The sequence below is a fragment of the Qipengyuania sp. NPDC077410 genome (assembly GCF_044543405.1).
Taxonomy (GTDB): domain Bacteria; phylum Pseudomonadota; class Alphaproteobacteria; order Sphingomonadales; family Sphingomonadaceae; genus Qipengyuania; species Qipengyuania pacifica.
Window position 1 is genome coordinate 607030 of the sequence record NZ_JBITWB010000002.1, and the last position, 55795, is coordinate 662824.

Here is a 55795-nt window from a genome sequence, read left to right on the forward strand (position 1 = left end):
CAACCCGACCTCTTCACCCCCACCTCATACCTAGCTACCAGTCGTGATCGACGGTCCCGAGGGCCAGTTGCCCTCCCTTCTTTCCATTTCGCCTCTTAGCCCGCGCATAAGCGGTCGCTGATGAGCGCCTGCGCGACATGGAAGGATCTTCCCATGACGAATTTCGGCACCATCAAGGCCTATGACAGCGGCAATGGCAGTGGCACCATCGCGCCCGAACAGGGCGGCGAGCCGCTTCATTTCGGCAAGAACGATGTGCAGCAGCGTGCGGCGGAACCCCAGCAGGGTCAGCGTTACGGCTACGACACCAAGCAGGCCGGTGGCGGCAAGGTCCATGCGACCAATCTGCGCCAGCAGCATCGCAGCGATGCGCACGGGCAGGCCGAAGCGGGAGATCCGCAGGCGCAGCAGGCCATGCAGCAAATGGGCTGATCGTGCGATCGGTCGGGGCGCGCCGTCCGGCGCGTCCGGGCCGTTCCCCCTCGGCTGGGCTTTTCTCCAACCCCCCGCGAAAGGGGAACCGTCATGGATATCAACGATCTGCTTCACGAACATGAGCTCGCCGTCCGGCGCGCCAGCGAGGCTACGGACGATGGCGAGCGTGGCAATCACTTCGCCAAGGTGGCCGAATATGCCGACCGCGTGCGGCGCATGCGCGAGGATAATGCGGTGAAGGCCAATCTCGGCCCCGTCACGATCACCATCACGCAGCCCGAAACCATCATCTACGGCACCTATACCGGCGCGCTCGAACAGCCTTCGGCCGCGGTGGCGGTTAATTCCTGGGAAGGCGAGGGCGGGGCGCTCGATCCGCCGCAGGTCGTTCTGCCGGCGGGCGTGATCTGCAACGATGTGCGCCATTATCACGTCGGCCCCTATGTCTATCAGGATCTGAACCTTGCGGTGGCCGAACACATGCGGCAACTGTCGCAGCAGGCGGCAGACGGCGCGGGCGATCCGCCGGTTGATGATCCTGCGCGCGATTGACGGAACTTGACCCTGTGCGCCCGTTTCACTATGTGCGCGCCCATCCGGTGTAGGAACCGCCTTGCGATTCCCATCGGGCAGATAGAGCTGAACATTGCCGGTCATGTCCCGGGGCTCCCATTTGGCGGGCCCTTTTCTATTGCAGCGAAAGCTGGGGGCAGCCGTCAAAGTAACCCGGTGGCCGTGTGGGCCGATGGGTGGAGCGTTTCAGGCTCGTGCGATCATGCCGCCCCGGTGCTTACCCGCGCCGCGCGCGCTGCAGGCACGAACCCGGCGTACCGCCCCATCAACCCTCTAGTCGCCGCCAACCAACGGTGAAGTGAGTAATCATGCCGACAATCAACCAGCTGGTCCGCAAGGGCCGCGTCCCGCAGAAGGCCAAGAGCAAGGTCCCTGCGATGGAGCAGAACCCGCAGAAGCGCGGCGTCTGCACCCGCGTCTATACGACGACCCCGAAAAAGCCGAACTCGGCTCTGCGTAAGGTTGCCAAGGTCCGCCTGACCAACCAGCGCGAAGTCATCTCCTACATCCCGGGCGAAGGCCACAACCTGCAGGAACACAGCGTCGTGCTGATCCGCGGCGGCCGTGTTCGCGACCTTCCCGGCGTTCGCTACCACGTCCTTCGCGGCGTGCTCGATACGCAGGGTGTCAAGGACCGCAAGCAGAGCCGTTCGAAATACGGCGCCAAGCGTCCGAAGTAAGGCTTTCCCTTTTTCCGTCACCCCGGACTTGTTCCGGGGCGGTGCTTCCTTCTCACGCGCACGTCGCTTTGAAGAAGAAGCACTGGCCCGGAACAGGTCCGGGCTGACCGATCAGATTTTGGAGACATTGAAATGTCACGTCGTCGTCGTCCCGAGAAGCGGGAAATCCTGCCTGATCCCAAGTTCGGTGATCAGGTCCTGTCGAAGTTCATGAACAACCTCATGTATGACGGCAAGAAAGCCGTTGCCGAAGGTATCGTCTACACCGCGCTCGACGTGGTGGAAACGAAGGCCAAGGCCAATCCGGTCGAGCTGTTCCACGCAGCGCTCGACAACATCAAGCCGCAGGTCGAAGTGCGTTCGCGCCGCGTCGGCGGTGCGACGTATCAGGTCCCGGTCGAAGTTCGCCCCGAGCGTGCCCAGGCCCTGGCCATCCGCTGGCTGATCACCGCTGCGCGCGGTCGTCCGGAAACCACCATGTCGGCTCGCCTCTCGGGCGAACTCATGGATGCGGCCAACAATCGCGGCAATGCCGTCAAGAAGCGCGAAGACACGCACCGCATGGCGGACGCGAACCGCGCCTTCTCGCACTACCGCTGGTAGGGCGCCCTGCTTGAAGGACCGGGGGAGGGGGATTCCTACTCTCCCGGTCTTCAAGTGGTCACATTGATACCCATATGGGGCGCGCACCTGCGCTAACCCCGAATTCGAGGAAAACCACATGGCTCGCGAATATCCGCTGGAGCGGTACCGCAATATCGGCATCATGGCCCACATCGATGCCGGCAAGACCACCACGACCGAGCGTATCCTCTACTACACCGGCAAGTCCTACAAGATCGGCGAAGTCCACGACGGCGCCGCCACCATGGACTGGATGGAGCAGGAGCAGGAACGCGGCATCACGATTACCTCGGCTGCCACGACCACCTTCTGGTCGGCCGAAGACGGTCAGGGTCCCAAGCACCGCATCAACATCATCGACACTCCCGGACACGTCGACTTCACCATCGAAGTCGAACGCTCGCTGCGCGTCCTCGACGGCGCCGTGGCCGTGTTTGATGGAGTTGCCGGGGTGGAACCCCAATCCGAAACCGTGTGGCGCCAGGCCGACAAGTACGGCGTCCCCCGCATGTGCTTCATCAACAAGCTCGACCGCACCGGCGCCGACTTCTACTATTGCGTCCAGTCGATCATCGACCGCCTCGGCGCGACCCCGCTGGTCCTCTATCTCCCGATCGGCGCGGAAAGCGACCTCAAGGGCGTCGTCGACCTCGTGAACATGCGCGGGATCGTCTGGGAAGACGACGGCCTCGGCGCGACGTTCAACTATGTCGACATCCCCGCGGACCTCGCCGACAAGGCTGCCGAATACCGTGAAAAGCTGGTCGAAACTGCCGTCGAGCAGGACGACGATGTCATGGAACAGTACCTCGAAGGCAACGAGCCTGACGCGGCGACGCTCAAGAAGCTGATCCGCAAGGGCACCATGGCGCGCGACTTCGTGCCTGTCGTCTGCGGCTCGGCGTTCAAGAACAAGGGCGTGCAGCCCCTGCTCGACGCTGTCGTCGACTACATGCCGAGCCCGCTCGACGTACCGGCCATCAAGGGCGTGAAGCCCGACAGCGACGAAGAAGACACCCGTCCGTCGTCGGACGAGGCTCCTTTCTCGGCGCTGGCCTTCAAGATCATGAACGACCCGTTCGTCGGGACGCTCACCTTCACCCGCATCTATTCGGGTCAGCTCTCCAAGGGTTCGGTTCTGAACTCGGTCAAGGAGAAGAAGGAAAAGATCGGCCGCATGCTGCTGATGCACTCCAACAACCGCGAGGACATCGATGAAGCATTCGCCGGCGATATCGTCGCGATCGCAGGTCTCAAAGAAACCACCACCGGCGACACCCTGTGTGCGTCGAGCGCTCCGATCATTCTGGAACGCATGGAATTCCCCGAACCGGTCATCGAACTGTCGGTGGAACCGAAGACCAAGGCCGACCAGGAAAAGATGGGCGTTGCGCTCAACCGCCTGGCTGCCGAAGATCCGAGCTTCCGTGTGACGACCGACCACGAAAGCGGTCAGACGATCATCAAGGGCATGGGCGAGCTTCACCTCGACATCCTCGTCGATCGCATGAAGCGCGAGTTCAAGGTCGAAGCCAACGTCGGCGCGCCGCAGGTGGCTTACCGCGAATATCTCGGCAAGCCGGTGGATGTGGACTACACCCACAAGAAGCAGTCGGGTGGTTCGGGTCAGTTCGGCCGCGTCAAGGTCAAGGTCACCCCGGGTGAGCGCGGCCAGGGCTTCGTGTTCGAAGACGAGATCAAGGGCGGTAACATTCCGAAGGAATACATCCCTGCGATCGAAAAGGGTTTCCGCGAGCAGGCTGAGAGCGGCCACCTTGTCGGCTTCCCGATCATCGACTTCACCGTGACGCTCTATGACGGTGCGTACCACGACGTCGACTCGAGCGCGATCGCGTTCGAAATCGCCGGTCGCGGTGCCATGCGTGAAGTGGCGGACCGTTCTGGCATCAAGCTGCTCGAGCCGATCATGAAGGTCGAGGTCGTCACTCCCGAGGATTATCTCGGCGACGTGATCGGCGATCTCAACAGCCGTCGTGGCCAGATCCAGGGCACCGACACGCGCGGCAACGCGCAGGCCGTGGAAGCCAACGTGCCGCTGGCCAACATGTTCGGTTACGTCAACGAACTGCGCTCGTTTACTCAGGGCCGCGCCCAGTACTCGATGCAGTTCAGCCACTACGACGAAGTGCCGGCCAACGTCGCGCAGGAAGTCAAGGAGAAGCTTGCGTAAGCTAGCTTTGAGGTCTAGGGGCGGCGCCTGATTCCGCGGGCGCCGTTTCCTCCCCGCAGAAATTAAATTTTTAAGACAGAGGTTATTTAAAAATGGCGAAGGAAAAGTTCGAGCGTAACAAGCCGCACGTCAACGTCGGCACCATCGGTCACGTTGACCACGGCAAGACCACGCTGACCGCGGCAATCACCAAGGTTCAGGGTTCGGCTGTCGATTTCGCAAACATCGACAAGGCTCCCGAAGAGCGTGAGCGTGGTATCACCATTTCGACCGCTCACGTCGAATACGAAACCGACGCACGTCACTATGCCCACGTCGATTGCCCGGGCCACGCCGACTACGTCAAGAACATGATCACCGGTGCTGCCCAGATGGACGGCGCTATCCTGGTCGTGAACGCAGCCGACGGCCCGATGCCCCAGACCCGCGAGCACATCCTGCTCGCCCGTCAGGTCGGCGTTCCGGCTCTGGTCGTGTACATGAACAAGGTCGATCAGGTCGACGACGAGGAAATCCTCGAGCTCGTCGAGCTGGAAGTTCGCGAACTGCTCAGCTCGTACGACTTCGACGGCGACAATATTCCGATCGTCAAGGGTTCGGCTCTGGCCGCTCTCGAAGGTCGCGATCCTGAAATCGGCGAAAACTCGATCAAGGAACTGATGGCTGCCGTCGACGAGCACATCCCGACTCCGGACCGTCCGGTCGACAAGCCGTTCCTGATGCCGATCGAAGACGTGTTCTCGATCTCGGGTCGCGGTACCGTTGTGACCGGCCGCGTCGAAACCGGCGTTGTGAACGTTGGCGACGAAGTTGAAATCGTCGGTATCAAGGACACTGCGAAGACGACCGTGACCGGCGTTGAAATGTTCCGCAAGCTGCTTGATCGCGGTGAAGCTGGCGACAACATCGGTGCCCTGATCCGCGGCGTTGCCCGTGAAGACGTCGAGCGTGGCCAGGTTCTGGCCAAGCCCGGTTCGGTCAATCCGCACACCGAGTTCAGCGCAGAAGTGTACGTCCTTTCGAAGGACGAAGGCGGCCGTCATACGCCGTTCTTCGCGAACTACCGTCCGCAGTTCTACTTCCGCACCACCGACGTCACCGGCGAAGTGATCCTCCCCGAAGGCACGGAAATGGTGATGCCTGGCGACAACGTGACGATCAGCGTTAAGCTGATTGCACCGATCGCCATGGACGAAGGTCTGCGCTTCGCAATCCGCGAAGGCGGCCGCACCGTCGGCTCGGGCGTTGTGAGCTCGATCACGAAGTAATTTTCGTCGGATCAAGTTAAATCGCGGGCCCGCTCCTCTTCAAGAGGGGCGGGCCTTCGTTTTATGAGGGTGAAGGTTGAGATCGTACCTTCCTCTTCGGCCAATATTCCGTCTTCACAAATTCGACGGAATTGAGGGGTTGCCATGTGCGAGTCTCACCCGTATATGCGCGCCAAGAGACGGGGATTCGTCCCCTGAACACAACGGATTCATGAAAGGTCGCCCGTTCCGGGAAACCGGCACCAGCGGGGCTGGCCTTTCTTTTTTGTGGATCGGAAACGGTCCATTGGCTCTTTCGCATCGGTGTAGGTAATGGAAGCTCAGAATATCCGCATTCGCCTCAAGGCGTTCGACCATCGTGTTCTCGACCAGGCAACTGGCGAAATCGCAGATACCGCACGTCGCACTGGCGCGCTTATTCGCGGCCCCATTCCAATGCCGACGCGTATCGAGAAGTTCACCGTGAACCGCGGCCCGCACATCGACAAGAAGTCGCGCGAGCAGTTCGAGGTGCGCACCTACAAGCGGCTGCTCGACATTGTGCAGCCCAACGCCCAGACCGTCGACGCTCTTATGAAGCTCGACCTTGCTGCCGGCGTGAACGTCGAAATCAAGCTGGCCTGAGCCGACTGATTTCCGTCCCCCTCCCGGACGTTAAACGGGCAGGGAAGTTCAGGGGCGCTCGATAGCCCCGCCGGTCCGGAAGGTCCGGCAAGACATCGGGATACCGCCGGTCTGTTCCAGAAGGAATTAGATCGGGTCTGCGTCCTCCGTCTCGCTACCTAGGCAATATGCTGTGGTGGCACTCAGCCCGGACGGGGCGACGTATCATGAAACGGGCTGGCAAGCACCTCGGATGGGCCGCGGTGCCTCTGTTTAGGAGTTTTACGATGCGCACTGGCGTTATCGCAAAGAAAGTCGGGATGACCCGCCTCTTCCAGGAGGACGGTCGGCATGTGCCGGTTACCGTTCTTGCGCTGGAAAACTGCCAGGTCACTGCTCACCGCACTGCCGATCGCGATGGTTACTTCGCGGTCCAGGTCGGTTCGGGCGAGGCCAAGCAAAAGAATGTGAACAAGCCGCAGCGCGAAGCTTTCGCCAAGGCTCAGGTTCCGCTGAAGATGAAGGTCGCCGAATTTCGCGTCGACACCGAAGAAGCGCTGCTTCCCGTCGGTGCCCGCATTTCGGCCGAGCACTTCATTGCTGGCCAGAAGGTCGACATCACCGGTCATACCCAGGGTAAGGGTTTTGCAGGTGCCATGAAGCGTTGGGGCTTCGGTGGTCTGCGCGCTACCCACGGTGTGTCGCTCTCGCACCGTTCGCACGGTTCGACGGGTAACCGCCAGGATCCGGGCCGCGTGTTCAAGGGCAAGAAGATGGCCGGCCATATGGGCGACCGTCAACGCACCCAGCAGAACCTCGAAATCGTTCGTACCGACGCTGACCGCGGTCTTCTCTTCGTCAAGGGCTCGGTCCCGGGTGCGAAGAATGGATGGCTGCTGGTTAAGGACGCGGTCAAGATCGATCATGCAGAGCTGCCGTTCCCGGGTGTGATGTATCGCAACCGCGACGAATTCGAACATCAGGAAGCTGATGCCGGTCTCGTCGAGAACGCTGCAGAGCATGAAGTCAGCACGGAGGTTTCCGCCGAACAGCAGGAAAAGCTGCTGAAAGAGCAGGAAGCTGGTGTCGACACCGAAACCACCACCGATACGCCCGAAGCCGATGCCGGCTCGGACGAAAACAAGGAGGGCTGATCCGTGAAGGTGAAGGTCCAGAAAATCGACGGCAAGGCGTCGGGCGACATCGAACTGAACGATGACGTGTTCGGTGTCGAACCGCGCGCAGACATCCTGCATCGCGTTGTCACCTGGCAGCTCGAAAATCGCCGTGGTACGGCTCGCCCGACCCGCGAACGCTCGGACGTTGCTCGCACCGGCAAGAAGTGGGGTCGCCAGAAGGGCGGCGGCACGGCTCGTCATGGCGATCGCGGCGCTCCGATCTTCATCGGCGGCGGTAAGGCTCACGGTGCGCGCAAGCGTGACTTCGAGCAGTCGCTGAACAAGAAGGTTCGTGCACTCGGTCTCAAGATGGCTCTGTCGACGAAGGCCAAGGACGGGCTCGTGATCGTCGACAGCCTCGAGCTGAAAGATGCCAAGACCAAGGCGCTTGTTGCTACGTTCGGCCAGAATGGCTGGAGCGGCAAGGTCCTCGTGATCGACGGCGAAAGCGTCAATGACGGTTTCAGCAAGGCTGCTCGCAACATCCCGGGCGTCAATGTGATGCCGGCGATGGGTGCCAACGTCTACGACATCCTGAAGCACGACACGCTGGTCCTCACCAAGGACGCGGTCGAAAAGCTGGAGGCCCGTTTCAATGGCTAAGAAGCAGGAAGTTGAAGCACGTCACTACGACGTCGTGCTCGCACCGCACATCACCGAGAAGGCTACGCTTGCTTCCGAGCATAACGCAGTCGTCTTCAAGGTCGCCAACACCGCCACGAAGCCGCAGATCAAGGAAGCGGTCGAAGCGATCTTCGGTGTTAGCGTGATGGGCGTGAACACCATCAACATGAAGGGCAAGACCAAGCGCTGGAAGGGCAAGGCTTACAAGCGTGTCGACCAGAAGAAGGCTGTGGTCACCCTGAAGGACGGCGATTCAATCGACGTCACCAGCGGTATCTGAGGGCAGATAAGACATGGCACTCAAGAACTATAAACCTACGAGCCCGGGCCGTCGTGGCCTGATCCTCGTCGACAAGTCGGGCCTCTACAAGGGCAAGCCGGTCAAGTCGCTCGTCGAAGGCAAGCGCAAGACCGGTGGCCGCAACAACAAGGGCCACGTCACCTCGCGCGGCATGGCTGGCGGTCACAAGCAGAAGTACCGTTACGTTGACTTCAAGCGTCGCAAGTGGGACGTCGAAGGCACGGTCGAGCGGCTCGAGTATGACCCGAACCGCACCGCGTTCATCGCCCTGGTCAAGTACACGGACGGTGAACTGGCTTACATCCTTGCTCCGCAGCGTCTTGCTGTCGGCGACAAGGTCGTGGCTGGCGAAAAGTGCGACACGAAGCCTGGCAACGCCATGCTGCTCGGTCAGATGCCGGTCGGCACGATCTGCCACAATGTGGAAATGAAGCCTGGCAAGGGCGGTCAGATCGCTCGTGCTGCTGGTTCGTATGTCCAGCTGGTCGGTCGCGATCGCGGCATGGTCATCGTGCGTCTCAACAGCGGCGAGCAGCGTTATTTGCGCGCCGACTGCATGGGGACTGTCGGTGCCGTTTCGAACCCGGACAACCAGAACCAGAACCTGGGCAAGGCCGGACGTCGTCGCTGGATGGGCATCAAGCCGCTGACCCGCGGTGTCGCCAAGAACCCGGTCGATCACCCGCACGGTGGTGGTGAAGGCCGCACGAGCGGTGGCCGTCATCCGGTCACTCCGTGGGGCAAGCCGACCAAGGGCGCCCGTACCCGCAAGAACAAGCAGACGGACAAGATGATCATCCGTTCGCGCCACGCGAAGAAGAAGAGGTAATCCGACATGGCTCGTTCCGTCTGGAAAGGTCCGTTCGTCGAGCTCAGCCTTCTAAAGAAGGCAGAGACCGCCCAGGACGCCGGTGGCGCCAAGCCGATCAAGACTTGGTCGCGCCGTTCCACCATCCTGCCGCAGTTCGTTGGTTTGACGTTCAACGTCTACAACGGTCACAAGTTCATCCCGGTCTCCGTTTCGGAAGAGATGGTCGGCCACAAACTCGGCGAGTTCGCACCGACGCGTACTTTCCCGGGTCATGCTGCCGACAAGAAGGGTAAGCGCTGATGAGCAAGCAGAAGGCACCCCGTCGCGTTGCCGAAAACGAGGCGCTGGCCGTCGGAACCACCATCCGTGGTTCGGCGCAGAAGCTCAACCTCGTTGCCGGTCTGATCCGCGGCAAGAAGGCCGAAGAGGCCATGAACATCCTCGCTTTCTCCAAGAAGGCGATGGCGCGTGACGCCAGCAAGGTTCTCGCTTCGGCGATCGCCAATGCGGAAAACAACCACAACCTCGATGTCGACGCGCTGGTCGTTGCCGAGGCTTCGGTAGGCAAGTCGATCACGATGAAGCGTTTCCACACCCGTGGACGCGGCAAGTCGACGCGCATCCTGAAGCCGTTCAGCCGCCTTCGCATCGTCGTCCGCGAGCAGGAAGAGGCGTAAGATGGGCCATAAGAGCAACCCGATCGGTCTGCGCCTGCAGATCAACCGCACCTGGGACAGCCGCTGGTACGCCGAAGGGCGCGACTATGCCAAGCTGCTCAGCGAAGATGTCGAGATCCGCAAGTACATCGTGATGAGCCTGCCGCAGGCAGCCATCTCGAAGGTCGTGATCGAACGTCCGGCCAAGCTGTGCCGCATTTCGATCTATGCCGCTCGTCCCGGTGTCATCATCGGCAAGAAGGGCGCGGACATCGAGAAGCTGCGTGCGAAGCTGTCGAAGATGACCGCAAGCGAAGTGAAGCTGAACATCGTTGAAATCCGCAAGCCGGAAATCGACGCCAAGCTCGTCGCCCAAGGCATCGCCGACCAGCTTATCCGCCGCGTGGCTTTCCGCCGTGCAATGAAGCGTGCCGTTCAGTCGGCACTGCGTCTGGGCGCCGAAGGGATCAAGATCACCTGCGGCGGCCGTCTCGGCGGCGCTGAAATCGCGCGTATCGAATGGTATCGTGAAGGCCGTGTGCCGCTTCACACCCTGCGCGCCAACATCGACTATGCGGAAGCCGAAGCGCTGACCGCCTACGGGATCATCGGCATCAAGTGCTGGATCTTCAAGGGTGAGATCATGGCGCATGACCCGACCGCTCAGGATCGCCTCATGATGGAAGCCCAGACCTCTGGCGTCCGTCCGGCTCGCTGATTGCAGGATTAGGAAAGAACCATGCTGCAACCGAAGAAAACCAAATACCGCAAGGCGTTCAAGGGCAAGATCCATGGCAACGCCAAGGGCGGCACCACGCTGAACTTCGGGTCCTATGGCCTGAAGGCGATGGAACCGGAACGGATCACCGCGCGTCAGATCGAAGCTGCGCGTCGTGCGATCACCCGCCACATCAAGCGTCAGGGCCGTCTCTGGATCCGCGTCTTCCCCGATGTGCCGGTGTCCAAGAAGCCTGCCGAAGTCCGTCAGGGTAAGGGCAAGGGTTCGATCGAATACTGGGCCGCTCGCGTGAAGCCGGGCCGTATCCTGTTCGAGCTGGACGGCGTTGCCGGTCCGCTGGCCGCTGAAGCGTTCGAGCGCGCAGCTATGAAGCTGCCGATCAAGACCAAGGTAGTTGCCCGTCTGGGTGACGCATCGCACCTCGGAGGCGAATGATGGCCAAGACTGAAGACCTGCGCCAGAAGTCGGACGACCAGCTGGCTGAAGAGCTGACCACGCTGAAGCGCGAGCAGTTCAACCTCCGCTTCCAGGCGGCAACGAACCAGCTCGAGGCTCCGGCCCGCATCCGCGAGGTTCGCCGCACGATCGCCAAGATCAAGACGCTGCAGAGCGAGCGTTCGCGCTCGGCTGAAGCGAAGGCTTAAGGAGTAGACCATGCCCAAGCGTATCCTGATCGGGACCGTCACCTCCGACAAGACCGACAAGACCGTTACCGTGCTCGTTGAGCGCAAGGTGAAGCATCCCCTCTACGGGAAGATCATTCGCCGCTCGAAGAAGTACCATGCTCATGACGAGAAGAACGAGTTCACGCTCGGCGACGTCGTGCGCATCGAAGAAACCAAGCCGATCTCCAAGACCAAGACCTGGCAGGTGATCGATCGTGTTACCGCAGGCGGCACGCAGGCTGTCGAGGCTGACCTCGAAGTCGAAGCCGCAGGTAACTGAAGCAAGTTTGACGTAGGAACTGCCGGGCACTCGTCCCGGCAAGCCATTGAGAAGGAAACGGATCGATGATCCAGATGCAATCCAATCTCGACGTCGCGGACAACAGCGGCGCAAAGCGCGTCCAGTGCATCAAGGTGCTGGGTGGCTCTAAGCGCCGGACTGCCTCCGTTGGCGACGTGATCGTGGTTTCCGTGAAGGAAGCTCAACCGCGCACCAAGGTGAAGAAGGGCGATGTCCATCGCGCTGTCATCGTGCGCACGAAGAAGGACGTACGCCGCCCCGATGGCAGCGTGATCCGCTTCGACAGCAATGCCGCGGTGCTCGTGAACAAGAGCGAAGAGCCGATCGGTACCCGTATCTTTGGCCCGGTGGTTCGCGAACTTCGCGGTCGCGGGTTCATGAAGATCATCTCGCTTGCTCCGGAGGTGCTGTAATGGCTGCCGCTAAGATCAAGAAGGGTGACAGCGTCGTCGTTCTGTCCGGCAAGGACAAGGGCAAGACCGGAACCGTCGCGAAGGTCATGCCCAAGGACGGCAAGGTCGTCGTAGAAGGCGTCAACGTCGCAGCGCGTCACCGCAAGCCGACCCAGCAGAACCCGCAGGGTGGCATCGATCGCTTTGAAGCGCCGATGGCTCTCAGCAAGGTTGCGCTGGCCGATCCGAAGGATGGCAAGCCCACCCGCGTCCGTTTCGAAGAGAAGGACGGCAAGAAGGTGCGCGTTGCCGTGAAATCCGGGGAGACCATCGATGGCTGATTACACGCCTCGCATGAAGCAGCGCTACGACGACGAAATCGTCAAGGCGATGACCGAGAAGTTTGGCTACAAGAACCGCCTTGAAGTTCCCAAGCTGGAAAAGATCACACTCAACATGGGTGTGGGCGAAGCCAGCCAAGACAAGAAGAAGGTTCAGACTGCAGCCGAAGAAATGGCTCTGATTGCCGGGCAGAAGCCGGTAATCACGAAGGCCAAGAAATCCATCGCGCAGTTCAAACTGCGTGAAGGCATGCCGATCGGGTGCAAGGTTACCTTGCGTCGCGAACGCATGTACGAGTTCATGGATCGTCTCGTGACCGTGGCCATGCCACGTATCCGCGACTTCCGTGGCCTCAACACCAAGTCGTTCGACGGCCGTGGCAACTACGCCATGGGCCTGAAAGAACAGATCATCTTTCCCGAGATCAGCTACGACCAGATCGACAAGGTCCGGGGGATGGACATCATTGTAACCACAACGGCGAAAACCGACGACGAAGCTCGCGAGCTTCTGAAGCTGTTCGGCTTCCCGTTCCCGACTGAAAAGTCGGAAGAGAAGGAGGCGGCGTGAGCCGCTAGTAGAGGAACTTAAGTCCAATGGCGAAACTGAGTTCGATCAACAAGAACGAGCGTCGTAAGAAGCTCGTCAAGCAGTATGCGGACAAGTACGCGAAGCTGAAAGCTATCGCGAACGATGAAAGCCTCGATGAAGGCGAGCGTCTTATCGCACGCCTCAAGATGGCTGAACTGCCGCGCAACGCTAACCCGACCCGGGTGCGTAACCGCTGCTCCACCACCGGCCGCCCGCGCGGCTATTACCGCAAGTTCGGCCTCAACCGCATCGAACTGCGTGACCTCGGCAACAAGGGCCTGATACCGGGCCTGACCAAGTCGAGCTGGTGAGGTAAAGACAGATGGCTATGACCGATCCCCTGGGTGATATGCTCACCCGCATCCGCAACGGCCAGCGTGCGAAGAAGGACAGCGTCCTTTCGCCCGCCAGCAAGCTGCGTGCAAACGTTCTCGAAGTGCTTCAGCGCGAAGGCTACATCCGTGGCTACAGCGAAGACTCTTCGGGCAAGCACCCAGCGCTGCGGATCGAACTGAAGTATTTCGAAGGCGAACCTGCAATCAAGCATGTCGCTCGTGTTTCCAAGCCTGGCCGTCGCGTCTATTCGGGTTCGAAAGAACTCCCGATTGTACGTAACGGTCTCGGCATCACCATCGTCTCGACGCCGAAGGGCGTGCTTTCGGACGCCGAAGCGCGCACCGAAAACGTCGGTGGCGAAGTGCTGGCGGAGGTCTTCTGATGAGCCGCATCGGTAAAAGGCCGGTAGCGATCCCAAGCGGGGTCACTGCCAATATCGACGGTGACACGCTTAATGTGAAGGGGCCAAAGGGCACCTTGGCATTGGGACTGTCCGACCTGATCGAGTACAAGCTGGAAGATGGCGAGATTTCGGTCAAGCCTGCCAACGATACTCGCGCCGCCCGTAACCACTGGGGAATGCAGCGTACGCTGGTTTCTAACCTGGTCGAAGGCGTCACCGAAGGTTTCACCAAGGTGTTGGAAATCACCGGTGTCGGTTATCGTGCACAGGCGCAGGGCAAGAAGCTCAAGCTTCAGCTCGGCTATTCGCACGATGTCGATCTCGATGTGCCCGAAGGTCTTGAAGTGAAAACGCCGGACCAGACCACCGTGGAGATTTCCGGTATCGACAAACAGGCCGTTGGCCAGTTTGCCGCCGAGGTGCGCCGCTGGCGCAAGCCCGAACCTTACAAGGGCAAGGGCATCAAGTACCGCGGCGAGTATATCTTCCGCAAGGAAGGGAAGAAGAAGTAAGATGGCAAAGCTCTCTCTCTTTGAACGCCGCCGCCGTCGCGTCCGCACCGCGCTTCGCAACGTGTCGGGTGGCAAGCCCCGCCTGTCGGTGCACCGCACCGGCCAGCACATTTACGCGCAGATCATCGACGATGCTGCCGGCAAGACCGTTGCCGCTGCTTCGACGCTCGGCGTGAAGGGCTCGGGTGCAAATGTCGATGCCGCCAAGAAGGTTGGCAGCGACATTGCCGCTGCGGCCAAAAAGGCCGGCGTGACCACTGTCGTGTTCGATCGCGGCGGCTTCCTGTTCCATGGCCGCGTCAAGGCGCTGGCCGACGCCGCCCGTGAAGGCGGGCTGGAGTTCTGATGATGGCTGACGAAAACAAGAACGAAGAAACCGTGACGGCGGAAACGCAGAACGCGGTAACCAACGAGCAGCCGGCTGTTGCCGATACGCCGTCCGAAGCCGCTGACAATCAGTCTGCCGCTCAGGGCGACGAAGGTCAGCCTCGCCAGGGCCGCGGCCGTGGTGGCAATCGCGAAGGCGGCCGGGGCCGTGGTCGTGGTCGTCGCGACGATCGCCGCCAGCGCGAGGAAGAAGACGACGGCATCATCGAGAAGCTCGTCCACATCAACCGCGTCAGCAAGACGGTGAAGGGCGGTAAGCGCTTCGGTTTCGCTGCACTCGTCGTTGTGGGTGATGGCCAGGGCCGCGTCGGCTTCGGCAAGGGCAAGGCTCGCGAAGTACCCGAAGCAATCAGCAAGGCGACTGCCGCTGCCCGCAAGAAGATGATCCGTGTCGCTCTGAAGGAGGGTCGGACCCTTCATCACGACGGCAAGGGTCACTTCGGCGCCGGCAAGGTCACCGTGCGTACGGCACCTGCAGGTACCGGTATCATCGCCGGTGGTCCGATGCGCGCCGTGTTCGAAAGCCTCGGCGTTGCCGACGTGGTGACCAAGTCGGTCGGCACCTCGAACCCCTATAACATGATCCGCGCCACTTTCGACGCCTTGCAGGACCAGACTTCGCCGAAGTCGGTCGCGCAGCGTCGCGGCAAGAAGGTTGCAGACCTTCTTGGCCGTGGTGGCGCTTCGGAGGCAGAGGCTGAAGCCGATGCTGCCGCTATCGCGGAGTAAGTTCGATGGCTGACAAGAAGAACACCATCAAGATCAAGCAGGTCGGTTCGCCGATCCGCCGTCCTGAAAGCCAGCGCAAGATCCTCATCGGTCTCGGGCTGAACAAGATGCACAAGATCGTGGAACGCCAGGACACCCCCGAGGTGCGTGGCGCAATTGCAAAGATCCCGCATCTGGTGACCGTGGTCGACTGATCGACCAGGTTTAACAATTTGACGGGAGCGGCCTGCTGCGATAGCGGGCCGTTTCCATTTTTACAGCGCGAACAAAAGCGAAAGCGAGTGCACTATGAAACTTAATGAGATCCGTGACAATTCCGGCGCACGCAAGGTCCGCATCCGTGTGGGCCGTGGTATCGGTTCGGGTAAGGGCAAGACCGGTGGCCGTGGCCAGAAGGGCCAGAAAGCCCGTTCGGGTGTTGCCATCAAGGGCTTCGAAGGCGGCCAGATGCCGCTTCACATGCGCCTGCCGAAGCGCGGGTTCAACAACCCGTTCGGCAAGGACTACGCAGAAGTGAACATCGGCATGGTCCAGAAGTTCATCGACGCGAAGAAGCTCGATGAGAAGGCCGTGCTCGACCATGAGACGCTTCGCGCGGCCGGCCTGGCTCGCGGCGGCAAGGATGGCGTTCGCCTCCTTGGTAAGGGTGAGCTCAAGGCCAAGGTCAGCTTCAAGGTTGCCGGTGCATCCAAGGGTGCAATCGAGGCAGTCGAAAAGGCTGGCGGCAAGGTCGAAGTGATTGCGGCAGACAAGCCCGAACATGAAAAGAAGGCTGCTCGCGCCGAAGCCAACAAGGCGAAGAAGGCAAAGTAAGCGGGAAAAATTCGGGGGGCGGGGTTCGACATTCCGCCCCCCGTTCCCTATCTAGCCTTCCTGTGCCGGGAGGGACCGGCGCCAATTCAGGATTGAACAGATTCCCATGGCATCACGCGCCGACAACATCGCGAGCAATATGAGCCTCGCCAATTTTTCCAAGGCCACCGAACTCAAGAACCGCATCTGGTTCACGATCGGTGCTTTGATCGTCTTCCGCTTCCTCAGCTTCGTTCCGCTGCCTGGCGTGAACCCGCTGATCCTGAGCGATCTCTACGATCAGACGCGCGGCGGGATTCTCGACCTCTTCAATACATTTTCGGGTGGTAGCCTGGAGCGCATGAGCCTCATCGCGCTTGGCGTCATGCCCTATATTACGGCGTCGATCGTCGTGCAGCTCGCTGCTGCATTGCATCCATCGCTTGCGGCCCTCAAGAAGGAGGGCACCGTCGGACGGCAGAAGCTCAACCAGTACACTCGGTACGGAACGGTGTTTCTTTGTGCCATCCAGGGCTGGTTTCTAGCCTCCGGTCTGGAAAGCTTCGGTGCGCAGAGCGGCATGCAGGCAGTGGTCGATCCGGGCGTTATGTTCCGTATCGGGGCAGTCATCAGCCTGGTCGGCGGAACGATGTTCCTGCTGTGGCTGGGCGAACAGATTACCAGTCGCGGGATTGGTAACGGCGTATCGCTGATAATCATGGCAGGGATCGTGGCGCAGTTCCCGACTTTTGTCTCAAACCTTGGTTCGGGATATTCCGAAGGCTCGATCGCTACGGGCATCATCGTCGGTCTGATCGCCATGGTTGTAATCCTGATCCTCGGGATTTGCTTTATGGAGCGTGCGCAGCGCCGTCTGCTCATCCAGTATCCGAAGCGGGCAACGCAGCGCGGCATGATGCAGGCTGATCGTTCGCATCTGCCGCTCAAACTCAACACCGCGGGCGTCATTCCTCCGATTTTTGCCAGTTCGCTTTTGCTGCTGCCGCTGACGATCACCCAGTTTGCCGGTAATTCGGTCGATACCGACAGTGCAGCTGGCGGCTTTCTGCAGTCGGTGTTGCAGTATCTGCAGCACGGCCAGCCACTTTATATGACGCTATATGCGCTCGGTATCATCTTCTTCTGCTTCTTCTACACCGCGATTGTGTTCAATCCGGAAGAGACGGCTGACAATCTGAAGAAGAACGGCGGGTTCATCCCTGGCATTCGTCCCGGCAAGCGGACTGAAGAATATCTCGATTACGTTCTGACGCGTATCACGGTCATTGGGGCGATCTACCTGACGATCGTCTGTGTCCTGCCGGAATACATGATCGCACAGACCGGCGTTCCGCTGTTCCTCGGCGGTACCAGTCTGCTGATTGTCGTGAACGTGACGGTCGATACGATCAGCCAGATCCAGTCGCATCTACTGGCTCACCAGTATGGCGATCTGATCAAGAAAGCGAAGTTGAAGGGACGCCTGCGCTAAGGCACGTCAGGCGCGAAGGGGACTTTACGCAATGGATATCATCCTCCTTGGGCCCCCGGGCGCGGGTAAGGGAACACAGGCACAGCGATTGGTGGAGCATCATGGAATGCGCCAGCTGTCGACTGGGGACATGCTCCGCGAAACCCGCAAGGCCGATAGCGAACTTGGTCGCAAGGTGTCCGACATCATGGATTCCGGCGGATTGGTATCGGATGAGATCGTATCCGCAATGATCGACGCCAAACTTGGCGAGATGGGCCCGGAGATGGGTGCCATTTTCGATGGTTACCCGCGCACGGCAGCGCAGGCCGAACAACTGGATGACATTCTCGCGAAGCATAATCGTCAGCTGGATCATGTGATCGAGTTGGAGGTCAATGAAGACGCTCTCGTGGAGCGGATCACCGGGCGTTACACCTGTGCCAATTGCGGCGCGGGCTATCACGACGTCTTCCATCTTCCCGTGAAGGAAGGTGTTTGCGACAAATGTGGCTCGACGGAATTCAAGCGTCGCCCGGATGACAATGAAGAGACCGTACGCACGCGCATGCAGGAATACCGTGGCAAGACAGCACCGATACTGCCCGGATATGAAGCTCGTGGAATTGTAAGCCGTGTCGATGGGATGGCGTCGATTGAAGACGTCACGCACGCCATAGACTCGATTTTGTCCCGCTAATCCGCGGGGGCGGACCTCACTTCACATTATTACGCAGCTTCTCGCCTGAAATGGCGAACGAGCCATGATGGGCGCCGTGTTTAGCTCGCTGCTTGCGCGGGGCGCAAAATTAACCCGTACGCCATAACCTCCGAACAGCGCGATCCCCTCCTCCGGGTTAGCCTTTCAGCTCTGCATGGCCCGGAGAGCGGGGAAACCTAACTGAGTGTACCCGTTGAGTGTGTTCGGGATCACGAGTTCACGTGATCCTGTTTGCACAAGATGGGAGATGCAATTGGCGTCCGTTTACGACCGGCATGTTGATCTGGATACGTTCATGGAAGGCGTGAAGAAGCGCAATCCAGGGCAGGAAGAGTTCGTTCAGGCAGTCCAGGAGGTCGCGCAGGACGTCTACAGTTTCATCGAGGACAAGGAAGAGTATCATGAGGCGCAGATCCTGCGCAGGATCGCGGAACCCGATCGCATCGTAAGCTTCAGGGTCTGCTGGGAGGATGACGATCAGAATGTCCGCGTCGAGCGTGGCTGGCGAGTGCAGAACAACAACGCCATCGGACCATACAAGGGTGGGATCCGCTTTCATTCGAGCGTAAACGAAAGTGTGCTCAAGTTTCTGGCTTTCGAGCAGACCTTCAAGAATTCTCTCACCGGCCTGCCTCTGGGCGGGGGTAAGGGCGGATCGAATTTCAATCCGAAAGGGAAAAGCGATCATGAGGTCATGCGCTTTTGCCAGAGTTTCATGACCGAGTTGCATCGCCACATCGGCCCTGATGTCGATGTGCCGGCGGGTGATATCGGCGTCGGTTCGCGCGAGATCGGTTACATGTTCGGCCAATATAAGCGGATCACCAATCGGTGGGAGGGTGTGCTGACTGGTAAAGCCACCGAGTATGGCGGCTCGCAAATGCGACCGGAGGCGACCGGGTATGGCGCGGTATATTTCCTGCGCAATATGCTTTCCCATGCTGATCAGGAGATCGAGGGGAAGACGGCGGTCATATCCGGCGCGGGGAATGTCGCAATCCACGCCGCGGAAAAGCTCGTTCAACTGGGCGGGAAGGTCCTGACGTTATCGGACAGCGGCGGCTTTATCTACGACCCCGACGGCCTTGATCAGGAAAAAATCGATTGGGTTAAGCGCCTTAAGAACGAGAGGCGCGGACGTATCAGCGAATATGCGGACGAATATCCCGAAGCGACCTATCATGAGGATGAGCAGCCATGGAGCGTCGAGTGCGACGTGGCCCTGCCGTGCGCCACCCAGAACGAGCTGGATGAAAGCGCTGCAAAGTTGCTGTTGAAGAACGGATGTATCGCCGTTTCCGAGGGAGCCAATATGCCGACCACGCTAGAAGGAGTGAAGGCATTTCACGACGCGAAGATCATGTACGGTCCTGGCAAGGCTGCAAACGCTGGTGGTGTCGCGGTCTCCGGCCTCGAGATGAGCCAGAACTCCGAACGGGTCAGCTGGAACCACGAGCGTCTGGGCGAAGAACTGGCCGAACTGATGGACGGCATCCACGAAAAATGCGTCGAATTCGGTGAAGCGGACGGATATGTCGATTATGTCCGCGGGGCGAATATCGCCGGCTTCAAGAAGGTCGCAGACGCCATGCTCGCGTTCGGAGTGGTGTAAGAAACTTTGACCGTGCCGATGGGATTGGCTAAAAGGGTTGAACTATCAGGCGGGCCGCCCATATCGGCGGCCTTGTCGTCACGTGCGCGCAGGATGCTTGACGCTGTTGGCGAATCCTCCTAAGCGCGCGTTTCATTCGACATTGCGGTGTGTCCGGCAGGCGGTAGCTATTCGTGCGCCATCCGGACTTTTGTTTCAGGCAAGACCCGTCGATGTCGGTGTGTTTAGCGATGAGATGGGGCTGCGGCATGAGCCGTCCCTGTGGAGCATGGAGAAGTAAGTGGCTCGTATTGCCGGGGTAAATATCCCCACCAACAAGCGCGTTATTATCGCGCTCACCTATATTCACGGTATCGGCCGTTCAAAGGCCGTCGAAATCGCCGACAAGCTTGGCATTGATCACTCGCGCCGGGTTCAGGATCTTTCCGACGAGGAAGTTCTTCGCGTTCGTGAAACGATCGATGCGGACTTCACTGTCGAAGGCGATCTGCGTCGTGAAACCGCGATGAACATCAAGCGGCTCATGGACCTCAAGTCCTTCCGTGGCTTGCGTCACCGTGCCGGTCTGCCCGTTCGTGGCCAGCGCACTCACACCAACGCCCGTACCCGTAAGGGCAAGGCCAAGCCGATCGCCGGCAAGAAGAAGTAAGCCTGGGGTAACCCAGCGCTTTTCCCTTCTTGAGAGAATGTAAGGAAGAATAACCATGGCACGCGAACCCGGCCGCGTTAGGCGCCGCGACAAAAAGAACATTTCGAGCGGCGTTGCGCATATCAACGCCAGCTTCAACAACACCATGATCACCATCACAGATGCGCAGGGCAACGCGATTAGCTGGTCCAGCGCAGGCATGATGGGCTTCAAGGGTAGCCGCAAGTCGACTCCCTATGCTGCCCAGGTCGCCGCCGACGACGCGGGCCGCAAGGCTGCCGAGCATGGTGTGCGCACGCTGGAAGTCGAAGTGAAGGGCCCGGGCTCGGGTCGTGAAAGTGCGCTGCGCGGTCTCGCTGCAGTCGGTTTCACCATCACGTCGATCCGCGACGTGACGCCGATCCCGCATAACGGGGTTCGCCCGTCCAAGCGTCGTCGCGTCTGATCCGTACCTGCCTGGCGGCTCGCTAGCGGGCCGCCGACACACCCTCACGGACCGGACGCTCTATCGAAGAGCGCCGGTCCTGCCCGCATCCGAACCAGGGGATTTTCATGTCCGTCAATATTAAGAACTGGCAGGAACTCAAGAAACCCAGCGTCCTTGACATCAAGGATACCGGCGACAAGGCCCGCAAGGTTACCTTCGTGGCCGAACCGCTCGAACGTGGCTTCGGCCTAACGCTCGGCAATGCGCTGCGCCGCGTGCTTCTCAGCTCGCTTCAGGGCGCTGCGATCACCTCGATCAAGATCGAGAACGTCCTTCACGAATTCAGCTCGCTCGCTGGCGTGCGCGAAGACGTTACCGACATCGTCCTCAACGTGAAGCAGATCGCGCTGAAGATGGAAGGCGAGGGCATGAAGCGCCTTCAGCTTTCCGCAACCGGCCCCGGCGAAGTCAAAGCCGGCGACATCGCTGTTTCCGGCGATATCGAGGTGATGAACAAGGATCTCGTGATCTGTCACCTCGACGAAGGTGCGACCCTCAACATGGAACTGACGGCAGACACCGGTAAGGGTTACCGCCCTGCCGTGATGAACCGTCCCGTGGACGCGCCGATCGGTCTAATACCTGTCGACAGCCTGTATTCGCCGGTTCGCCAGGTGAGCTACAAGGTCGAGAACGCCCGCGTCGGGCAGGAACTCGATTACGACAAGCTTTCGCTGACGATCGAAACCGACGGCACAGTCACTCCGGAAGATGCAGTGGCATATGCTGCGCGCATTCTTCAGGACCAGTTGACGCTGTTCGTCCACTTCGAAGACGGCATCCCGCAGCCGACTTCGGCGATGATCGGTCAGGCAGCCGAACCTCAGGAAAGCGACACCAACCAGCTTAATCGTTACCTTCTCAAGAAGGTCGACGAGCTGGAACTGTCGGTCCGTTCGGCAAACTGCCTCAAGAACGACAATATCATCTATATCGGCGACCTGGTTCAGAAAACCGAAGCCGAGATGCTCCGTACGCCGAACTTCGGCCGCAAGTCGCTCAACGAGATCAAGGAAGTGCTCTCGTCGATGGGTCTGCGCCTCGGCATGGACATCCCTGGCTGGCCGCCAGAAAACATCGAGGAAATGGCCAAGAAGCTCGAACAAGAGCTGCTGGGCTGACACCTCGCGTGGGGCATGGGCCGGACCCCTCAATCCGGCCCGTATCGGGCTACCTAGAACGGGCCCCCTACGAACGAAGGAAGAACTGAAATGCGTCACAAGATTTCCGGCCGCAAGCTCCAGCGCAAGACTGGCCACCGTAATGCGATGTTCCGCAACATGGCGGCCGCTCTGATCAAGCACGAGCAGATCATGACCACGCTGCCCAAGGCGAAGGAAATGCGTCCCTACATCGAGAAGTTGATCACGCTGGCAAAGCGTGGCGGCCTTTCGAACCGCCGTCTTGCAATGAGCCGCCTGCAGGACGAAACGCAGCTCAAGAAGCTGTTCGACGTTCTGGCGGAACGCTATTCGGATCGTGAAGGCGGTTACACCCGCATCATCAAGGCTGGCTATCGCGGCAGCGACGCCGCCCAGATGGCTGTGATCGAATTCGTCGAGCGCGACGAAGACGCAAAGGGCCAGGATTCGGGTCCGGTTGAAAGCGAAGAAGAGTTCGAAGACGCGTAAGGCGCACTTCGAAATAAGAGACAAGCGGGGCCGGGAGGGAAACTTCCCGGCCCTTTTGTTTTGCACGCGCCTTCAGCCGTGCCAAAAGGCGGGGATGATCAGACATGCCCTTGCAGCAACCGCACTTCTCGCCGCCACCCCACTTGCCGCCCAGTCGACGACGCAGGACGAACTCGACGCCCGCTACGATCGTGCTCTGGCCGCCGGGTACAAGGCGCTATTCCTGTGCAGCGCGCTGAGTGGTGATGCGGCGCATCTGCGGCGCAGCGAATCTTCGGTGAACGATTACGAACTGTCCGGCATTCAGGAGCCGCTCAATGCGATCATGCCGGAACTTACGCATAGTATCGCGCGCGGGAGCGATGGCGGGCTCGATTATGTAGTGGTGCCATGGGCCGACGACATGTCGCCGCGCGTCGCTGCTTATCGCCAGGGAAAAGGCTGTGCGCTGCTTCCGATCGGTGCCGCTCTACCCGATAGCGAGGCTGTCCGCTCGACGCTAATCGACAGGGTCGGCGATCCCAATGTCTATCCGCTTCGCGACGCTATCGCGCCCGCCACCATGCGCGCGGCCGAGGCGGCTCTGAGAGAAACCTACGGCGAGGGGACCCGGACAACGGCGGTGATGGTCCGGCAGGACGATCGCACCCGTGGGGAAGCCTATGCCCAGGGATACGACGCGGATTTGCCGCAGCGCACCTGGTCGGTCGCCAAGAGCCTCGCGGCCACGCTGATCGGTGCGGCGGTCCAGCGCGGCGAAGCGGATGTCGCAGCTTCTGCCGGGCTCGGGCTCGACGATAGCGACCCGCGGCGGGCGATAACTATCGACCATCTGCTCCGAATGGCCTCGGGCCGCTATTCGGACACGCCGGGCAACCGCACCGATCCGCTTTACTTTGGCGGCGCGACCGTGGGCGAGGTGGCGCTCGATTGGCCGCTGCTCAATCCGCCGGGCACGATCTATCGTTACGCCAACAACGACACGCTGGCTGCAGTCAAAGCGATCGAGGAAACGTTCGAAAAGCATCCGCCGGCCGGACTGTTCGAAACCCTCGGCATGCATTCCACCGTGGCTGAGACCGATTGGCAGGGTGACTATATCCTTTCCAGCCAGGTCTGGACCAGTTCCGCCGACCTTGCCCGCTTTGGCCAGCTTTATCTCGACGATGGAATGCGGAACGGCACCCGCATCCTGCCCGAAGGCTGGATTGATTACGTATCTACTCCCTCCGGTCCGCAGCCCGATGGCCCCTTCGGCTATGGTGCAGGGTTCTGGTTGCTCAACAATTCCGAGGGCGTTCCGGCCGATACGTTTGCGGCCTTGGGCAATCGCGGGCAGTTCGTCGTCATCGTGCCGAGCATGAACACGGTGATCGTGAGAAGGGGAGAGGATCCGCCCGGTGCGCGGTTCGATATCGCAGCCTTCACCCGCGATGTTCTTGTTTCTCTTCAAAATTAGGTATTCAGAAAAGTGCGGCAATTCCTGAACGGTGACTGTCGCTAGAGTTCAGCCGGACCTCACTGCGAATCGTCTAGAACCTCTTTTACAGCCGAGGCAGTCCCGCCGCGGCCCAATGAGGAGGACCTCGAGATGAAAACATTTGCAAAGACGTTCGCGAAGGGTGGGATCGCAACGGCAGCCGTGGGTGCCATGGCACTCGCAGGGGCGACCCCCGCGCAGGCTCGCGGCCACGACGATGGCATTTCCGTCGGCGAAGTGATTGCCGGTGCCGTCATCATCGGCGGTATTGCAGCGGTCGCCAGCGCCGCCAGCAGGGACCGCGACTATTATCGGGGCGACCGCTATTATCGCGACGGCCGATATTACAACAATGGCAACGACTACCGTCGCAACGCTTATGCAAGCAGAGGTAACCCGCGTGCTGCTGTAGAGCGCTGTGTCAACGCTGCGAGAAACGATGCCCGGCGCTACGGTTATCGTCATGCCCAGGTTACGGAAATCCGCGATGTCGATGACACTCGATATGGCTGGAAGGTGAAGGGCCGGATGGTCGTCGATGGCAGTTATGCCGGTGGGCGTTATGACCGTTATGGCTATCGTGACCGGAACAATCGCTATCAGCGCTGGAATGACCGTGACAGTGGCAATTTCACCTGCCGGATAGAACGCGGACGCGTTGCCGATCTCGACTTCAGCGGCATCCGCGGGCTGCGGTAATTCACGAAACATACCACTATGGGCGGTTCAGGCATCGTTTAGCCTGAACCGCCTAACTACGCATCATCAGCAATTGCGCGTTTAGGTGGGGCGCGCCGAAGGGGTATCGGACATGCCGTCCATTAAATCCATTTCTGTCGTACCAGCGTTTCTGGCCGTCGTATCAATGACGGCCATGCCCGCCCAAGCGGCCGAACTGCCGCAGGTCGGACCGGTGCACGTTGCACAGGCCATCAGCCCGGCTTGGGCACCAGGCGACGACACGGCCGATCAATACCGGCGCTACAGGCACCGCCGCCATCGCGGCGTGGACGCCGGCGATGTGATTGCAGGCGTTTTGATCCTCGGCGGAATTGCCGCAGTGGCGAGTGCTGCAAGTAGTTCGCGTGATCGAAATCCACGCTATCCTGATCCTCAGCGCGGCGATTATCGTTATGACGACACCCGCGGGCTGGACCGTGCGGTGAGTATCTGTGTGGACGAGATCGAGCGTAATGCGCGTATTCAAACCGTCGATGCGGTCAATCGCAACGCGCGTGGGTGGAGCGTGACCGGTTCAATGTATGATGGGCAGAGCTTCAGCTGTGCGATCGGCGAAAACGGGCGGATCGATGCGATCGACTACGGTCGCGGCGGTGCCACCTACGGAAATGGCTATCCCGATGGCGGATATGGCTACGACGCCAACAATGGTATCGACGACCGGCAGTATAGCGATGATTACTACGCTGCCGCACGAGCACGCACTGAAAACGCCGTGCCAGCCTATCCCGGTGGGCCGTTGCCGGGTGAAGAGGACCAGTCGTACGGCGCAGCCGATATCGAATACGGTGACGGCTATCAGGGCGCGGGAAATTAATCCCTTCCGTAGGCAGGCAGGGCCAGGTTCCATCTGATTGCAGCGAGCCGCAGGCCATATCCGGCGGCCGTCGCACCCACCCAGACCCACTCGCGCACCAGGCCCACCAGATCGCCAAGCACATTGGTGGTGGCTGAAAGGGCGGCGGCCGTTACGTACAGTTCCGGCCGCATGAGGATCGATGGTCGGCCAGCTATGACGTCGCGAATGATGCCGCCCACACAGCCGGTTATAACTCCCATCAGTATGGCAGGGGTGGGCGGTAAACCATATTCCAGTGCTTTGGCGGACCCGAGAACTGCATAGGCAGACAGGCCAAGTCCGTCCGCAACCGAGAGGAACCGCCCCTCCCACCAGCGGGTAGGCGTAAACCAGGCGAACAGCGCCATCGCCAGACAGATCGCCGCCACCCAAGCATCATGAATCCAGAATACCGGTGCCCCGATCAGAAGATCACGGACCGTGCCGCCGCCAACGCCGGTGATCAGGGCAAAGAAGGCGAGCGTAACGAAGGTTTGCCTCTCCTTCGCCGCTACCAAAGCGCCGGTAAGAGCAAAGATGGCCACACCGGCAAGATCCAGCCAGTCGAGCAGGGGGGTAAGAACTTCGGAATTCACGATGCAACCATACGCGATTTTCGGCGTCGAAACAGCAGCACGCAGCCGAACAGCGATCCGATTACCGACAGGATGGCGAAGAGTATCAGGATCAGATGATGCGTGTCCTCGCGCGTTTGCAAGTCCATGATGTGCAACCCCCACATGAAGTCGAAGGTACGCCACCATTTCGTCCGGACCGCTTCTATCTGCCCAGTTTCCGTTCCGACGTAAACGTGCGTCCCGTCATTCAGGACGACTTGCCAAACCGGCATGGCACGACGGAAATCGAGCGGCACCGCTTCCGCTTCGAAACGGGCCGTGCTGGCAACTTGGTCACCACCGTCGATGCCGTCGGCCACAATCAGGCGAGCCTCGACTTCAGACAACGGACCCATAGGACTGCCGTCGGGCCGGAAGCGGGCGGTCTTGCCGTCCATGTAGGTGATGCGGGTGGTGGGTTCGCCACGTTCCACCTGCGTGGTTACCGATCGTACCGGACGTGTACTTTCAGCCGGCAGCGACACGGCAATTTGCGTATCGGCGGGCAGGGCGCGTTCTGGAACATGTTTGCGCAGATGGTTGCCGCGGACTTCCTCTATGGGTTTCGCCACCATGACGAGGCCGGTAATCGTCCACATCAGAATGGGCGCCCCCACCAGCCATCCGAGCCAGATGTGCAATTTGGCCAAGCGCTTCATCGCGCGCTGCTGTCCCATCTTGCGAAGGCTCCCTAACCGTGGATGATTGTGCCGATGGCTTCTGCTGCGGCGATGCAATCGAGGTCGGCCCACCTGCGCGATATGACCTGCAGTCCGCAAGGTAGGCCCCCGCTTTCGCCCACAGGAAGAACGGTGGCGGGAAGGTTCGGATAAGTCGCCAGCCCGGCCCAGCACAGCGCCGCTCCCCCAGGCTGTTCCGCTCCGTTTATGGTCATAGTCCCATCGAAGACGCGGCCATCGCGGTGCGGGACAGCGAGAACAGGTGCAGGCGGGGCAAGGACGAAATCGTAATTATCGAATAGGGTATGCCAGGCGTTCTCGTTGCGGGTTTGCGCATCAAGCATGTCGAACCAATCTGTCGCGCTGGCCCGCTCACCGTTGGGTCCTGGCATGCCGCGAGCCATGGCTACATTGAGCATCCGCATATATTCCGTCTGTTGTCGCGCCAGATCGGGGAGCAGTTCGCTTTTGCGGTCGATGGTTACCCCGGCCCTTCCCAGTGTTGCTGCCGCCGCTTCGATCGGAGCCTGCACCGAAATGTCGGTTGGGCAGGACGGGTGTTCGGTGAGGAGGAGAATCCGGCAGTCCCGCAGCGTCTTCTCCATCCTCCGCAGCGGAACGGTTTGTGTCAGTTGCAACAGCAGGCGAAGATCGGCAGCGTTGCGGGCAAGCGGCCCAGCGATGGACAGCGCACCATCATGGGCATCACCGCCGCTCATGGAAGGGTGATCGTGTCCCTGTTTTGAGATGAGACCCCAGCTCGTCTTGTGACCCCAAACTCCGCAGAAATGGGCAGGAACGCGCACCGATCCGCCGATGTCGGTGCCATATTCACAAGGGACCATGCCGCTTGCGACGGCCGCAGCCGAACCACCCGAGGACCCGCCTGGCGAGCGCTCATGGTCATGGGGGTTGTTGGTACGGCCATAGACCGGGTTATTCGATTGCCAGTCGGCCAGATCGGGCGGCACATTTGTCTTGCCCAGGAAGATGGCGCCCGCAGCCTTCAACTGGCTGACCACTCTGGAATCGCGAGATGCCATGCTGTCGGCATAGGCCTCATGACCCCAGCTGGTGGGAAGCCCTTCGATATCGAAGCTTTCCTTGATCGTCATGGGAACGCCGAACAAGGGGCGTGCACGCGCCGAACGATCATCCGTCATCGCCTTGGCCCGATCCCGCGCCCGGTCGAAATCTGTCACCACCACGGCGTTGATGTGCGCATCCAGACGCTCGATCCTCGCGATGGCCGCCTCCACCGCGTCGAGCGGGGACATCTCGCCCCGGCGCATCGCTTCTGCAAGTTCGATAGCACCGGGATTGTCGGTCAGCGTCGGATAAGCCATGATGTCTCCTCTTGGGTCGGCAATGTCGGATAAGCCGACCCCGCGGTCAATCGCGCACTTGCGCGGGACACATGGCCGCCGCATGACGTTGCGCTGATGTCATAAAGATAATTCTGGAGGACCGATCATGCGTCGCGCCATTCTTCCCCTACTGCTCGCCAGCGCAGCCTGCACCCCTGTTGCCAATGATGCTCCGGTCATGTCTACCGATGCACCCCCCGCTGCCGCGTCCGATGGTTACGATCTCCAGGCCCAGTACGCGAAGCTGGCCGTCATCGAGATGGCACCGGACACGTCTTACCTGACTGCGGAAGAACGCGACGTCGTCAATCTGCTGATCCAGGCCAGCGGCTATATGGACGAGATTTATCTGCGCCAGCGCTTCGCCGCCAACCCGCAGGTTCGCCAAGCCATCTCGCGCAGCCGCCGTGCCGATCGAGATCTGCTGTTGACCATGTTCGACCGGTATTACGGCGCTTGGGACGATCTCGACGAGTTTCATCCCTTCTGGGGCACAGAGCCGCTGCCCGAAGGGGCCGGCTTCTATCCCACCGATCTGACCCGTGAAGAATTCGATGCCTATCTGACGGCTCATCCTGCACAGAAAGACGAATTGCTGGCCCCGTACACCGTGGTGAAGCGCGAGGGCGATGGGCTGGTCGCTGTCCCTTATTCGGTGGAATATCGCGAGTGGCTAGAACCTGCTGCCAAACTCTTGGAACAGGCCGCCCAGCGTACGAGCAACCCGAGCCTCAAGAAATTCCTGACATTGCGTGCCGCCAGCTTCCTGTCCGACGACTATTACGAAAGCGAAATGGCGTGGATGGACTTGGCCGACACGCCGATCGAAGTCGCGATCGGACCTTACGAAGTCTATACCGACCGGCTGTACGGTACGAAAACCGCCTTCGAAAGCTTCGTCACGCTGCGCAATCCCGAAGAGAGCGCCGCTTTGGCGAAGTACAAGAATTACCTGCGCGATATGGAAGGCAACCTTCCGATCGAGGATCGCTACAAGAATTTCCAGCGCGGCTTCGAAAGCCCCATCGCAGTGGCCGATCAGATCCACGGTGGGGGCGACAATGTACCAGGCGTGCAAACCATCGCTTTCAACCTTCCCAATGACGAGCGGGTGCGCGAAGCCAAAGGTGCCAAGAAGGTCATTCTCGCCAACGTACTCGGCGCGAAATACGAACGCATTCTGGATCCTATCGGCGATGTCGTGCTGAAGCAGGATCAGGCCGCACTGGTCGCGAAGAAGTACATGGAACTGGAGACGCTGTTCCATGAACTGTCCCACAGCCTCGGGCCCGGTACGATTACCAAGGATGGCCGCCAGACGACGGTGAACGAGGAATTGAAGGAACAGTATTCGGCGCTGGAAGAGAGCAAGGCGGACGTCATGGGCGTCTGGAACATTCTCTTCATGATGGAGAAGGGCGAAATCCCCGCTGCCGAGAAGCAGCAACTTTATGCCAGCTATTTCGCCGGTATTTTCCGCGCGATGCGCTTCGGGATCGATGAGGCGCACGGCAAGGGTGCAGCGTTGCAATATGGGTATCTCAAGCAAAAGGGTGCGTTCACCTGGGATGTCGCTGCCAACCGCTACATCGTCGACTATGCGAAAATGGAAGCCGGTCTGCGCGACCTTTTGCATGACCAGCTGATGCTGCAGGCGAATGGCGATTACGAAGGGACCAAGGCGTTCTTCGCTCGTTATGCCAAGCTAGACGATTGGGCGCGCGGACGCTTCGCAGCAATGAGAGATATTCCAGTCGATATTCAACCGATCTACCCGAGCGAAGTTTAGATAGCCGTCAACGGGGGGCGAGGATCACCGATGCGGTGCCCGTCCCCCAGACTGGTAGATACAGGCCCTGTCCCGCCGCCTTCAGGCGTCCGGTCTTCACCTCGTCGATTTGGGCACGAATAACGACATCGCCTTCGCGCTTGGTATCGATGGCATTGGCGATCTTGGCCATCAATTCATCGTAATCTTCTTCGAAATTCTGCGTCAGAGCAGTCGCAATGGTTTGTGAGAACCCGGGCGAATTGGCGATCTGCAACAGGAAATCGGTGGTGTCGCGATCGGTATCGCCGGTAATTTCGAGGTTGGAAAAACTGACCTTGCGAGAGCCCGGCTCGTTGACGGGGAGGGCGGTCAGCCAAACCTGGCCCGTCGCATCGCCGAACTTTTCGTCGGCTCGGGCTGCCTTGAAAGTCAGGCCCAGCGCAATGCGGTTTCCGGTAGTGCCATAGGCAACGACCTGTCCGAACCTTGCGTTGACCGGCCCGATCCCGGGCACTTCGAATGGCCGCGCGGACCTTTTGATCAAAGCTTTGGCTACCACCGGTTCGAGTTGTTTGTAATCGGCGATGACGGGAATGAAGAACTGCATCTTGCCAGGCTGATCTTCGAGCTTTGCAAGTGGCGGCAAGGGTTTGCGCTTTGGGTCTGGCTGACGCTTGCCGACGAAGGTCTCGGTCACCGCCTTCATGCCCAGTCGCAACTCCATGCGTTTGCCGCGCAGCGTGTAGCCGCCGTAATAGAGTTGTTCGGGCACGATCCGCATCCAGACCGGCGGGTTCGTCTCGTTAAGCTGAAGGGATGTGAAGGCTTCGCCCCATAGGCGTTCGATATCTTCCCGCAGACCCAGCTTCGCCAGTTCCTGCGGCAAATTGCGTTCCAGGCGCGCGATCAGGGGGTTCAGTTTGGCGTCCGCGTCACTGGTGAACTCGATACGCTGTCCAAGGAAGTCGACGTGGGGTTCGTCGGTCCAGTCGTACTGGATGTCGACTTTGCCCTGCGGGTTCCATTGGCTGTCGATCGAAAGCCGGGCGACGACGCGCACCCTGGCATCTCCCGTTGCGGTTTCCTGTTTGAGGATACCGGCAATATCCTGCGCCTTGATTTCGGCATGGATCGGCATCGTGAGGATGATGTCGCGTCCGCGACCGTCGATCGTAACGCGTCCGCGTGTCACAGTGCCCACGATGTCGCATTTGATGGTGGGCGTCTTGAGCTTGACGAAGGCCACCTTGACCTTTTTCGATGCGGCGCAGGTCTGGTCCTTGCGGTCTATGGTCCACAAGGTTCGCGGTATCTCTTTCGACATCTGCGTTTCGAGCGCGGTCAGATCGGCAGTTACGGGTACTGCGACGAGCGAACTTCGAGGTTCGATGTCGATCGTGTCCGTAGCGCGCGGAGGCGGCTCGAAATCCGGCTCCCGGCTGCAGCCGACCAGCGCCATTGCGCTACAGCTTGCGGCGATCGCCAAGTGCCTGATTTTCATGCTCGATCGCCCCGATGCCCTGTTGCGCAAATCTGCGGCATGGATGGGGTATCGGCAAGCGGAAAGTTTATCGGGACGATCCCATGAGGAACAATGCCAATCCATATCCGAGGATAGCCGAGGCACCGTAGCCGACGAGCGGGAAGGGATAGTTCGATACAAGAGCAGCGATGGAGAAACCGGCAAACGATCCGGCAAGGGCGAAGCGCTGGCTGACCGTTCCGCTGCGCAGCCCGGCGAGCAGCGCGACCGTGCCCAGCAGGGCGACCAGAATGCCGACTGCCAACCACAGCGAAACCTGAGCAGCGTCGACCAGAATACGTTCAACGTACGGCTGGGCGGGGAGTTCGCCGCGGACCAGCATGGACAGGCTGGCGAGGAAGGCTGCAAATGCGATGCAGCCTGTCGCCCAGTGGGGCCGCGCCACATAGAGCCCGATTGCGGCACCTGTTACGGCCAGCCCAGTGCCGGCATCGGGCTGGAGGAAGACCGCCACCAACGCCGCGACCAATGCTATCCTGCCGGGCCCCTTACTTTCTGCGGCCAGAACACTGATGGCGGGCAGAACAAGCAGCCCGGCATGGAGCAGCACCGGGCCGATCGGCAGCCAGCGCGCGATGCCATTGATCGCCACGCCGGTGAACAGGGGGACGAATAACAGTACGACCAGTGCGACAAGGATCGGCAGCCGATGCTGGCGTTGCACGCGCGGCTTGCCGAAAGCCATCAGCGCGATCGACAGCAACAGAGCTGTCGCGTTGACGAGAAGGTAGCTCCTTGGAGCACCAGCAAGCAGCAGATATGTCAGCCCGACGAGCGCGGGTATGGCGAGTGCCGGAATTGTCGACACTCGCGCAGACATTCAGATTCTCGCCCCGACTGTCACAACGGTGATCAGATGTGGATCGGCTTGCCCTGAACCGCCATCGCCGCTTCCTTGATCGCTTCGGAATGCGTCGGGTGGGCATGGCAGGTGTAAGCGATGTCTTCGCTAGTCGCGCCGAATTCCATGGCCTGTGCGGCCTGTGCAATCATGGTGCCGGCGACACTTGCGATGCACCACACGCCCAGAACGCGATCGGTTTCCGCGTCCGCGACGATCTTCACGAAACCATCGGGTTCGTGATTGGTCTTGGCGCGGCTGTTGGCCATCATCGGGAACTTGCCGACCTTGACCTTGGCCTTGTCGCCCAGCTTCTCGACCGCTTCTTCCTGCGTCAGACCGACACCGGCGAATTCGGGCCATGTGTAAACAACACCCGGGATGATATCGTGGTTCACGATACCGGTCTGGCCGGCGATGTTTTCGGCACAGGCTATGCCTTCGTCTTCCGCCTTATGGGCGAGCATCGGACCGGGGACGACATCGCCGATGGCCCATACGCCATCGACCTTGGTGCGGAAATCGTGATCGGTTTCGATCTGGCCGCGCTTGTTCACTTCGAGCCCGATCGCGTCGAGGCCGAGGCCATCGGTGTTCGGACGGCGACCGATCGAAACCAGCACACAATCCGCTTCCAGCGTTTCTTCGTCGCCGCCGGCAGCCGGTTCGAGCGTCAGCGTGGCTTTCGAACCATCGACGGTGCACCCGGTGACCTTGGTCGACAGCCGCAGTTCCATGCCCTGCTTCTTGAAGATCTTGGCCGCTTCCTTGCGAACATCGTCATCCATCCCCGGCAGCAGCTTGTCGAGATATTCGACAACGATGACCTCGGCACCAAGACGACGCCAGACCGATCCGAGTTCCAGGCCGATCACGCCCCCACCGATGACGACCATCTTCTTGGGTACGGCCTTGAGCTCGAGAGCGCCGGTGGAATCGACCACCACCTGCTTTTCGTTGTCGACTTCGACGTTGGGTAAGGGGGTAACGGAAGAACCGGTGGCGATGATCACATTCTTGGCGGTAACCGTTTCATCGCCGACCTTGACCGTGTGCGCATCCTGGAAAGTGGCATGGCCTTTCTTCCAGTCGACCTTGTTCTTCTTGAACAGGAATTCGATCCCGCCGGTCAGACCTTTCACCGCGTCGCGGCGCTGTGCGTGCATGGCGTCGAGATTGAGCTTGGGCGTAACTTCGATACCCATCTCCTTCATCGTGCCGTTACTGGCCGCGTCGAAGTATTCAGAGGCGTGCAGCATGGCCTTGGAGGGAATGCAGCCGACGTTGAGGCAGGTGCCACCGAGCGTCTCGCGGCTTTCGGCGCACGCCGTCTTCAGGCCGAGCTGGGCCGCACGAATTGCGGCGACATAGCCACCCGGGCCAGCACCGATGACGAGGACGTCGTAGTCGTATTCTGCCATGATTCGTCTCTGTTAACTTTCGTTGCGTCGCAGACATGGACCGGGTGTTACACGGTCCAAGGGGTAAAAACGGTCCGGGGTGAGCGGACGCAAATCGCAGGTGCCGACCAGATCAAGCGAGTGGGTCATGGCTGGCATCATGGCACTTTTGCCAGTCTGTAGGACAGCCTTTCGCACACACGCACTCCAATCGGCGTTGCTCTTACAGGTCGATCAGCATCCGGGTCGGATCTTCGATCGCTTCCTTGATGATCTTCAGGGCGGTCACCGCTTCCCGACCGTCGATCAGACGGTGATCGTAGGACAGCGCGATATACATCATCGGACGGATGACGATTTCGCCATTCACGACGACCGGGCGATCCTCGATGCGGTGCAGGCCGAGGACGGCGCTCTGCGGCGGATTGATGATCGGGGTCGACATCAGCGAACCGAAGACGCCGCCGTTCGAGATGGTGAAGGTGCCGCCCTTCATGTCGTCCATCGTCAGCGTGCCGTCCTTGGCGCGCTTGCCGAAATCGGCGATGTCCTTTTCGATCTGCGCGAAGCCCTTGTCCTGCGCATCGCGGATGACCGGAACGACCAGACCATTGGGAGCGGACACGGCAACCGAGATATCGACATAGTCGTGATAGACGATCTCATCGCCTTCGATATAGGCGTTGACCGCGGGCACGTCCTTCAGCGCAAGACAGGCCGCCTTGGCGAAAAAGCCCATGAAGCCGAGACGGATGTCGTGCTTCTTGGCGAACATGTCCTTGTACTTGCCGCGTGCTTCCATGACGGCCGACATGTCGACGTCGTTGAACGTCGTCAGCAGCGCAGCATTGTCCTGCGCACCCTTGAGACGCTTGGCGATGGTCTGGCGCATACGCGTCATCTTGACGCGCTCTTCACGGCGCTCGCCCGCGGCCGCTGCCGGTGCGGATGTGCTTTCAGCCGGCTTGCTGCCACCCGACTTCTTGGCTTCCGCCGCAGCGATCACATCTTCCTTGGTCAGGCGGCCGTCCTTGCCGGTGCCCTTGATCGTGGAAGGATCGACGCCGTGTTCGAGCACTGCGCGGCGCACGGCAGGCGATAGCGTTTGCGAACTGTCACCGTCGGTCGCTTCCTTGGCCTGAGCGGGCGCAGCCTTTTCGACGTCCGCATCCGGTTTGTCCGCCTTGGGTGCGTCGTCGCTATCGCCGGAAGATTTTGCCGGAGCGTCGCCTTCTTCGATCACAGCGATCACTGCATTGACTTCGACCGTGTCACCGACGTCGACCTTGAACTCCTTGATCGTGCCGGCAACGGGGGAGGGTGCCTCCACCGCGACCTTGTCGGTTTCCAGGCTGATGATGGGTTCATCGACGGCGACCGCATCGCCGACTTTCTTCAGCAATTCGCCGACGGTCGCTTCGGTGACAGATTCACCCAGCGTAGGAACTTTGACTTCGGTGGCCATATTCTTGCTTTCCCGAATTACTTGCAGTCGCTGCGGACATTGGGCGCCTGACCGTTGAGGCCGAGCGCGATATTGACGAGGGCTTCCTGCTGCACCTGATGGCGGCTGGCGTAACCCGTTGCTGGCGAAGCCGCCACTTCACGGCCGGCGTAGCAGGGGCGCATGCCGGACTTACCCGCAGCCTCTGCAGCCTCTTCGATCAGACGGTCGACGAAGAACCAGGCACCGTTGTTCTTGGGTTCTTCCTGGCACCAGACGATCTGTTCGAGGTTCTTCATGCGTTCGAGGCGAACGGCAAGCGGTTCCCCCGGGAAGGGGTAGAGCTGTTCGATACGCACGATCGAAACATCGTCCAGTTCCGCTTCGTCGCGGCGCTGCATCAGGTCGTAAGCGACCTTGCCGCTGCACAGCACGAGGCGCTTCACCTTCTCGTCGGCAATCTCCTTCATGTCGGACTTTATCCGCATGAAGTGATTGTCGCCCTGGAACTCGCTCGCTTCGGATTTCGCAAGCGGGTGACGCAGAAGGCTCTTCGGCGTCATGATGACCAGCGGTTTACGGAAGTTGCGGAGCATCTGCCGGCGAAGGACGTGGAAGTAGTTCGCCGGGCTGGTGATGTTGCAGACCTGGATGTTGTCGTTCGCGCACAACTGCAGGAAACGTTCGAGGCGGGCCGAACTGTGTTCGGGACCCTGACCTTCATAACCATGCGGAAGCAGAAGCACCAAGCCATTGGCGCGGAGCCATTTTGCTTCGCCGCTGGCGATGAACTGGTCGATGACGATCTGCGCGCCGTTGGCGAAATCGCCGAACTGCGCTTCCCACATCACGAGGCTTTTGGGATCCGCCATGGCGAAACCGTATTCGAAGCCGAGCACGCCATATTCGGACAGCGGGCTGTCATAGACCTCGAACTTGCCGTGCGGCAGCGTGGTCAGCGGGATGTATTTGTGTTCGTCCTTCTGGTCGATCCACACGGCATGGCGCTGGCTGAAGGTACCGCGGCCCGAATCCTGCCCGGACAGGCGCACACCGAACCCTTCGGTCACGAGGCTGCCGAACGCCAATGCCTCGGCGGTGGCCCAATCGAACCCTTCACCGCTGGAGAACATCTCCTCCTTGGCCTTGAGCACGCGGCCCAGGGTTTTGTGGATCGTCAGGTCGCCGGGGATGCCGGTCAGCGTACGGCCGAGGCTGTCGAACAGCTTCTTGTCGATCGCCGTTTCGACATTGCGACGCGCACTTTCCGGATCGGCAGGCTTGTTCATGCCGGACCAGCGACCGCCGAACCAGTCTGCCTGATCGGGCTTGTAGTCCTTGGCCGCCGCAAATTCCTTTTCGAGATGCGCGGTGAACTCGGCGCACAGCCCGTCGGCATAGCCCTTTTCGATCACGCCTTCTTCTTCGAGGCGCTTCGAGTAGAGTTCGCTGACCTTGGGATGCTGACGGATTTCGTCATACATCAGCGGCTGGGTGAACTTGGGCTCGTCGCCCTCGTTATGCCCGAACCGGCGATAGCACCACATGTCGATCACGATATCGCGGCCGAAGGTCTGGCGGTATTCGATCGCCAGCTTGCAGGCGAAGGTTACCGCTTCGGGATCGTCGCCGTTGACGTGGAGGATCGGCGCCTGAACGCCCTTGGCGACATCGCTGGGGTAAGGCGAAGACCGCGCGAATTGCGGGCTGGTCGTGAAACCGATCTGGTTATTGATCACGAAGTGCAGGCAGCCGCCGGTATTGTAACCGCGCACACCCGAGAAGCCGAGACATTCCCACACGATACCCTGGCCAGCGAAGGCAGCATCGCCATGAAGCAGAACGGGCAGAACCTGTTCGTGCTGCTTCAGATCGTCGCGGATGGCCTGCTGTGCGCGGGCCTTGCCGAGCACGACCGGATCGACCGCTTCGAGGTGGCTGGGGTTGGGAACGAGGCTCATGTGAACATCGATCCCGTCGAATTCGCGGTCTGTGCTTGTACCAAGATGGTACTTCACATCGCCCGAACCGCCGACGTCTTCCGGGTTGGCGCTGCCGCCTGAAAATTCGTGGAAGATGACCTTGTAAGGTTTGCCCATGACGTTGGCGAGCACGTTCAGCCGGCCGCGGTGGGCCATGCCGTAGATGATCTCGCGAACACCCTGCTGGCCGCCGTATTTGATGACAGCTTCCAGCGCCGGGATCATGGATTCGCCGCCATCGAGGCCGAAGCGCTTGGTCCCGACGTATTTCTTGCCGAGGAACGATTCATACTGTTCGCCGCGGATAACCGCCGCGAGGATGGCGCGCTTGCCCTCGTCGGTGAACTGGATGGTTTCTTCCGGCGTTTCGAACCGTTCCTGCAGGAAGCGGCGCTCGACGGTGTCCGAAATATGCATGTATTCCAGGCCGACATTGCCGCAATAGGTATGCCGCAACGCATCGTAGAGTTCGCCGATGGTTACCCAGCCGAAGCCGAAGACGCCGCCGACATAGACTTCCAGATCCTCTTCACCCTCGAAGCCGTGGCCCTTGAGCGTGAGGTCTTCGGGAATTTCCCGCTTTGACAGACCGAGGGGGTCGAGGTTGGCGGCAAGATGTCCTCTGACGCGGAACGTGCGGACCAGCATCATTGCACGATTGGAATCGTCCGATGCTTTCTCGAGCGCCTTGTCGTCGAGCTGTTTTCCGGCCTTTTCGGCAGCCTTGGCGACCACCACGCGCATCTGCGTGGGATCGAGCGCGGCGGTAAGATCCGCGCTGCTGTCGACCACTTCGGTCAACCAGGCAGGATTGCTCCAGCTGGGCCCCTGCTGGGGGCCTTCCTGGTCGCCCAGCTCGGGCAGGAAATCATGGCTTTCGTTACCCATCCGGGTCACCTTCTTGCGCCGACCAAATGTCGGCTCCTAATGGCAATGCCTCAGCGGCGCGGACGGTCCCGGGGAGGAGGGTGGCCCGCGCCGGGTATCAGGCAAGTTCCTTGAGCAGCGCGTCGAGCGTGGTGCCAAGTTCGCTGGGCGAAGGTGAAACGCGGATGCCCGCCTTTTCCATCGCTGCGATCTTGTCTTCCGCGCCGCCCTGGCCGCCCGAGACGATGGCACCGGCATGGCCCATGCGGCGGCCCGGAGGCGCCGTACGACCGGCGATGAAGCCGACCATGGGCTTTTCAACGCCTTTCTTCGCCATGTGCGCGACGAATTCTGCGGCTTCTTCTTCGGCGCTGCCGCCGATTTCGCCGATCATGATGATCGACTTGGTTTCGTCGTCCTTGAGGAAGAGTTCGAGCACGTCGATGAAGTTGGTGCCGTTGACCGGGTCGCCGCCGATACCGACTGCAGTGGTCTGGCCGAGGCCGACCATGGTGGTCTGGTGGACGGCTTCATAGGTCAGCGTGCCGGAGCGGCTGACCACGCCGACGCTGCCCTTCTTGAAGATGGAGCCGGGCATGATGCCGATCTTGCATTCGCCGGGCGTCAGGACGCCGGGGCAGTTCGGGCCGATCAGGCGCGACTTCGAACCCTGCAGCGCGCGCTTGACGCGCACCATGTCGAGCACGGGAATGCCTTCGGTGATGGCGACGATCAGTTCCATCTCGGCATCGATTGCCTCGAGGATCGAGTCCGCTGCGAACGGCGGCGGCACGTAGATGCAGGATGCCGTCGCGCCGGTAGCGGCCTTGGCTTCGCCGACGCTGTTGAAGACCGGCAGGTCGATGTGCGTGGTGCCGCCTTTACCGGGCGTTACGCCCGCAACCATCTGCGTGCCATAGGCGAGCGCCTGCTGCGTGTGGAAAGTGCCGGTATCGCCGGTCATCCCCTGGGTGATGACCTTGGTGTTCTTGTCTACGAGAATGCTCATGTGTGTCTTTCCTGTTCGGTGTTTTTCGCCGTTCAGGCGAGCGAGCTGTCCAGGCCCTTGCAGGCTTCCAGCAGTTCTTCGACCGCGTCGGTCGATACCTTGAGGTTGCTCTTTTCCTCATCGCCGAGTTCGATTTCGATCACGTCTTCCGTGCCGCCCGCACCGATCACGGTGGGAACGCCGACGTAAAGACCGTCGAGGCCGTATTTGCCTTCGACGTAGCTGGCGCAGGGCAGGATGCGCTTGCTGTCGCCGAGATAGGCTTCGGCCATGGCGATCGCGCTGGTTGCGGGTGCGTAATAGGCCGAGCCGTTGCCGAGCAGGCCGACGATTTCACCGCCGCCGCCGCGGGTGCGCTTGACGATCTCGTCGAGGCGGTCTTCCGACACGCCCTTGATCTTGGCCATGTCCTTCACCGGAATGCCGTTGATCGTCGAATAGGACAGGACCGGGACCATGGTGTCGCCGTGGCCGCCGAGAACGAAGGCGTTCACGTCCTTCACCGAAACGTCGAATTCCCAGGCGAGGAAAGTGGCGAAACGCGCGCTGTCGAGTACGCCGGCCATGCCGACGACCTTGTTGTGCGGCAGGCCGGAAAATTCGCGCAGCGCCCAGACCATCGCGTCGAGCGGGTTGGTGATGCAGATCACGAATGCGTCGGGGCAGTTGTTCTTGATGCCTTCGCCGACCGCCTTCATCACCTTGAGGTTGATGCCGAGCAGGTCGTCGCGGCTCATGCCGGGCTTGCGCGGAACGCCGGCGGTGACGATCACGACATCCGCGCCGGCGATGTCGGCATAGTCATTGGTGCCGGTGATCTTCGCGTCGAAACCCTCGATCGGGCCGCACTGCGACAGGTCGAGCGCCTTGCCCTGCGGCATGCCTTCGGCAATGTCGAACAGGACGATGTCGCCCATTTCCTTCTTCGCGGCGAGGTGGGCGAGCGTGCCGCCGATCATGCCGGAGCCGATAAGGGCGATCTTCTTGCGTGCCATTGGGGGTAGCGTCCTTGTTCCTGCCATGCGGGACAGCGATGTTACCCGGACCATGAATGGGCCATGCATCAAGTGTCCCGCAAAGGAAGCATGGCACCGGTCGATTGCGAGAGCGACCTAGGCGCGCCAACACGGGAATGCAACCGGCAAACGGCACACGCAGAAAACTATCTTTGCAAATGGTTCGCAATTGCAATAGGCTGGTAGGCTCGGCTCGTTGCGCAAGCTAATTTCAGAACGATAATCCCCTTCTTTCGCGAAGTTGGTCAAGCCGTTCCGTGACTGCGCGTATCGTTGTTTTGTGACGATCTGTCTTCGGCCAGCAGCAGCGACGCCTGATACGCCGGAATGGCGCGGCTGAAGTGATACCCTTGTCCAAGTGTACAGCCCGCAAACCGAACAGCCTTGACCTGTTCGGTGGTTTCCAGGCCCTCGGCCACGATTTCGATGCCGAGCGTGCGGCCCATCTGCGAAACTGCGCGGATGATTGCATCGCTCTTGCGACCGGCCTGTGCGCCCGACACGAAACTGCGATCGACCTTGATCTTCGAAAACGGCCATTGGTTTATATAGCTCAGCGAAGAGTAACCCGTTCCGAAATCGTCGAGCGCAAACCGAACTCCGGCACGCGCAAGATCTTCGATGAACATCGCGATGCTCGGGCTGTCTTCCAGAAACACGTTTTCGGTAATTTCAAGCTCGAGACGGTCCGGCGACAGGCCCGCATCTCTGATCGCGCTGAGAATACCCAGAGCCGCGCCCGGAGCCTTAATCTGCATCGGCGAAAGATTGACCGCGACGGATATATCGTCGGGCCAGGCTGCGGCCGCCCGCGCGGCTTCGCCAGTGAGCCAGTTGCCGAGAGTTACGATTGCGCCGCATTCTTCGGCAACCGGGATGAACTGATCGGGAGGAATTTCTCCCCTCGTCGGGTGGAACCAGCGCGCCAGCGCTTCGAAACAGCGAATGCGCCCCGTATCCAGATCGACGATCGGCTGAAAGTAGACGGACAGTTCATGCCGCGAGAGCGCAAGGCGAAGTTCCGTCTCGATCTTTCGGCGATGGGTCAGGTCCCGCGTCATCGATGCGGTGAAGAATCGAATTTGGGATCGTCCGGCGACTTTGGCCTCATACAGCGCCATATCCGCATGGCGCATCAGTTGATCTGCCGTCACGCCATCGTCCGGCATCAAGGCGATGCCGATTGATGCGCCCATTTCAAGCCGCTCCCCATCGACTTGCAGCGGGCGCATGACCTCGAGCAGGAGCGTGCTGGCCATGACAGACGCGGCGTTGCGGTCGGCTATCTGGCAGGCAATGACGAACTCGTCACCGGCGAAGCGAGCGACGATACCGTCTTCGCCGACCAGCGCGGCGACCCGCGCGCCGATAGTGTGCAGAACCTCATCACCTGCTTGATGACCTTTGAGATCGTTGACTTCCTTGAATCTGTCCAGGTCGATCCAGAAAATACCAGCCCGACCGTCAACATCTGCCGCCGAGATGACGCCAGGCAAGAGGCGGTCCAGCCCAAGACGATTGGAAAGCCCGGTTACCGTGTCGGTCAGCGCGAAGGTTTCCATTTCCGCTGCCAGCGCTGCGCTGCGGTCAGCCGCGTCGAGGGATTCGTGCAAGGTGCGAAAGATGGAGGTGACGATCGAGTACATTGCGGGAAAGAGAAGAGCGATGGTTATCGCAAGACATGCCCCGGCGATCGAACCATGGGCGATGGACGCGATGACTATGGGTGTCGACACCAGCGTCAACTGGCCCAGAGCTATAGCCGGACGCGCGGCGTTGTGCGCGCAGATGCCTATGCCGTAGCCCAGCGCATTCGAAATGATCAGGACCTGCGCCATCGCATCGATGTCGAGCGCGATGGCCGATGCAGCCACAGTGCCGAGGATGAGGCTGAAGCCGAACGCGCCGAACTTGTAAGCGAATTCAAGCTGGGCCGCACTTATCTCTTCCGGGCGCTTCGCCAGGTGACGAGAGTTGACAATGCGCAGGACGGCGATGCTGCTGAGCAGAAAGACAAGTGAATAGAGGAGGGCGCTACCGGACAGATACGCCACGACCGTGCTCGAGATGGTGCAGTTCAGGGCGCCTACTGCAAGGGCCGTGCGCCGGTCATAGAGAGAACGAATGAGAGAGTTGCGAGCTTTCTCGCTCAACGGATCTGTCGACGACGCGTGGGCGACGTACCGCTTCAAATCGAATGACCCGCTTCGCTCACCCATGGCAAGCCGTTTAAGGGGCATCCATCATATTTCAGTTAACGGTAACACGTGGATTTTCCGGAGTTATACGGGGGATATGCTCGCCAGCAACGACTTGATGGCAAGCTGCTCATCAAGACGTCTGGCCAGCCCGCGATCGAGCGTTCGGCAGATGCCGAGCCACCAGTCGTAACTTTCGGTGTCGTCGGCCGCATGGGCGTGTTCAGCCTGCTGCGCTGCAACTTTCGCCGCGCTCAGCCCATGGTTCGCAAAGTGCTTCAGCGCTGCATGCATCACGCCATCGACAGGGGAAGCGGTGGCGACCATCTGCGCTGCCCCGGCATTGTCGTTCGCCGCGCGCGAGTGCGCTTTGCGAGCCAGTGCCCGGGCAATCGGCGAATGAGCGGTGGAACGTGCGGCAGCGAAATGGACCGGCATGCCATGGTCTCCTCAGGGGGGCTGGGCTGTTGAACCCCCTCATGGCCGAAGCACGCTAAACTTCGGTTCCGCAGCATGGTTGTGGAGACGTAAAGGATTGCCTTCGTGTTGGCCCGCAAGCCTATTTTTTCCCGGGCTCGTTGATCCATTTGCCTGAATTGGCATACTCCTCGCGAACCCTGCCGGATTGCGGAAGCTTGTCGGCTGGAGCTGCGGCGGCGGGCGCCCCAACCGGCGCATCCGGTTCGGTACTGATACCGATAGCGGCATTGGACGGAGGGGTAGGCTGTACAGGGCCGGGGACGTCCGCTTCCGCGCGCCGAACGTTGGGGGCGGCAAGCGGCTCCGCGCCGGCATAGTCGTCGGTAAAGGCACCGGCGGTTCCGGCCCCGCCTTTCCAGCGATAGAAACGGTGCGCGCCGATGGCACCGATATAGTCGAGGCTGGCGGCCCAATAGGGGTTCACGTAATTGGTGTGGTAATGTGTGGCCAGGCCGACGGGCTTGTAAACCTCGCCCGCCAAGGCACCCAGCGCTACGGATTGGGCCACCGCCCACCCCCGGCGGGAAGGGGTGCGCGCCAGTGATCCGTCGCAGGTGAAGCTGAACTGGCAGCCCGTCTTGCGTTCCGACCCCTGAAACACCACACCGCAGATGCTGGCGGGATAGGCGGGATGTGCAACCCGGTTCAGGACCACTTGCGCCACCGCTTGTTGGCCCGACAGGCTTTCGCTGGCGGCTTCGTAGTACACGGCCATGGAAAGGCACTGCAATGCGCGCGCCTTGTCGATCCCGTTGCCCGTCTGGCGAAATGCCTGTGCCGCTGCACCCGCGCCATGACTTTGTGCAAATTCGACGGTTTCAAGCGTCCCTTCGCTCTTGCGAAGGTCGGCGATATCTGTGGCAAGGCGCGGGGCATCTTCGAGGTAATAGAAGGCCGATCCAGGAAAGCTTTCGCCAGCCGTTTCGAACGGCATGGGCGTCAAGGGTACGCGTTCGTCGCCCAGGCCAATCGCGCTTCTGAAATCGGACCATTCGCCTTGCGCAGCCACGGTCGGAAGAGCGATGGCAGCGCCAAGAATACCGAGGCGGGTCACCAGTTTACGGCGATCCTGCAATCTTGCGGCCCGGCGTTGAGCGCGCGGCGAGGCGACGTGCAGCGCACGGTCCTTGTTCCCGGCCAACACTTCCAATCCGCTCAAACTGCGTCCTTCTTTAAGGAACTGCCCATAGCCTATACCCGGTAAGGCCGACAGATGTGTGCGATCGCCATCCCGCAACGGGACGGGATTCGATGGCGCCCTATAACAGCAAAACTTAATGAAGTTGCGTCTTGTGCAACGACACATTGCGCAGTAGTCGGCGCCGCGAGTCACGGGTTGGCCTGTTTGCGCAGGCCCGAAGAGGGAAGAGGGTGCAAGCCCCTCGCTGCTCCCGCAACTGTGACCGGGGAGGTCCGCTCCATATGCCACTGCGAAAGCGGGAAGGCGGAACAGGGCCGCTGATCCGGGAGCCAGGAGACCTGCCCATGACCGTCGTTCGGCTGCAGGGCGGGGTGTACCTGTAGCAAACGTGGATGGAGCGTTTCGGCTCCCTCCCGTCATGGGCGGCATTTCGTTCATGACAGGAGGTTACGTGTATAAATATCTGCTTTTGATTTCCGCTTCGGCAGTACCTGGCGCAGCGTATGCGCAGACTGCCAGCGAGCAGGCGCTCGAGGAAATCATCGCCGCCCAGGACGAGGCAAACGAGGCTGGCGATCAGCAAGCGACTGTGGGCAGCTATCGCAGCTCGGCCCCGGCCGAGGCGATCATCACGGTCACGGCCAACGGCCTCGGCACCGATCTGCGCAATACCGGCCAGTCGGTCACCGTCATCGGACGGGAAGAGATCGAAACCATTCAGGGTGCCGATCCGGCACGCGCACTTGCGCGCGTTCCCGGTCTGTCGCTGTCGCGTAGCGGGGGTGTCGGTACGGTAACCAGCGTGAACGTGCGCGGCGCCAATCCCGACCAGCTTCTGGTACTGGTCGACGGCGTGCGCGTGGCCGACCAGGCGAGCCCTTCGGGCGGCTTCGATTTCGGCAATCTGCTGCTCGGCACAGCCGGCAAGATCGATGTTCTGCGCGGATCGAACAGCACGATCTGGGGATCGGAAGCCGTGGGCGGGGTGATCGACATCTCGACGCGGGCCGAACGCGGCATGACTGCCAGCGTCGAGTACGGCTCGCGAGACACGCTGTTTGCCAGCGCCGCTGCCGGAGCAGGCAATGACAATGCCTTTATCGGCCTGACCGGGTCATGGTTCGAGACCGACGGATTTTCCGCAGCCGCATCGGGCACGGAAGCCGACGGATCGAAGCAATTCGCTATCGGCTCCAGCGCCTTCCTCAATCTGACCCCCAGCCTCGAGCTGTTCGCGCATGGTAATTTTGCAGAAGGCGACGTCGAAATCGATGGCTTTCCCGCACCCAACTTCGTCCTCGCCGATACCGACGATACGCAAAAAACCACGCGTTACTGGGGCGATGTCGGCCTTGCCTATTACGGCAACGACCTGACCCTGCGCGCTGCGTACAGCCTGTCCGATACCAAGCGCGCCAATCGCGATGGTTCCGGGGCGGAGACTTTCGCCAGCGACGGCCGCTCCGATCGCATCTCGCTGCGCGGTGAATACCGCTTGCTGGGTGGCCTCTCGCTGGCTTTCGGAGGCGATCATGAATGGACCGAGTTTGAAACGAGCTTCGACACGGCCGCCGAAACCGAAATCAGCGGCGCCTATGCGCAGCTCGGCTGGGTGATGGGCCGTCTGGCCGTCCATGGCGGTGCGCGCGTGGACGATCACGAACAGTTCGGCACGCATGTCAGCTTCGGCGGCGATGTGAGCTACGGCTTTGGCGACGACTGGCGCGTGCGCGGTAGCGTGGGCGAAGGTTTCAAGGCACCGACACTGTACCAGCTGCTCTCGTTCTACGGGAATACGGAGCTCGAACCTGAAGAAAGCACCAGCTACGATCTGGGCGTCGAGAAAGGGCAGCGGGGCTCAGGTCTGCACCTCGCGCTGACGGGCTTCCGCCGCGACAGCGACAATCTGATCGGGTTCGGCGTTACGCCTGAAAGACCTTCCGGCGTGTACCTGAACACCGCCCGCGCCCGCGCGCAGGGCATCGAAGCGGAGGCAGGCTTCGATCTTGCACCCGGCCTTCGCCTTGCCGGCATATATTCCTATGTCGATGCGGAAGATCGTATGACCGATCTCGATCTGGCGCGGCGACCCAAGCATTTCGGTACCATTTACGGCGACTGGATCAGCGATTTCGGTCTCGGCCTCGGGGCGGATCTGCGCCTCGTGGGTGCAAGCTGGGATAATGCTTCCAACACCGTTCGCCTCGAAGGATACGAGTTGCTCGATGTGCGGGCATCCTTCGGCCTGGGCGACAATCTGGAACTGTTTGGCCGCGTCGAGAACGTGTTCGACACCGATTACCAGACGGTTGCAGGATATGGGACGGCTGGCCGCAGCGTCTTCGGCGGGATCAGGGCGAAGATGTGAAACCGCTGCTCGCCGCATCGGTCCTGTTCCTTGCCGCATGTGCGCAGGGCGGGGCCGATGCGCCGACGGCTGGGGCGCGGCCGACCATCGTCAGCCTGAACCCCTGCACCGATGCGATCCTTGCCGATGTGACGGCGCCGGGACAATTGCTGGCGATATCCCATTACAGCAAGGATCCACGATCGAGCTCGATGCCGGCAGAGCAGGCGTCGCGATACCGCGCCACCGGCGGCACGGTCGAAGAGGTTCTCGCGCTCGATCCGGATGTGGTCGTGGCGGGAAGCTTTATCGCGCCCGCAACGCGCGCCGCGCTGGAAGATCTGGGCATGCAGGTCGTGACTTTCGGCATAGCCAGTGATGTCGCCTCGAGCGAGGAGCAGATCCGGGAACTGGCTTCTCTGGCCGGCGATCGGCAAGCGGGGCAGCGCCTGATCGAACGGATCGAAACGGCGCTCACCGAAGCAGAGGCGCCGGACGGGCGCGCCGTCGACGTTCTCCTGTGGCAGCCCGGCGGAATTGTCGCGGGCGAGCAATCGCTGGTGAGCGACCTGCTTGCCCGTACCGGCTTCACGAACGGAGCGCCGGCCCGTGGGCTGTCCCAGGCCGACTATGTGGCGCTCGAAGATGTGGTTGCCGCGCCGCCGCAGGTGTTGCTGGTTGCAGGCGGCGACCTTGGCCAGCAGCACCCAGTGCTGGACCGGCTGCCTCATATGCGGCGCGAACGCTTCGATACCAGCCTGCTTTACTGCGGCGGTCCGACGATCATCCGTGCCGCTCGTCGACTGGCGGAGATACGGAGCACAATATCGTGAACCGCGCGACTTTGATCTTCGGCGGGTTGCTCATCGTTGCGCTTCCGCTTTCGCTGCTGGCGGGGCGGGTCTGGCTCGATCCGGCCAGCACGCCCAACGCCGCGCTCATCCTTGCAGAGCTGCGTCTGCCGCGCGCCCTGCTGGCTTTAGTCGTGGGCGCGGGATTGGGAGCGGGCGGGGCAGCCATGCAGGGCTATCTGCGCAATCCGCTGGCCGACCCCGGTCTTTTCGGGATCGCCCCGGGCGCGGCGCTGGGTGCCGTGGCGGCGCTATGGTTCGGCTATGCCGCTTCGCCGTGGCTGCTTCCCGCATTCGCCCTGATCGGGGCGGGCGGGGCGATGGCGTTGCTGGCGGCGATTGCCGGACGCACGGGCGGGATCGCGCTGTTCACACTCGCCGGGCTCATGGTTGCGAGCCTCGCCGGCGCATTGACGGCGCTTGCGATCAGCATGGCGCCCAATGCTTTCGCCATGAGCGAGATCGTGATGTGGCTGAACGGCGCGCTGACCGACCGGAGCTGGCGCGAGGTGTGGCTAGCCACCCCGCTCGTGGCGCTGGGCGTGCTTCTGCTCTGGCGGAGCGGGAAATCGCTGGATGCGCTCACACTGGGGGAACCTGTCGCCCGGTCCCTTGGGGTCGAACCCCGGCGGCTGCTCTGGCTGCTGATCGTGGGCATAGGGCTGACGGTCGGCGCAGGCGTCGCGGTGGCCGGTATCATCGGCTTCGTCGGCCTGATCGTGCCCCATCTGGTTCGGCCCTTCACCGATAGCCGGCCCTCGCAGCTCATCGTGCCGAGCGCATTGGCCGGGGCCCTGCTGGTTCTGGTCGCGGATAGCGTCGTACGCATATTGCCACTGGTGACGGAACTGCGGCTGGGCATCGCACTGAGCCTCCTTGGCGCTCCGTTCTTTCTCTGGTTGCTGCTGCGCATGCGCAGGGGGCTGGCATGATGCTCGCGGCACGGGAAGTCTCCGTCGACAAGCGTCTGTCCCGCATCTCGCTCGAACTTGCGCCGGGATCGATCACGGCGATCTGCGGGCCAAACGGTGCGGGTAAATCGACCTTGCTCGAAGCGCTCGCGGGCTTGCTGGTGCCCGATGATGGAATGGTGGCCTTCGACGGGGTGGATGCTTCCACAAAGTCACCACGGGACCGAGCAAAGTGTATCGGCTATCTCCCCCAAGCGCATGAGATTGCCTGGGATGTTCCAGTTCGCAGCCTGGTCGAACTCGGGCGCATGCCGCATGGCGATCGCCTGTCCGGGCCGGTCGATGCCGCTCTGGACGCGCTCGACATCGCACAGCTTTCGCATCGCCGGGCGCAATCGCTGTCGGGCGGCGAAACGGCCCGCGTGTTGCTGGCCCGTGTCCTGGCGGGCGAACCGCAATGGATCCTTGCCGACGAGCCGCTGGCTGCGCTCGACATCGCCCACCAACTCACCTTGCTGCGCCATCTTCGCGATGCTGCCGACAAGGGGGCGGGCGTCGTTCTTGTCCTGCACGATCTGGCGCACGCCATGAACCACGCCGACCGGGTGGTCGTGCTCGATGCCGGCGAACTTGCCGCCGATGGCAGATGCGAAGACGCGCTCGACCCACGAGTGATCGAGCGCGTCTGGAAAGTTCCCGTCCGGTGGATCGGCGAACCGAACCACCGGGCGTTGATCAGCGGCTGATTATCCGGCTGTATCTGCCGGCAGCGCGCCGTCCGATACTTCGCTGTCCGCAGCTTCGTCGCCCGGGACAAGGCCCCGCGCTTCAAGCATCGGCGTAACGTCCGGATCGCGTCCCGCAAAGTTCCGGAACATTTCGAAGTAATCCATCGTGCCGCCAGTGCTCAGCACGGTTTCGCGATAGTGGTCGCCATTCGCGCGGGTAAGCCCCCCGTTTTCCATGAACCACTTGCGGCTGTCGCGGTCGAGCATTTCGGTCCACAGATAGCTGTAATAGCCTGCCGAATAGCCGGCCGGACCGCTGAAGATGTGGTTGAAATAGGTCGAACGGTAGCGTGGCGGAACCAGGTCGATTTCAAGGCCGAGTTCTTCGAGCGACTTGCGTTCGAATTCGGTAACCTTGGCTGGCGTGTTGATCGCTTCGGCCTGTTCCTTCGATAGCGCCGCCCACTTCATGTCGAGCAGTGCCGCTTCCACGGTTTCACCGAAGTCGTAACCCTGGTTGAACTTCGCGGCCGCTTCGATCTTGGTGATCATTTCGGAGGGGATCGGCTCGCCCGTGCGATAGTGCTTGGCATAGTTGGACAGCACTTCGGGGTAGGTGGCCCAAACCTCGTTCACCTGGCTCGGATATTCAACGAAGTCACGCGCCACGGCGGTGCCGGACAGGCTGGGATAGGTCTGGTTGGCGAAGAAGCCGTGCAGAGCGTGGCCGAATTCATGGAACATGGTGTTCACATTGTCGAAGCTGACCAGCTGGACTTCGCCCGCTGGCGCCTTCGGAATGTTCAGCACGTTGTAGATCACCGGCTTGGTGTTCCACAGCTTGCTCTGGTCGACGAAGTTGCTCATCCAGGCGCCGCCGCGCTTCGACGGGCGCTGGAACGGGTCGAAGTAGAAGATGCCCAGTTCGCTGCCATCGCGGTCGAACACGGTGTAGGTCCACACATCGGGGTGATAAACCGGCAGGTCCGTGCGGCGTTCGAACCTCAGGCCGTACAGCTTGTTCGCGGCATAGAACACGCCGTCTTCCAGCACCTTGTCGAGCTGGAAATACTCGGTCATCGCGTCTTCATCGAGGTCGTAGCGAGCTGCCTTCACCTTGTTGGCGTAGCGATACCAGTCCCACGGCTTCACTTCGAAATTGCCGCCATCGGCCTTGATCGCCTCGTCCAGCATGGCTGCTTCGCGCCGCTGCGTTGCGGCGAGGGCAGGGACCATGCGTTTCATGAAGCCAAGCGCTGTGGCAGGCTTTTCGGCCATGCGATCCCACATGGCATAGGTTGCCCAGTCGGGTTCGCCGAACAGCGATGCCTTTTCGGCGCGCAGCGCGGCAATCTTGGCCACCAGCGGACGGGTATCGATGTCGGTGGTGCCGTCTGCACGGTGATAGGAAGCCATAAACAGCTTCTCGCGCGCGGCGCGATTGGTCATATTCGGCAACAGCGGCTGCTGCGTGGTGTTCTGCAGCGCAATCGCATATTTGCCGGGATGGCCCTTTTCGGCAGCAAAATCGGCGGCCGACTTGATGTCGGATTCCGAAAGGCCGGCTAGTTCTTCGCGTGTGTCGAAGATGACCGGCTGATCGGCCATGGCTGCGCGTGCTTCCTGGCCGAATTCGGTCGTGATTTCGGACAGCTCGGAATTGATTTCCTTCACCCGTGCACGCTGTGCGTCGGTCAGCAGGGCGCCGGCGTGAACCATGCCTTCATAGGTATCTTCGAGCAGCTTGGCGTCTTCGCGCGTCATCGCCATTGCGGCGCGATTGTCATACACGGCTTTCACCCGGGCGAAGAGCTCGGGGTTGAGCGTGATGGAATCGGAATGTGCGGTCAGCTTGGGGCTGATCTCCGTATTGATTTCGTCCAGCCGGTCGGTCGTGTTCGATCCGGTCAGGGCGAAGAAGACGGTGGCGACGCGGCCCAGCATCCGGCCCGACTTTTCGAGCGCAACGATCGTGTTGGAGAATGTCGGCGCTTCGGGGTTGTTGATGATGGCATCGATTTCAGCCTTGTGGATCGCCATGCCCTGCTCGAACGCGGGGATGTAATCGTCTTCGGAAATCTTGCTGAAATCGGGCGCGTGGAACGGCAGGGTGCTGTCGGAAGCGAAATATCCGGTTCCCTGCGGTATGTTTGCGCCCGCGGTGTTGGCGTCTGCCATGGTTTCGATTTCTCCGCCCGGAGTGGTGGCGCAAGCGCCAAGAAGTGCGGATGCTGCAACGGTGGCCAGGATCTGGGCCTTCATGTTGTTCCCCTCATGATTGTGCGCCACGCGGAACCCGGGCGCGGGAATGCGATAATGTTATGCGCGATTGGCCTGCCTGTTGCGCGCACGCAAGCATGCACACGTCGCCGGTCGGCGCATCTCATACGTTAGTCGAACGGGACGGGCTCGCCCTGGTTCCTGTCGGCGCGCTCCCGCGCGGTATCCAGTGCTTCGTCCAGCGCCTGGCGGTTCACGGTCATGAGACGTGGGCGGCCTCCGTCACGGTCGACGACCAGCCAGATTGCACCCAGTTCGAAGAAACCGCCCTGATCCTTTGCCACACTCATGCGCGAAAGATCGAGTTTCTGGAGTACCTCGATCATGGCCGGGTCGAATATCTCGTCGAACACGGCCTCCACTTCGGTGCGATCCTTGATCTCCCGTCTTTTCCCTTCGCCATCGATATAGAGCAGCGGCAGGCCGACTTCGCGCAGGAGGCGTGCCTTATCGCCGCTTCTTGCAGCATCGCGCAGCGTCGATATCGCCACGTCGAACTGGCTGGCACTGGTGCCGGTGGCGCAGGATATCGCGCCACCTTCGACAAAGTCATGATCGCGATCGAACTGGGGATTTCGTTCTTTCTGGCTCGACCATACCAACAACAGGCAATCGCCGGGGGCGGCCTCACCCTTGGCGACGATGTCGGCCGACTTTTCCGTCTCACCGTCGCCATCGGGCACGCACGCCCAGGCCGTCGTCACGGCGAGTAGCAAGGGGGAGAGGTAGAGGCGGTTCATGATGGCGTTCTGAGGGCGTAGATGAGGATCGATTCGTAGATCGAACCGTGGCGGTGCAGGGTGCTTTCGAAGAGCGTATAGGAATCGGCTCTCCAAGGGCCAAGTCGCAAGCTGGCGTTTCGTTCGAGAAACGGTTCCAGCGGACCTGAAGAGCGATTGACCCGCGCCAGCGTAATGTGCGGATGATACTTGCGATGGTCCGGTTCCACGCCGGCCGATACGCAAATACGATCGATTTTCTGGCGAAGGCGCTTCAGCTCGGGTGAAATCTCCACGCCAGCCCAAAGGGTGTGAACCCGGCCCTTGCGCACAAAGACTCCCGTGCCTGAAATCGTCAGGTCGAGGGTAGGTAGCTCGATTGCCTGAAGCTGGCGGGCCAGGTCCTCAGCCAGATGCGTATCGACCTCTCCGATATAGCGTAGCGTGAGATGAAGCTGGTCATCATCCTGCCAGCGCACATCGTCTACGCCCTCCATCAGATCGATCAGGGCGTCGCGTATCTCTGGCGGTGGACGAATGCCGACGAAGAGGCGGTGAGACATGCTAGAAAACTGTCACTGGACGGTAAAAATCTGGGACCGCTGGCGATCGGTCAGGTCGAATAGGGGTCGTCGTTCTGGCGCGGATCCCCATAGCGGCCCTTCATGAAAATCTTGGCCCGGCGCTCGCTGCGAAATTGCAGACCGCGGGCGAATTTTCCGCCGGCGTGCGTATAGTCCAGTTCCGCCGCGATCGCCTCGTAATCGCGGCTTTCGATTGCGGTGTTAAGCCGCGGGCTCTCGTTTTCCGATACATTCCCCAGGCCGACATTGTACACCAGATCGAGCAGGGCATCGAATTCATGCTGGTGAAGCGGAAGGTCGCCGACCAGCAGGCGCACGCCTTGTTCTGCCTTCGCCAGATCGTGTTCCAGGAATTGCAGGACCTGCGCCTCGTCGACGCGATCACCGACCTGCAGATCGTCTTCGGGAAGGATCAGGTGACCGACCCCCACGGTGGGATATCCGGCCACGTCACGGTAGACGGTGTATCGTACGCCTTCTTCCTCGATCAACGCCTGCTTGAATGTGCCGCTCGCTTTCATCAGCGCAGCAGGCTTGCGTACACCTGCGACGTCATCGACCACCCGTTGCATGTTTTCGTCGATGCCGAAAGCCTTGCGCGCTTTTGGCGGGCCGGTGAACGCCGTGAGGCCGAGCGCGCCAGCGCCGAGCATCAGAGTGGCGCGTCTGCGCGCGGAAAGTTTGGGTTTGATATGGAAGGCTTGATAGGCTGCGCGGCGCGCACGGCGAAGATCGCGGCGATGCCGACGCTGCCGGTTCAGTCGTTCGAAAATCCCTTTCGATTTTCCGTTGTTTCCTGAGCGCGATGGCGCGCGCGACCAATCTATGTCGTCCAGCGGACGGTTGAAGTCGGTCAGGATGGCCTCGAGCCTGGCATTCGTCTGGGTATTGCGCCGCGTACTGCTTGATCGTTTATCGCTTCCCTGCGGGTGTGGAGCGGTGTCCTTGTCCATAAGGCGGGCACCTTTCGGTCTCTATCTGCTCTGGCACGACACCTCCTGAGCCGCCGTTAGGGGCGCGGGAAATGCCGTGCGCTGTCTGTCTTGTCTTTAGAACGGTTCATGGGGCACAATCGGTCCACGGTTCGTCGCTGCGCAGCCCCGTCCGGGCCGCGCCTTGCCGGTCAGGCAGCCCGGCGGACCCTGTTTCTGCCCGTGCGCTTCGCTTCGTAACACGCAAGGTCGGCGCGCATGAGCGCATCATCGATGCTCTCGCCAAACAGCCAGGGCGACAAGCCGATAGAGGCGGAAATGCGGATGCCGGGACGCTCGGTGAACCGGTCTTCCAGCTTGGCGATCATCATCCGCAGATCGTCTGCCCCCTCGGCGATGGCCGTATCGGTAACCCCGCGGGCGATGACCAGAAATTCCTCGCCGCCAAGCCTGAATGCAAGGTGCTCACCCTTACCCTCCAGAGTGGCAGCCCAGTCGCGGATCGTATCCGCGGCGGCTATCAGCACTTCGTCACCAACGGCATGCCCGAAGGTATCGTTGATCGCCTTGAAACGGTCGAGGTCGATCGTCAGGAGGTGGCGCGAATGCGCGCCGCCCTCCGTGTGCGTTTCCTCGAACAGCTTGCGGCGGTTGAACAGTCCGGTCAGCGGATCGCGCCAGCTGAGGAATTCGGCACTGGACAGCGCAGCGGCAAGGTCTTCGGACAAACGCCGGTTTTCGACCAGCGTACGCGCGGAACTGCGCAGATGCTGCCCCGCACTCGAACTGTAGAGGCGGATGCCGACCACGGCCAGGGTCACCACCCCGATCATCGCCGGGTCGCTGTTGGCAGGGTGAAACAGGATGAGCGCGCTCGCCGTCGCCCAGAAACTGACCAGCATCCCGTCGCGCGCTGCGGGCAGGGCGGCGAGCGTGACTGCGATCAGCGTGATCGTCACAACCACCACAACCCGTATCAGCGCCACGGCCGCGATGGATGCCCCGGCCGGTTGCGGCCATAACATCAGTGCCAGCGTGACACCGGTCAACGCCATCGCGCCGAACACGATGCGCTGCATGGTCTTGATCGGGTGGCGCGCCCTGACGCGCACATCCAGTCTCGCCGTCGCATTGCGGGTGAACAGGAACGACGCCAGCCGCAATGCCAGCAACAGCGCCATGGCGGCCGGGTTGGGCAGCACGGCAACACCCACCGCCAGCATGCTCAGGCCGATGAGGCTGGAAGGAAGCGAACGCCGCTCGCGATCGAGCATTGCGATAACCGCTTCCCGATCGACTTCGTAGGAATCGATCGGGATGCGCGTAAAGGCGCCGGCACCTCTGCCGTCAGTGTCCAGATCGTTTCGCAATGGTTGTTTCCCTACACCCTCTCACGCCGGGTCTTGGGAAAATACCGTCCAATCGTTAACGTTCCTGCTCGCAAAATTCACTTTATCCCGGATCACCAGATGCGCGCGCGATCTTCCGGCGCGATATACATCTCGTCATCCGGCGTGATGTTGAACGCTTCGTACCAGGCGTCCACGTTACGCAGCGGAGCGATGGTGCGATAGCGCGACGGGCTGTGCGGGTCGGTCGCTACCTGGTTGCGCAGCGAATCCTCACGCGCCTTGGCCCGCCACACCTGCGCATAGGCGAGGAAGAAGCGCTGATCGCCGGTCAGTCCGTCGATCACGGGTGCTTCCTGGCCGTTCAAAGCCTTCTTGTAGGCATCGTAGGCCACCAGCACGCCGGCAAGGTCGGCGATGTTTTCGCCCATCGTCAGATCGGGATTGATGAAACTGCCGGGGACCACTTCGAACTTGGCGTATTGGTCGCCGAACTTCTTGGCCTCCGCTTCGAACCGCTTGGCATCGCCCGCGGTCCACCAGTCCTTGATCGCCCCGCTGGCGTCGATCTTGCGGCCCTGGTCGTCGAAACCGTGGCTGATTTCGTGGCCGATCACCACCCCGATCGCACCGTAATTGACGGCCGGGTCGGCATAGGCATCGAAGAACGGCGGCTGCAGGATGCCTGCGGGGAAGACCATCTTGTTTTCCAGCCCGCCATTATAGGCGTTCACGGTCTGCGGGTTCATGCCCCACTTCTTGCGATCGACCGGTTTGCCGAGATCGCTCATCGCGTAATCGGCATTGAACTTCGTCGCGGCGACCATGTTGCCATACAGATCGTCAGGCGACATCGGCAGCTGCGAATAGTCGCGGAATTTCTCCGGATAGCCGACCATCACGTGCATCCGCTCCAGCTTGTCCAGCGCGGCCTGCTTGGTGTCGGGGCTCATCCATTCGTTGCCGCGAATGCGA

At 60.9% G+C, this 55795-nt stretch carries 61 protein-coding genes and 1 riboswitch (1 of these 62 cut by a window edge); of the genes, 42 read left to right on the forward strand and 19 right to left on the reverse strand.

Annotated features, from left to right (window positions below; genetic code table 11):
* The first annotated feature begins 153 nt into the window (after positions 1–153).
* The 37 genes from ACIGGE_RS10990 to ACIGGE_RS11170 all read left to right on the forward strand — a co-directional run bounded on the left by ACIGGE_RS10990 (position 154) and on the right by ACIGGE_RS11170 (position 25742).
* Positions 154–432 carry a cold-shock protein gene (locus ACIGGE_RS10990; protein WP_397490372.1) on the forward strand — a complete coding sequence of 93 codons (279 nt, stop codon included), beginning with the start codon at positions 154–156 and terminating at the stop codon, positions 430–432.
* A 93-nt stretch (positions 433–525) separates the two neighbouring features.
* Positions 526–987: a hypothetical protein gene (locus ACIGGE_RS10995; RefSeq protein WP_397490373.1), complete on the forward strand. Its 462-nt coding sequence runs from the start codon at positions 526–528 to the stop codon at positions 985–987.
* Positions 988–1316: 329 nt separating this feature from the next.
* Positions 1317–1688 (forward strand): 30S ribosomal protein S12, encoded by a 372-nt coding sequence (rpsL, locus tag ACIGGE_RS11000; protein WP_006831873.1) that lies wholly within the window; start codon positions 1317–1319, stop codon positions 1686–1688.
* Positions 1689–1820: 132 nt separating this feature from the next.
* On the forward strand, positions 1821–2291 hold the full coding sequence (rpsG, locus tag ACIGGE_RS11005) for a 30S ribosomal protein S7 (RefSeq protein WP_103023192.1): 471 nt from the start codon (positions 1821–1823) through the stop codon (positions 2289–2291).
* A gap of 118 nt (positions 2292–2409) precedes the next feature.
* A complete protein-coding gene (gene fusA / locus ACIGGE_RS11010; protein ID WP_103023193.1) occupies positions 2410–4503 on the forward strand; it encodes an elongation factor G in 2094 nt (697 codons plus the stop codon).
* A 92-nt stretch (positions 4504–4595) separates the two neighbouring features.
* Positions 4596–5771, forward strand: coding sequence for an elongation factor Tu (tuf, locus tag ACIGGE_RS11015; protein WP_103023194.1), 1176 nt, complete (start codon positions 4596–4598; stop codon positions 5769–5771).
* Between the two features lie 312 nt (positions 5772–6083).
* Positions 6084–6395, forward strand: a complete 312-nt coding sequence (gene rpsJ / locus ACIGGE_RS11020) for a 30S ribosomal protein S10 (RefSeq protein WP_006831877.1) — start codon at positions 6084–6086, stop codon at positions 6393–6395.
* Positions 6396–6661: 266 nt separating this feature from the next.
* Complete coding sequence (rplC, locus tag ACIGGE_RS11025) at positions 6662–7528, forward strand: 50S ribosomal protein L3 (RefSeq protein WP_103023195.1); 867 nt, start codon at positions 6662–6664, stop codon at positions 7526–7528.
* A 3-nt stretch (positions 7529–7531) separates the two neighbouring features.
* A complete protein-coding gene (gene rplD / locus ACIGGE_RS11030) occupies positions 7532–8155 on the forward strand; it encodes a 50S ribosomal protein L4 (protein WP_103023196.1) in 624 nt (207 codons plus the stop codon).
* Positions 8148–8456: a 50S ribosomal protein L23 gene (locus tag ACIGGE_RS11035; protein ID WP_103023197.1), complete on the forward strand. Its 309-nt coding sequence runs from the start codon at positions 8148–8150 to the stop codon at positions 8454–8456. Before rplD ends, ACIGGE_RS11035 begins: the two co-directional genes overlap by 8 nt.
* A gap of 13 nt (positions 8457–8469) precedes the next feature.
* Positions 8470–9306, forward strand: coding sequence for a 50S ribosomal protein L2 (gene rplB, locus ACIGGE_RS11040; RefSeq protein ID WP_196846409.1), 837 nt, complete (start codon positions 8470–8472; stop codon positions 9304–9306).
* A gap of 6 nt (positions 9307–9312) precedes the next feature.
* Entirely contained in the window at positions 9313–9588 is a 276-nt protein-coding gene (gene rpsS, locus ACIGGE_RS11045) for a 30S ribosomal protein S19 (protein WP_067464762.1), read from the forward strand.
* Positions 9588–9965 carry a 50S ribosomal protein L22 gene (rplV, locus tag ACIGGE_RS11050; protein WP_103023199.1) on the forward strand — a complete coding sequence of 126 codons (378 nt, stop codon included), beginning with the start codon at positions 9588–9590 and terminating at the stop codon, positions 9963–9965. The genes rpsS and rplV overlap by 1 nt, the downstream gene beginning before the upstream one ends.
* Position 9966: 1 nt before the next feature.
* Positions 9967–10662 (forward strand): 30S ribosomal protein S3, encoded by a 696-nt coding sequence (rpsC, locus tag ACIGGE_RS11055; protein ID WP_397490374.1) that lies wholly within the window; start codon positions 9967–9969, stop codon positions 10660–10662.
* A gap of 21 nt (positions 10663–10683) precedes the next feature.
* Positions 10684–11118, forward strand: a complete 435-nt coding sequence (gene rplP, locus ACIGGE_RS11060; RefSeq protein ID WP_103023201.1) for a 50S ribosomal protein L16 — start codon at positions 10684–10686, stop codon at positions 11116–11118.
* Complete coding sequence (gene rpmC, locus ACIGGE_RS11065; RefSeq protein ID WP_067464826.1) at positions 11118–11327, forward strand: 50S ribosomal protein L29; 210 nt, start codon at positions 11118–11120, stop codon at positions 11325–11327. Before rplP ends, rpmC begins: the two co-directional genes overlap by 1 nt.
* Before the next feature lie 10 nt (positions 11328–11337).
* Complete coding sequence (gene rpsQ / locus ACIGGE_RS11070) at positions 11338–11628, forward strand: 30S ribosomal protein S17 (protein ID WP_067690112.1); 291 nt, start codon at positions 11338–11340, stop codon at positions 11626–11628.
* Positions 11629–11693: 65 nt separating this feature from the next.
* Positions 11694–12062 (forward strand): 50S ribosomal protein L14, encoded by a 369-nt coding sequence (gene rplN / locus ACIGGE_RS11075; RefSeq protein ID WP_067464754.1) that lies wholly within the window; start codon positions 11694–11696, stop codon positions 12060–12062.
* Positions 12062–12382: a 50S ribosomal protein L24 gene (rplX, locus tag ACIGGE_RS11080; protein ID WP_103023202.1), complete on the forward strand. Its 321-nt coding sequence runs from the start codon at positions 12062–12064 to the stop codon at positions 12380–12382. The genes rplN and rplX overlap by 1 nt, the downstream gene beginning before the upstream one ends.
* On the forward strand, positions 12375–12953 hold the full coding sequence (rplE, locus tag ACIGGE_RS11085; RefSeq protein ID WP_103023203.1) for a 50S ribosomal protein L5: 579 nt from the start codon (positions 12375–12377) through the stop codon (positions 12951–12953). The genes rplX and rplE overlap by 8 nt, the downstream gene beginning before the upstream one ends.
* Positions 12954–12979: 26 nt before the next feature.
* Positions 12980–13285 (forward strand): 30S ribosomal protein S14, encoded by a 306-nt coding sequence (gene rpsN / locus ACIGGE_RS11090; RefSeq protein WP_103023204.1) that lies wholly within the window; start codon positions 12980–12982, stop codon positions 13283–13285.
* Positions 13286–13296: 11 nt separating this feature from the next.
* Positions 13297–13692, forward strand: coding sequence for a 30S ribosomal protein S8 (gene rpsH / locus ACIGGE_RS11095; RefSeq protein ID WP_103023205.1), 396 nt, complete (start codon positions 13297–13299; stop codon positions 13690–13692).
* Positions 13692–14225: a 50S ribosomal protein L6 gene (rplF, locus tag ACIGGE_RS11100; RefSeq protein ID WP_103023206.1), complete on the forward strand. Its 534-nt coding sequence runs from the start codon at positions 13692–13694 to the stop codon at positions 14223–14225. The genes rpsH and rplF overlap by 1 nt, the downstream gene beginning before the upstream one ends.
* Position 14226: 1 nt before the next feature.
* Positions 14227–14571: a 50S ribosomal protein L18 gene (rplR, locus tag ACIGGE_RS11105; protein ID WP_103023207.1), complete on the forward strand. Its 345-nt coding sequence runs from the start codon at positions 14227–14229 to the stop codon at positions 14569–14571.
* Between the two features lie 2 nt (positions 14572–14573).
* A complete protein-coding gene (gene rpsE / locus ACIGGE_RS11110) occupies positions 14574–15341 on the forward strand; it encodes a 30S ribosomal protein S5 (protein WP_375247061.1) in 768 nt (255 codons plus the stop codon).
* Between the two features lie 5 nt (positions 15342–15346).
* Positions 15347–15535 carry a 50S ribosomal protein L30 gene (rpmD, locus tag ACIGGE_RS11115; protein WP_103023209.1) on the forward strand — a complete coding sequence of 63 codons (189 nt, stop codon included), beginning with the start codon at positions 15347–15349 and terminating at the stop codon, positions 15533–15535.
* A gap of 94 nt (positions 15536–15629) precedes the next feature.
* On the forward strand, positions 15630–16154 hold the full coding sequence (rplO, locus tag ACIGGE_RS11120; RefSeq protein WP_103023210.1) for a 50S ribosomal protein L15: 525 nt from the start codon (positions 15630–15632) through the stop codon (positions 16152–16154).
* Positions 16155–16260: 106 nt separating this feature from the next.
* Positions 16261–17625 (forward strand): preprotein translocase subunit SecY, encoded by a 1365-nt coding sequence (gene secY / locus ACIGGE_RS11125; RefSeq protein ID WP_103023211.1) that lies wholly within the window; start codon positions 16261–16263, stop codon positions 17623–17625.
* A 31-nt stretch (positions 17626–17656) separates the two neighbouring features.
* Positions 17657–18304: an adenylate kinase gene (locus ACIGGE_RS11130; protein ID WP_397490375.1), complete on the forward strand. Its 648-nt coding sequence runs from the start codon at positions 17657–17659 to the stop codon at positions 18302–18304.
* Between the two features lie 274 nt (positions 18305–18578).
* Positions 18579–19937 (forward strand): NADP-specific glutamate dehydrogenase, encoded by a 1359-nt coding sequence (gdhA, locus tag ACIGGE_RS11135; protein WP_397490376.1) that lies wholly within the window; start codon positions 18579–18581, stop codon positions 19935–19937.
* 280 nt (positions 19938–20217) lie between these two features.
* Positions 20218–20586, forward strand: a complete 369-nt coding sequence (gene rpsM, locus ACIGGE_RS11140) for a 30S ribosomal protein S13 (RefSeq protein WP_103023214.1) — start codon at positions 20218–20220, stop codon at positions 20584–20586.
* Positions 20587–20641: 55 nt separating this feature from the next.
* Complete coding sequence (gene rpsK / locus ACIGGE_RS11145; protein ID WP_006831904.1) at positions 20642–21031, forward strand: 30S ribosomal protein S11; 390 nt, start codon at positions 20642–20644, stop codon at positions 21029–21031.
* A gap of 107 nt (positions 21032–21138) precedes the next feature.
* On the forward strand, positions 21139–22194 hold the full coding sequence (locus tag ACIGGE_RS11150) for a DNA-directed RNA polymerase subunit alpha (protein WP_103023215.1): 1056 nt from the start codon (positions 21139–21141) through the stop codon (positions 22192–22194).
* 90 nt (positions 22195–22284) lie between these two features.
* On the forward strand, positions 22285–22704 hold the full coding sequence (gene rplQ / locus ACIGGE_RS11155) for a 50S ribosomal protein L17 (RefSeq protein WP_103023216.1): 420 nt from the start codon (positions 22285–22287) through the stop codon (positions 22702–22704).
* Positions 22705–22798: 94 nt separating this feature from the next.
* Positions 22799–24163, forward strand: a complete 1365-nt coding sequence (locus ACIGGE_RS11160) for a serine hydrolase domain-containing protein (protein WP_397490377.1) — start codon at positions 22799–22801, stop codon at positions 24161–24163.
* Between the two features lie 132 nt (positions 24164–24295).
* Entirely contained in the window at positions 24296–24883 is a 588-nt protein-coding gene (locus ACIGGE_RS11165; RefSeq protein WP_103023218.1) for a hypothetical protein, read from the forward strand.
* Positions 24884–24995: 112 nt separating this feature from the next.
* On the forward strand, positions 24996–25742 hold the full coding sequence (locus tag ACIGGE_RS11170; RefSeq protein ID WP_397490378.1) for a hypothetical protein: 747 nt from the start codon (positions 24996–24998) through the stop codon (positions 25740–25742).
* Here the strand turns inward: ACIGGE_RS11170 and ACIGGE_RS11175 are convergent.
* Genes ACIGGE_RS11175 through ACIGGE_RS11185 form a run of 3 tightly spaced genes read right to left on the reverse strand, consistent with a single transcriptional unit; the run spans position 25739 to position 28406 of the window.
* Positions 25739–26359 carry a trimeric intracellular cation channel family protein gene (locus ACIGGE_RS11175; RefSeq protein ID WP_221597616.1) on the reverse strand — a complete coding sequence of 207 codons (621 nt, stop codon included), beginning with the start codon at positions 26357–26359 and terminating at the stop codon, positions 25739–25741. The two genes, ACIGGE_RS11170 and ACIGGE_RS11175, sit on opposite strands and share 4 nt — an antisense overlap.
* On the reverse strand, positions 26356–27057 hold the full coding sequence (locus tag ACIGGE_RS11180) for a PepSY domain-containing protein (RefSeq protein WP_397490379.1): 702 nt from the start codon (positions 27055–27057) through the stop codon (positions 26356–26358). Before ACIGGE_RS11180 ends, ACIGGE_RS11175 begins: the two co-directional genes overlap by 4 nt.
* 14 nt (positions 27058–27071) lie before the next feature.
* Positions 27072–28406, reverse strand: coding sequence for an amidase family protein (locus ACIGGE_RS11185; protein ID WP_397490380.1), 1335 nt, complete (start codon positions 28404–28406; stop codon positions 27072–27074).
* 127 nt (positions 28407–28533) lie between these two features.
* On the opposite strand from ACIGGE_RS11185, the gene ACIGGE_RS11190 reads away from it, so the two are divergent.
* Positions 28534–30216: a hypothetical protein gene (locus tag ACIGGE_RS11190; protein WP_397490381.1), complete on the forward strand. Its 1683-nt coding sequence runs from the start codon at positions 28534–28536 to the stop codon at positions 30214–30216.
* A 7-nt stretch (positions 30217–30223) separates the two neighbouring features.
* Here ACIGGE_RS11190 and ACIGGE_RS11195 read toward each other — a convergent pair whose 3' ends face one another.
* The 10 genes from ACIGGE_RS11195 to ACIGGE_RS11240 form a co-directional block, all read right to left on the reverse strand.
* Positions 30224–31699, reverse strand: coding sequence for a DUF4403 family protein (locus tag ACIGGE_RS11195; protein WP_397490382.1), 1476 nt, complete (start codon positions 31697–31699; stop codon positions 30224–30226).
* 67 nt (positions 31700–31766) lie between these two features.
* The gene (locus tag ACIGGE_RS11200) at positions 31767–32549 is read right to left on the reverse strand and encodes a hypothetical protein (RefSeq protein WP_397490383.1); all 783 of its coding nucleotides are present in this window, start codon (positions 32547–32549) and stop codon (positions 31767–31769) included.
* 44 nt (positions 32550–32593) lie between these two features.
* Positions 32594–34003: a dihydrolipoyl dehydrogenase gene (gene lpdA, locus ACIGGE_RS11205; RefSeq protein WP_397490384.1), complete on the reverse strand. Its 1410-nt coding sequence runs from the start codon at positions 34001–34003 to the stop codon at positions 32594–32596.
* Positions 34004–34205: 202 nt separating this feature from the next.
* Positions 34206–35447: a 2-oxoglutarate dehydrogenase complex dihydrolipoyllysine-residue succinyltransferase gene (odhB, locus tag ACIGGE_RS11210; protein WP_301642612.1), complete on the reverse strand. Its 1242-nt coding sequence runs from the start codon at positions 35445–35447 to the stop codon at positions 34206–34208.
* 17 nt (positions 35448–35464) lie between these two features.
* The gene (locus ACIGGE_RS11215) at positions 35465–38296 is read right to left on the reverse strand and encodes a 2-oxoglutarate dehydrogenase E1 component (RefSeq protein ID WP_397490385.1); all 2832 of its coding nucleotides are present in this window, start codon (positions 38294–38296) and stop codon (positions 35465–35467) included.
* A gap of 97 nt (positions 38297–38393) precedes the next feature.
* The gene (sucD, locus tag ACIGGE_RS11220; protein WP_103023228.1) at positions 38394–39284 is read right to left on the reverse strand and encodes a succinate--CoA ligase subunit alpha; all 891 of its coding nucleotides are present in this window, start codon (positions 39282–39284) and stop codon (positions 38394–38396) included.
* A gap of 32 nt (positions 39285–39316) precedes the next feature.
* Positions 39317–40279 (reverse strand): malate dehydrogenase, encoded by a 963-nt coding sequence (gene mdh, locus ACIGGE_RS11225; protein WP_222827243.1) that lies wholly within the window; start codon positions 40277–40279, stop codon positions 39317–39319.
* A gap of 266 nt (positions 40280–40545) precedes the next feature.
* On the reverse strand, positions 40546–42453 hold the full coding sequence (locus tag ACIGGE_RS11230; protein ID WP_397490386.1) for a putative bifunctional diguanylate cyclase/phosphodiesterase: 1908 nt from the start codon (positions 42451–42453) through the stop codon (positions 40546–40548).
* A gap of 129 nt (positions 42454–42582) precedes the next feature.
* Positions 42583–42936, reverse strand: a complete 354-nt coding sequence (locus tag ACIGGE_RS11235; RefSeq protein ID WP_103023231.1) for a hypothetical protein — start codon at positions 42934–42936, stop codon at positions 42583–42585.
* Between the two features lie 121 nt (positions 42937–43057).
* Positions 43058–44137, reverse strand: coding sequence for a cell wall hydrolase (locus ACIGGE_RS11240; protein ID WP_397490387.1), 1080 nt, complete (start codon positions 44135–44137; stop codon positions 43058–43060).
* 157 nt (positions 44138–44294) lie between these two features.
* Positions 44295–44480, forward strand: a riboswitch (cobalamin riboswitch).
* 90 nt (positions 44481–44570) lie between these two features.
* Between ACIGGE_RS11240 and ACIGGE_RS11245 the strand changes: the two genes are divergently transcribed.
* The 4 genes from ACIGGE_RS11245 to ACIGGE_RS11260 are packed head-to-tail and all read left to right on the forward strand — an operon-like array spanning position 44571 to position 48974.
* Positions 44571–46487 carry a TonB-dependent receptor plug domain-containing protein gene (locus tag ACIGGE_RS11245; protein ID WP_397490388.1) on the forward strand — a complete coding sequence of 639 codons (1917 nt, stop codon included), beginning with the start codon at positions 44571–44573 and terminating at the stop codon, positions 46485–46487.
* Positions 46484–47299, forward strand: a complete 816-nt coding sequence (locus ACIGGE_RS11250; RefSeq protein WP_397490389.1) for an ABC transporter substrate-binding protein — start codon at positions 46484–46486, stop codon at positions 47297–47299. Before ACIGGE_RS11245 ends, ACIGGE_RS11250 begins: the two co-directional genes overlap by 4 nt.
* A complete protein-coding gene (locus ACIGGE_RS11255; protein ID WP_397490390.1) occupies positions 47296–48249 on the forward strand; it encodes a FecCD family ABC transporter permease in 954 nt (317 codons plus the stop codon). The genes ACIGGE_RS11250 and ACIGGE_RS11255 overlap by 4 nt, the downstream gene beginning before the upstream one ends.
* Positions 48246–48974, forward strand: a complete 729-nt coding sequence (locus ACIGGE_RS11260; RefSeq protein WP_397490391.1) for an ABC transporter ATP-binding protein — start codon at positions 48246–48248, stop codon at positions 48972–48974. The genes ACIGGE_RS11255 and ACIGGE_RS11260 overlap by 4 nt, the downstream gene beginning before the upstream one ends.
* Here ACIGGE_RS11260 and ACIGGE_RS11265 read toward each other — a convergent pair whose 3' ends face one another.
* The 6 genes from ACIGGE_RS11265 to ACIGGE_RS11290 form a co-directional block, all read right to left on the reverse strand.
* Complete coding sequence (locus ACIGGE_RS11265) at positions 48975–51134, reverse strand: M3 family metallopeptidase (RefSeq protein ID WP_397490758.1); 2160 nt, start codon at positions 51132–51134, stop codon at positions 48975–48977.
* Between the two features lie 212 nt (positions 51135–51346).
* Positions 51347–51976: a hypothetical protein gene (locus ACIGGE_RS11270; RefSeq protein ID WP_397490392.1), complete on the reverse strand. Its 630-nt coding sequence runs from the start codon at positions 51974–51976 to the stop codon at positions 51347–51349.
* Positions 51973–52518 carry an RNA 2',3'-cyclic phosphodiesterase gene (gene thpR, locus ACIGGE_RS11275; protein ID WP_397490393.1) on the reverse strand — a complete coding sequence of 182 codons (546 nt, stop codon included), beginning with the start codon at positions 52516–52518 and terminating at the stop codon, positions 51973–51975. The genes ACIGGE_RS11270 and thpR overlap by 4 nt, the downstream gene beginning before the upstream one ends.
* A gap of 50 nt (positions 52519–52568) precedes the next feature.
* Positions 52569–53492, reverse strand: coding sequence for a lysozyme (locus tag ACIGGE_RS11280; RefSeq protein WP_397490394.1), 924 nt, complete (start codon positions 53490–53492; stop codon positions 52569–52571).
* A 170-nt stretch (positions 53493–53662) separates the two neighbouring features.
* Positions 53663–54841 carry a diguanylate cyclase domain-containing protein gene (locus tag ACIGGE_RS11285; RefSeq protein WP_397490395.1) on the reverse strand — a complete coding sequence of 393 codons (1179 nt, stop codon included), beginning with the start codon at positions 54839–54841 and terminating at the stop codon, positions 53663–53665.
* 92 nt (positions 54842–54933) lie between these two features.
* Positions 54934–55795, reverse strand: the 3' portion of a protein-coding gene (locus tag ACIGGE_RS11290; protein WP_397490396.1) for a M13 family metallopeptidase. The gene runs 1187 nt beyond the window's last position; the window shows 862 of its 2049 coding nt (coding positions 1188–2049); its start codon lies beyond the right edge, outside the window; it ends in the stop codon at positions 54934–54936.

What these genes read in the sequence shown, in the direction of transcription:
- ACIGGE_RS10990 (WP_397490372.1), top strand. Translation starts at nt 154, where the DNA reads ATGACGAATTTCGGCACCATCAAGGCCTATGACAGCGGCAATGGCAGT.
- ACIGGE_RS10995 (WP_397490373.1), top strand. Translation starts at nt 526, where the DNA reads ATGGATATCAACGATCTGCTTCACGAACATGAGCTCGCCGTCCGGCGC.
- rpsL (WP_006831873.1), top strand. Translation starts at nt 1,317, where the DNA reads ATGCCGACAATCAACCAGCTGGTCCGCAAGGGCCGCGTCCCGCAGAAG.
- rpsG (WP_103023192.1), top strand. Translation starts at nt 1,821, where the DNA reads ATGTCACGTCGTCGTCGTCCCGAGAAGCGGGAAATCCTGCCTGATCCC.
- fusA (WP_103023193.1), top strand. Translation starts at nt 2,410, where the DNA reads ATGGCTCGCGAATATCCGCTGGAGCGGTACCGCAATATCGGCATCATG.
- tuf (WP_103023194.1), top strand. Translation starts at nt 4,596, where the DNA reads ATGGCGAAGGAAAAGTTCGAGCGTAACAAGCCGCACGTCAACGTCGGC.
- rpsJ (WP_006831877.1), top strand. Translation starts at nt 6,084, where the DNA reads ATGGAAGCTCAGAATATCCGCATTCGCCTCAAGGCGTTCGACCATCGT.
- rplC (WP_103023195.1), top strand. Translation starts at nt 6,662, where the DNA reads ATGCGCACTGGCGTTATCGCAAAGAAAGTCGGGATGACCCGCCTCTTC.
- ACIGGE_RS11035 (WP_103023197.1), top strand. Translation starts at nt 8,148, where the DNA reads ATGGCTAAGAAGCAGGAAGTTGAAGCACGTCACTACGACGTCGTGCTC.
- rplB (WP_196846409.1), top strand. Translation starts at nt 8,470, where the DNA reads ATGGCACTCAAGAACTATAAACCTACGAGCCCGGGCCGTCGTGGCCTG.
- rpsS (WP_067464762.1), top strand. Translation starts at nt 9,313, where the DNA reads ATGGCTCGTTCCGTCTGGAAAGGTCCGTTCGTCGAGCTCAGCCTTCTA.
- rplV (WP_103023199.1), top strand. Translation starts at nt 9,588, where the DNA reads ATGAGCAAGCAGAAGGCACCCCGTCGCGTTGCCGAAAACGAGGCGCTG.
- rpsC (WP_397490374.1), top strand. Translation starts at nt 9,967, where the DNA reads ATGGGCCATAAGAGCAACCCGATCGGTCTGCGCCTGCAGATCAACCGC.
- rplP (WP_103023201.1), top strand. Translation starts at nt 10,684, where the DNA reads ATGCTGCAACCGAAGAAAACCAAATACCGCAAGGCGTTCAAGGGCAAG.
- rpmC (WP_067464826.1), top strand. Translation starts at nt 11,118, where the DNA reads ATGGCCAAGACTGAAGACCTGCGCCAGAAGTCGGACGACCAGCTGGCT.
- rpsQ (WP_067690112.1), top strand. Translation starts at nt 11,338, where the DNA reads ATGCCCAAGCGTATCCTGATCGGGACCGTCACCTCCGACAAGACCGAC.
- rplN (WP_067464754.1), top strand. Translation starts at nt 11,694, where the DNA reads ATGATCCAGATGCAATCCAATCTCGACGTCGCGGACAACAGCGGCGCA.
- rplX (WP_103023202.1), top strand. Translation starts at nt 12,062, where the DNA reads ATGGCTGCCGCTAAGATCAAGAAGGGTGACAGCGTCGTCGTTCTGTCC.
- rplE (WP_103023203.1), top strand. Translation starts at nt 12,375, where the DNA reads ATGGCTGATTACACGCCTCGCATGAAGCAGCGCTACGACGACGAAATC.
- rpsN (WP_103023204.1), top strand. Translation starts at nt 12,980, where the DNA reads ATGGCGAAACTGAGTTCGATCAACAAGAACGAGCGTCGTAAGAAGCTC.
- rpsH (WP_103023205.1), top strand. Translation starts at nt 13,297, where the DNA reads ATGGCTATGACCGATCCCCTGGGTGATATGCTCACCCGCATCCGCAAC.
- rplF (WP_103023206.1), top strand. Translation starts at nt 13,692, where the DNA reads ATGAGCCGCATCGGTAAAAGGCCGGTAGCGATCCCAAGCGGGGTCACT.
- rplR (WP_103023207.1), top strand. Translation starts at nt 14,227, where the DNA reads ATGGCAAAGCTCTCTCTCTTTGAACGCCGCCGCCGTCGCGTCCGCACC.
- rpsE (WP_375247061.1), top strand. Translation starts at nt 14,574, where the DNA reads ATGGCTGACGAAAACAAGAACGAAGAAACCGTGACGGCGGAAACGCAG.
- rpmD (WP_103023209.1), top strand. Translation starts at nt 15,347, where the DNA reads ATGGCTGACAAGAAGAACACCATCAAGATCAAGCAGGTCGGTTCGCCG.
- rplO (WP_103023210.1), top strand. Translation starts at nt 15,630, where the DNA reads ATGAAACTTAATGAGATCCGTGACAATTCCGGCGCACGCAAGGTCCGC.
- secY (WP_103023211.1), top strand. Translation starts at nt 16,261, where the DNA reads ATGGCATCACGCGCCGACAACATCGCGAGCAATATGAGCCTCGCCAAT.
- ACIGGE_RS11130 (WP_397490375.1), top strand. Translation starts at nt 17,657, where the DNA reads ATGGATATCATCCTCCTTGGGCCCCCGGGCGCGGGTAAGGGAACACAG.
- rpsK (WP_006831904.1), top strand. Translation starts at nt 20,642, where the DNA reads ATGGCACGCGAACCCGGCCGCGTTAGGCGCCGCGACAAAAAGAACATT.
- ACIGGE_RS11150 (WP_103023215.1), top strand. Translation starts at nt 21,139, where the DNA reads ATGTCCGTCAATATTAAGAACTGGCAGGAACTCAAGAAACCCAGCGTC.
- rplQ (WP_103023216.1), top strand. Translation starts at nt 22,285, where the DNA reads ATGCGTCACAAGATTTCCGGCCGCAAGCTCCAGCGCAAGACTGGCCAC.
- ACIGGE_RS11160 (WP_397490377.1), top strand. Translation starts at nt 22,799, where the DNA reads ATGATCAGACATGCCCTTGCAGCAACCGCACTTCTCGCCGCCACCCCA.
- ACIGGE_RS11165 (WP_103023218.1), top strand. Translation starts at nt 24,296, where the DNA reads ATGAAAACATTTGCAAAGACGTTCGCGAAGGGTGGGATCGCAACGGCA.
- ACIGGE_RS11170 (WP_397490378.1), top strand. Translation starts at nt 24,996, where the DNA reads ATGCCGTCCATTAAATCCATTTCTGTCGTACCAGCGTTTCTGGCCGTC.
- ACIGGE_RS11180 (WP_397490379.1), bottom strand. Translation starts at nt 27,057, where the DNA reads ATGGGACAGCAGCGCGCGATGAAGCGCTTGGCCAAATTGCACATCTGG.
- ACIGGE_RS11185 (WP_397490380.1), bottom strand. Translation starts at nt 28,406, where the DNA reads ATGGCTTATCCGACGCTGACCGACAATCCCGGTGCTATCGAACTTGCA.
- ACIGGE_RS11190 (WP_397490381.1), top strand. Translation starts at nt 28,534, where the DNA reads ATGCGTCGCGCCATTCTTCCCCTACTGCTCGCCAGCGCAGCCTGCACC.
- ACIGGE_RS11195 (WP_397490382.1), bottom strand. Translation starts at nt 31,699, where the DNA reads ATGAAAATCAGGCACTTGGCGATCGCCGCAAGCTGTAGCGCAATGGCG.
- lpdA (WP_397490384.1), bottom strand. Translation starts at nt 34,003, where the DNA reads ATGGCAGAATACGACTACGACGTCCTCGTCATCGGTGCTGGCCCGGGT.
- odhB (WP_301642612.1), bottom strand. Translation starts at nt 35,447, where the DNA reads ATGGCCACCGAAGTCAAAGTTCCTACGCTGGGTGAATCTGTCACCGAA.
- ACIGGE_RS11215 (WP_397490385.1), bottom strand. Translation starts at nt 38,296, where the DNA reads ATGGGTAACGAAAGCCATGATTTCCTGCCCGAGCTGGGCGACCAGGAA.
- sucD (WP_103023228.1), bottom strand. Translation starts at nt 39,284, where the DNA reads ATGAGCATTCTCGTAGACAAGAACACCAAGGTCATCACCCAGGGGATG.
- mdh (WP_222827243.1), bottom strand. Translation starts at nt 40,279, where the DNA reads ATGGCACGCAAGAAGATCGCCCTTATCGGCTCCGGCATGATCGGCGGC.
- ACIGGE_RS11235 (WP_103023231.1), bottom strand. Translation starts at nt 42,936, where the DNA reads ATGCCGGTCCATTTCGCTGCCGCACGTTCCACCGCTCATTCGCCGATT.
- ACIGGE_RS11260 (WP_397490391.1), top strand. Translation starts at nt 48,246, where the DNA reads ATGATGCTCGCGGCACGGGAAGTCTCCGTCGACAAGCGTCTGTCCCGC.
- ACIGGE_RS11265 (WP_397490758.1), bottom strand. Translation starts at nt 51,134, where the DNA reads ATGGCAGACGCCAACACCGCGGGCGCAAACATACCGCAGGGAACCGGA.
- ACIGGE_RS11270 (WP_397490392.1), bottom strand. Translation starts at nt 51,976, where the DNA reads ATGAACCGCCTCTACCTCTCCCCCTTGCTACTCGCCGTGACGACGGCC.
- thpR (WP_397490393.1), bottom strand. Translation starts at nt 52,518, where the DNA reads ATGTCTCACCGCCTCTTCGTCGGCATTCGTCCACCGCCAGAGATACGC.
- ACIGGE_RS11280 (WP_397490394.1), bottom strand. Translation starts at nt 53,492, where the DNA reads ATGGACAAGGACACCGCTCCACACCCGCAGGGAAGCGATAAACGATCA.